Source organism: Candidatus Zymogenaceae bacterium (assembly GCA_016931225.1).
In the GTDB taxonomy this organism is placed as follows: domain Bacteria; phylum Desulfobacterota; class Zymogenia; order Zymogenales; family Zymogenaceae; genus JAFGFE01.
In genome coordinates this window covers 1-56,043 of sequence record JAFGFE010000002.1, presented here as the reverse complement: position 1 = coordinate 56,043, position 56,043 = coordinate 1, and the positions used below count along the sequence as shown (strand labels likewise).

The 56,043-nt window shown below is 54.6% G+C and carries 68 protein-coding genes and 1 tRNA gene (1 of these 69 only partly in view); 5 read left to right on the top strand and 64 right to left on the bottom strand.

Going from position 1 to position 56,043, the window contains the following annotated elements; all coding sequences use genetic code 11:
• From aroC to JW885_00360, 10 genes are all read right to left on the bottom strand, one after another.
• Window positions 1-972, bottom strand: the 5' portion of a protein-coding gene (aroC, locus tag JW885_00405) for a chorismate synthase (protein ID MBN1880605.1). It extends 201 nt beyond the left edge of the window; the window shows 972 of its 1,173 coding nt (coding positions 1-972); it begins with the start codon at window positions 970-972; the stop codon falls past the left edge of the window.
• Between the two features lie 74 nt (window positions 973-1,046).
• Window positions 1,047-3,788 carry a type IV pilus secretin PilQ gene (pilQ, locus tag JW885_00400; protein MBN1880604.1) on the bottom strand — a complete coding sequence of 914 codons (2,742 nt, stop codon included), beginning with the start codon at window positions 3,786-3,788 and terminating at the stop codon, window positions 1,047-1,049.
• Window positions 3,789-4,766, bottom strand: a complete 978-nt coding sequence (locus tag JW885_00395; protein ID MBN1880603.1) for a hypothetical protein — start codon at window positions 4,764-4,766, stop codon at window positions 3,789-3,791. It abuts the gene before it with no gap.
• Window positions 4,767-4,807: 41 nt separating this feature from the next.
• Window positions 4,808-5,368, bottom strand: a complete 561-nt coding sequence (gene pilO / locus JW885_00390; protein MBN1880602.1) for a type 4a pilus biogenesis protein PilO — start codon at window positions 5,366-5,368, stop codon at window positions 4,808-4,810.
• 74 nt (window positions 5,369-5,442) lie between these two features.
• Window positions 5,443-6,012: a PilN domain-containing protein gene (locus JW885_00385; protein ID MBN1880601.1), complete on the bottom strand. Its 570-nt coding sequence runs from the start codon at window positions 6,010-6,012 to the stop codon at window positions 5,443-5,445.
• Window positions 6,009-7,070, bottom strand: a complete 1,062-nt coding sequence (gene pilM, locus JW885_00380) for a type IV pilus assembly protein PilM (protein ID MBN1880600.1) — start codon at window positions 7,068-7,070, stop codon at window positions 6,009-6,011. The genes JW885_00385 and pilM overlap by 4 nt, the downstream gene beginning before the upstream one ends.
• A 27-nt stretch (window positions 7,071-7,097) precedes the next feature.
• Window positions 7,098-7,304, bottom strand: a complete 207-nt coding sequence (locus tag JW885_00375) for a helix-turn-helix domain-containing protein (protein ID MBN1880599.1) — start codon at window positions 7,302-7,304, stop codon at window positions 7,098-7,100.
• 209 nt (window positions 7,305-7,513) lie between these two features.
• On the bottom strand, window positions 7,514-9,445 hold the full coding sequence (locus JW885_00370) for a diguanylate cyclase (GenBank protein ID MBN1880598.1): 1,932 nt from the start codon (window positions 9,443-9,445) through the stop codon (window positions 7,514-7,516).
• A 119-nt stretch (window positions 9,446-9,564) separates the two neighbouring features.
• Complete coding sequence (locus JW885_00365; GenBank protein MBN1880597.1) at window positions 9,565-10,335, bottom strand: tetratricopeptide repeat protein; 771 nt, start codon at window positions 10,333-10,335, stop codon at window positions 9,565-9,567.
• A gap of 18 nt (window positions 10,336-10,353) precedes the next feature.
• On the bottom strand, window positions 10,354-11,283 hold the full coding sequence (locus tag JW885_00360; protein MBN1880596.1) for a hypothetical protein: 930 nt from the start codon (window positions 11,281-11,283) through the stop codon (window positions 10,354-10,356).
• 269 nt (window positions 11,284-11,552) lie between these two features.
• On the opposite strand from JW885_00360, the gene JW885_00355 reads away from it, so the two are divergent.
• Window positions 11,553-13,109 carry a DUF2088 domain-containing protein gene (locus tag JW885_00355; protein ID MBN1880595.1) on the top strand — a complete coding sequence of 519 codons (1,557 nt, stop codon included), beginning with the start codon at window positions 11,553-11,555 and terminating at the stop codon, window positions 13,107-13,109.
• 142 nt (window positions 13,110-13,251) lie between these two features.
• Here the strand turns inward: JW885_00355 and JW885_00350 are convergent, their stop codons facing one another.
• The 7 genes from JW885_00350 to JW885_00320 all read right to left on the bottom strand — a co-directional run bounded on the left by JW885_00350 (window position 13,252) and on the right by JW885_00320 (window position 21,205).
• On the bottom strand, window positions 13,252-14,064 hold the full coding sequence (locus tag JW885_00350) for a cyclase family protein (protein MBN1880594.1): 813 nt from the start codon (window positions 14,062-14,064) through the stop codon (window positions 13,252-13,254).
• A 57-nt stretch (window positions 14,065-14,121) separates the two neighbouring features.
• A complete protein-coding gene (gene radC / locus JW885_00345; GenBank protein MBN1880593.1) occupies window positions 14,122-14,838 on the bottom strand; it encodes a DNA repair protein RadC in 717 nt (238 codons plus the stop codon).
• 147 nt (window positions 14,839-14,985) lie between these two features.
• Window positions 14,986-16,353 carry a 16S rRNA (cytosine(967)-C(5))-methyltransferase RsmB gene (rsmB, locus tag JW885_00340; protein MBN1880592.1) on the bottom strand — a complete coding sequence of 456 codons (1,368 nt, stop codon included), beginning with the start codon at window positions 16,351-16,353 and terminating at the stop codon, window positions 14,986-14,988.
• Between the two features lie 130 nt (window positions 16,354-16,483).
• Window positions 16,484-17,401 (bottom strand): methionyl-tRNA formyltransferase, encoded by a 918-nt coding sequence (locus tag JW885_00335; GenBank protein ID MBN1880591.1) that lies wholly within the window; start codon window positions 17,399-17,401, stop codon window positions 16,484-16,486.
• A gap of 28 nt (window positions 17,402-17,429) precedes the next feature.
• A complete protein-coding gene (def, locus tag JW885_00330) occupies window positions 17,430-17,951 on the bottom strand; it encodes a peptide deformylase (GenBank protein ID MBN1880590.1) in 522 nt (173 codons plus the stop codon).
• Window positions 17,952-17,976: 25 nt separating this feature from the next.
• Entirely contained in the window at window positions 17,977-20,421 is a 2,445-nt protein-coding gene (gene priA / locus JW885_00325) for a primosomal protein N' (protein MBN1880589.1), read from the bottom strand.
• A gap of 70 nt (window positions 20,422-20,491) precedes the next feature.
• Window positions 20,492-21,205: a Crp/Fnr family transcriptional regulator gene (locus JW885_00320; protein ID MBN1880588.1), complete on the bottom strand. Its 714-nt coding sequence runs from the start codon at window positions 21,203-21,205 to the stop codon at window positions 20,492-20,494.
• Window positions 21,206-21,319: 114 nt separating this feature from the next.
• On the opposite strand from JW885_00320, the gene map reads away from it, so the two are divergent.
• Window positions 21,320-22,069 carry a type I methionyl aminopeptidase gene (gene map, locus JW885_00315; GenBank protein ID MBN1880587.1) on the top strand — a complete coding sequence of 250 codons (750 nt, stop codon included), beginning with the start codon at window positions 21,320-21,322 and terminating at the stop codon, window positions 22,067-22,069.
• A gap of 141 nt (window positions 22,070-22,210) precedes the next feature.
• Here the strand turns inward: map and JW885_00310 are convergent, their stop codons facing one another.
• Window positions 22,211-22,867: a Crp/Fnr family transcriptional regulator gene (locus tag JW885_00310; protein ID MBN1880586.1), complete on the bottom strand. Its 657-nt coding sequence runs from the start codon at window positions 22,865-22,867 to the stop codon at window positions 22,211-22,213.
• Between the two features lie 122 nt (window positions 22,868-22,989).
• Here JW885_00310 and JW885_00305 point away from each other — a divergent pair, with 122 nt between their 5' ends.
• On the top strand, window positions 22,990-23,649 hold the full coding sequence (locus tag JW885_00305) for a ribulose-phosphate 3-epimerase (GenBank protein MBN1880585.1): 660 nt from the start codon (window positions 22,990-22,992) through the stop codon (window positions 23,647-23,649).
• Window positions 23,650-23,736: 87 nt separating this feature from the next.
• Window positions 23,737-23,814 (top strand) — tRNA-Pro (locus tag JW885_00300).
• A 123-nt stretch (window positions 23,815-23,937) separates the two neighbouring features.
• Here the strand turns inward: JW885_00300 and JW885_00295 are convergent.
• The 3 genes from JW885_00295 to JW885_00285 all read right to left on the bottom strand — a co-directional run bounded on the left by JW885_00295 (window position 23,938) and on the right by JW885_00285 (window position 28,197).
• Window positions 23,938-25,050 (bottom strand): tetratricopeptide repeat protein, encoded by a 1,113-nt coding sequence (locus JW885_00295; GenBank protein ID MBN1880584.1) that lies wholly within the window; start codon window positions 25,048-25,050, stop codon window positions 23,938-23,940.
• 55 nt (window positions 25,051-25,105) lie between these two features.
• On the bottom strand, window positions 25,106-26,545 hold the full coding sequence (locus JW885_00290) for a radical SAM protein (GenBank protein ID MBN1880583.1): 1,440 nt from the start codon (window positions 26,543-26,545) through the stop codon (window positions 25,106-25,108).
• A gap of 86 nt (window positions 26,546-26,631) precedes the next feature.
• Window positions 26,632-28,197, bottom strand: a complete 1,566-nt coding sequence (locus tag JW885_00285) for a cobalamin-dependent protein (GenBank protein ID MBN1880582.1) — start codon at window positions 28,195-28,197, stop codon at window positions 26,632-26,634.
• 167 nt (window positions 28,198-28,364) lie between these two features.
• Between JW885_00285 and JW885_00280 the strand changes: the two genes are divergently transcribed.
• Entirely contained in the window at window positions 28,365-28,961 is a 597-nt protein-coding gene (locus JW885_00280) for an isoprenylcysteine carboxylmethyltransferase family protein (GenBank protein MBN1880581.1), read from the top strand.
• A gap of 694 nt (window positions 28,962-29,655) precedes the next feature.
• Here JW885_00280 and JW885_00275 read toward each other — a convergent pair.
• From JW885_00275 to JW885_00065, 43 genes are all read right to left on the bottom strand, one after another.
• Window positions 29,656-30,423, bottom strand: coding sequence for an SDR family NAD(P)-dependent oxidoreductase (locus JW885_00275; protein MBN1880580.1), 768 nt, complete (start codon window positions 30,421-30,423; stop codon window positions 29,656-29,658).
• 123 nt (window positions 30,424-30,546) lie between these two features.
• Entirely contained in the window at window positions 30,547-31,053 is a 507-nt protein-coding gene (locus JW885_00270; protein ID MBN1880579.1) for an NYN domain-containing protein, read from the bottom strand.
• Window positions 31,054-31,683 (bottom strand): dephospho-CoA kinase, encoded by a 630-nt coding sequence (locus tag JW885_00265; protein MBN1880578.1) that lies wholly within the window; start codon window positions 31,681-31,683, stop codon window positions 31,054-31,056.
• 8 nt (window positions 31,684-31,691) lie between these two features.
• Window positions 31,692-32,456 (bottom strand): peptidoglycan editing factor PgeF, encoded by a 765-nt coding sequence (pgeF, locus tag JW885_00260; GenBank protein ID MBN1880577.1) that lies wholly within the window; start codon window positions 32,454-32,456, stop codon window positions 31,692-31,694.
• Window positions 32,453-33,433 (bottom strand): RluA family pseudouridine synthase, encoded by a 981-nt coding sequence (locus JW885_00255; protein ID MBN1880576.1) that lies wholly within the window; start codon window positions 33,431-33,433, stop codon window positions 32,453-32,455. Before JW885_00255 ends, pgeF begins: the two co-directional genes overlap by 4 nt.
• A gap of 56 nt (window positions 33,434-33,489) precedes the next feature.
• Window positions 33,490-33,753, bottom strand: a complete 264-nt coding sequence (locus tag JW885_00250) for a hypothetical protein (protein MBN1880575.1) — start codon at window positions 33,751-33,753, stop codon at window positions 33,490-33,492.
• A 1-nt stretch (window position 33,754) separates the two neighbouring features.
• Window positions 33,755-35,215: a trypsin-like peptidase domain-containing protein gene (locus JW885_00245; GenBank protein MBN1880574.1), complete on the bottom strand. Its 1,461-nt coding sequence runs from the start codon at window positions 35,213-35,215 to the stop codon at window positions 33,755-33,757.
• Between the two features lie 129 nt (window positions 35,216-35,344).
• Window positions 35,345-35,527, bottom strand: coding sequence for a hypothetical protein (locus JW885_00240; protein MBN1880573.1), 183 nt, complete (start codon window positions 35,525-35,527; stop codon window positions 35,345-35,347).
• A gap of 124 nt (window positions 35,528-35,651) precedes the next feature.
• Window positions 35,652-36,479 (bottom strand): ATP-binding cassette domain-containing protein, encoded by an 828-nt coding sequence (locus JW885_00235; protein ID MBN1880572.1) that lies wholly within the window; start codon window positions 36,477-36,479, stop codon window positions 35,652-35,654.
• Window positions 36,476-39,553: an efflux RND transporter permease subunit gene (locus JW885_00230; GenBank protein MBN1880571.1), complete on the bottom strand. Its 3,078-nt coding sequence runs from the start codon at window positions 39,551-39,553 to the stop codon at window positions 36,476-36,478. The genes JW885_00235 and JW885_00230 overlap by 4 nt, the downstream gene beginning before the upstream one ends.
• 28 nt (window positions 39,554-39,581) lie before the next feature.
• The gene (locus JW885_00225) at window positions 39,582-40,595 is read right to left on the bottom strand and encodes an efflux RND transporter periplasmic adaptor subunit (protein MBN1880570.1); all 1,014 of its coding nucleotides are present in this window, start codon (window positions 40,593-40,595) and stop codon (window positions 39,582-39,584) included.
• A gap of 111 nt (window positions 40,596-40,706) precedes the next feature.
• Entirely contained in the window at window positions 40,707-40,889 is a 183-nt protein-coding gene (locus JW885_00220) for a hypothetical protein (protein MBN1880569.1), read from the bottom strand.
• Window positions 40,876-41,565 (bottom strand): 50S ribosomal protein L17, encoded by a 690-nt coding sequence (gene rplQ / locus JW885_00215; GenBank protein ID MBN1880568.1) that lies wholly within the window; start codon window positions 41,563-41,565, stop codon window positions 40,876-40,878. Before rplQ ends, JW885_00220 begins: the two co-directional genes overlap by 14 nt.
• Before the next feature lie 32 nt (window positions 41,566-41,597).
• Entirely contained in the window at window positions 41,598-42,644 is a 1,047-nt protein-coding gene (locus tag JW885_00210) for a DNA-directed RNA polymerase subunit alpha (protein MBN1880567.1), read from the bottom strand.
• A gap of 50 nt (window positions 42,645-42,694) precedes the next feature.
• Window positions 42,695-43,321, bottom strand: coding sequence for a 30S ribosomal protein S4 (gene rpsD / locus JW885_00205; protein ID MBN1880566.1), 627 nt, complete (start codon window positions 43,319-43,321; stop codon window positions 42,695-42,697).
• A 57-nt stretch (window positions 43,322-43,378) separates the two neighbouring features.
• Window positions 43,379-43,771 carry a 30S ribosomal protein S11 gene (rpsK, locus tag JW885_00200; GenBank protein ID MBN1880565.1) on the bottom strand — a complete coding sequence of 131 codons (393 nt, stop codon included), beginning with the start codon at window positions 43,769-43,771 and terminating at the stop codon, window positions 43,379-43,381.
• 24 nt (window positions 43,772-43,795) lie between these two features.
• On the bottom strand, window positions 43,796-44,161 hold the full coding sequence (gene rpsM, locus JW885_00195) for a 30S ribosomal protein S13 (protein ID MBN1880564.1): 366 nt from the start codon (window positions 44,159-44,161) through the stop codon (window positions 43,796-43,798).
• A gap of 24 nt (window positions 44,162-44,185) precedes the next feature.
• Window positions 44,186-44,299, bottom strand: a complete 114-nt coding sequence (gene rpmJ / locus JW885_00190; protein ID MBN1880563.1) for a 50S ribosomal protein L36 — start codon at window positions 44,297-44,299, stop codon at window positions 44,186-44,188.
• 36 nt (window positions 44,300-44,335) lie between these two features.
• Complete coding sequence (infA, locus tag JW885_00185; protein ID MBN1880562.1) at window positions 44,336-44,554, bottom strand: translation initiation factor IF-1; 219 nt, start codon at window positions 44,552-44,554, stop codon at window positions 44,336-44,338.
• 27 nt (window positions 44,555-44,581) lie between these two features.
• Window positions 44,582-45,226, bottom strand: coding sequence for an adenylate kinase (locus tag JW885_00180; GenBank protein MBN1880561.1), 645 nt, complete (start codon window positions 45,224-45,226; stop codon window positions 44,582-44,584).
• 126 nt (window positions 45,227-45,352) lie between these two features.
• A complete protein-coding gene (secY, locus tag JW885_00175) occupies window positions 45,353-46,681 on the bottom strand; it encodes a preprotein translocase subunit SecY (GenBank protein MBN1880560.1) in 1,329 nt (442 codons plus the stop codon).
• 1 nt (window position 46,682) lies between these two features.
• On the bottom strand, window positions 46,683-47,120 hold the full coding sequence (rplO, locus tag JW885_00170) for a 50S ribosomal protein L15 (GenBank protein MBN1880559.1): 438 nt from the start codon (window positions 47,118-47,120) through the stop codon (window positions 46,683-46,685).
• Window positions 47,121-47,123: 3 nt separating this feature from the next.
• Complete coding sequence (gene rpmD, locus JW885_00165) at window positions 47,124-47,315, bottom strand: 50S ribosomal protein L30 (GenBank protein MBN1880558.1); 192 nt, start codon at window positions 47,313-47,315, stop codon at window positions 47,124-47,126.
• Window positions 47,316-47,336: 21 nt separating this feature from the next.
• Window positions 47,337-47,834: a 30S ribosomal protein S5 gene (gene rpsE / locus JW885_00160; protein ID MBN1880557.1), complete on the bottom strand. Its 498-nt coding sequence runs from the start codon at window positions 47,832-47,834 to the stop codon at window positions 47,337-47,339.
• A gap of 29 nt (window positions 47,835-47,863) precedes the next feature.
• The gene (locus tag JW885_00155; GenBank protein MBN1880556.1) at window positions 47,864-48,241 is read right to left on the bottom strand and encodes a 50S ribosomal protein L18; all 378 of its coding nucleotides are present in this window, start codon (window positions 48,239-48,241) and stop codon (window positions 47,864-47,866) included.
• Between the two features lie 12 nt (window positions 48,242-48,253).
• Complete coding sequence (rplF, locus tag JW885_00150; GenBank protein ID MBN1880555.1) at window positions 48,254-48,790, bottom strand: 50S ribosomal protein L6; 537 nt, start codon at window positions 48,788-48,790, stop codon at window positions 48,254-48,256.
• 138 nt (window positions 48,791-48,928) lie between these two features.
• Window positions 48,929-49,324, bottom strand: coding sequence for a 30S ribosomal protein S8 (gene rpsH, locus JW885_00145; GenBank protein ID MBN1880554.1), 396 nt, complete (start codon window positions 49,322-49,324; stop codon window positions 48,929-48,931).
• Between the two features lie 15 nt (window positions 49,325-49,339).
• Window positions 49,340-49,525: a type Z 30S ribosomal protein S14 gene (locus tag JW885_00140; protein MBN1880553.1), complete on the bottom strand. Its 186-nt coding sequence runs from the start codon at window positions 49,523-49,525 to the stop codon at window positions 49,340-49,342.
• Between the two features lie 116 nt (window positions 49,526-49,641).
• The gene (gene rplE, locus JW885_00135) at window positions 49,642-50,181 is read right to left on the bottom strand and encodes a 50S ribosomal protein L5 (GenBank protein MBN1880552.1); all 540 of its coding nucleotides are present in this window, start codon (window positions 50,179-50,181) and stop codon (window positions 49,642-49,644) included.
• A 17-nt stretch (window positions 50,182-50,198) separates the two neighbouring features.
• The gene (locus JW885_00130; protein ID MBN1880551.1) at window positions 50,199-50,528 is read right to left on the bottom strand and encodes a 50S ribosomal protein L24; all 330 of its coding nucleotides are present in this window, start codon (window positions 50,526-50,528) and stop codon (window positions 50,199-50,201) included.
• Window positions 50,529-50,548: 20 nt separating this feature from the next.
• On the bottom strand, window positions 50,549-50,917 hold the full coding sequence (rplN, locus tag JW885_00125; GenBank protein ID MBN1880550.1) for a 50S ribosomal protein L14: 369 nt from the start codon (window positions 50,915-50,917) through the stop codon (window positions 50,549-50,551).
• A gap of 12 nt (window positions 50,918-50,929) precedes the next feature.
• Window positions 50,930-51,187, bottom strand: coding sequence for a 30S ribosomal protein S17 (gene rpsQ, locus JW885_00120; GenBank protein ID MBN1880549.1), 258 nt, complete (start codon window positions 51,185-51,187; stop codon window positions 50,930-50,932).
• Window positions 51,180-51,383: a 50S ribosomal protein L29 gene (gene rpmC / locus JW885_00115; GenBank protein MBN1880548.1), complete on the bottom strand. Its 204-nt coding sequence runs from the start codon at window positions 51,381-51,383 to the stop codon at window positions 51,180-51,182. Before rpmC ends, rpsQ begins: the two co-directional genes overlap by 8 nt.
• A complete protein-coding gene (gene rplP, locus JW885_00110) occupies window positions 51,373-51,795 on the bottom strand; it encodes a 50S ribosomal protein L16 (protein ID MBN1880547.1) in 423 nt (140 codons plus the stop codon). The genes rpmC and rplP overlap by 11 nt, the downstream gene beginning before the upstream one ends.
• Window positions 51,796-51,876: 81 nt before the next feature.
• Window positions 51,877-52,524, bottom strand: a complete 648-nt coding sequence (gene rpsC / locus JW885_00105) for a 30S ribosomal protein S3 (protein ID MBN1880546.1) — start codon at window positions 52,522-52,524, stop codon at window positions 51,877-51,879.
• Window positions 52,525-52,540: 16 nt separating this feature from the next.
• Window positions 52,541-52,888, bottom strand: coding sequence for a 50S ribosomal protein L22 (rplV, locus tag JW885_00100; GenBank protein ID MBN1880545.1), 348 nt, complete (start codon window positions 52,886-52,888; stop codon window positions 52,541-52,543).
• 18 nt (window positions 52,889-52,906) lie between these two features.
• Entirely contained in the window at window positions 52,907-53,197 is a 291-nt protein-coding gene (gene rpsS / locus JW885_00095; protein MBN1880544.1) for a 30S ribosomal protein S19, read from the bottom strand.
• A gap of 3 nt (window positions 53,198-53,200) precedes the next feature.
• Entirely contained in the window at window positions 53,201-54,022 is an 822-nt protein-coding gene (rplB, locus tag JW885_00090) for a 50S ribosomal protein L2 (protein ID MBN1880543.1), read from the bottom strand.
• Between the two features lie 3 nt (window positions 54,023-54,025).
• Window positions 54,026-54,316, bottom strand: coding sequence for a 50S ribosomal protein L23 (locus tag JW885_00085; GenBank protein MBN1880542.1), 291 nt, complete (start codon window positions 54,314-54,316; stop codon window positions 54,026-54,028).
• Window positions 54,313-54,933 carry a 50S ribosomal protein L4 gene (gene rplD / locus JW885_00080; protein MBN1880541.1) on the bottom strand — a complete coding sequence of 207 codons (621 nt, stop codon included), beginning with the start codon at window positions 54,931-54,933 and terminating at the stop codon, window positions 54,313-54,315. Before rplD ends, JW885_00085 begins: the two co-directional genes overlap by 4 nt.
• A 20-nt stretch (window positions 54,934-54,953) precedes the next feature.
• Window positions 54,954-55,583 (bottom strand): 50S ribosomal protein L3, encoded by a 630-nt coding sequence (gene rplC, locus JW885_00075; protein MBN1880540.1) that lies wholly within the window; start codon window positions 55,581-55,583, stop codon window positions 54,954-54,956.
• A gap of 43 nt (window positions 55,584-55,626) precedes the next feature.
• On the bottom strand, window positions 55,627-55,935 hold the full coding sequence (rpsJ, locus tag JW885_00070) for a 30S ribosomal protein S10 (protein MBN1880539.1): 309 nt from the start codon (window positions 55,933-55,935) through the stop codon (window positions 55,627-55,629).
• 26 nt (window positions 55,936-55,961) lie between these two features.
• Window positions 55,962-56,043 (bottom strand): elongation factor Tu (locus JW885_00065; GenBank protein ID MBN1880538.1); only part of this gene is annotated, 82 nt, incomplete at its 5' end.

Genomic DNA, 56,043 nt, shown 5'->3' with positions numbered 1-56,043 from the left:
GGTATCCAGCGGTTTCATCAACGTCGGTATCGGTTTCATCGCGGCCCGCACCACAAGCGGCATTCCATTGGTCATGCCGCCTTCCATTCCCCCCATGTGGTTTGTTTTACGGCGATATCGCCCGTTTCCTATGCGAATAATTTCGTCGTGTACCTCAGAGCCGTACCGTCCGGACAGATTAAAACCGTCCCCGATTTCCACCCCCTTTACGGCCGGAACACTCATGATCGACGCGGCAAGCCGGGCATCGAGCCTCGTATCCCATCGTACGGCCTCACCGAGACCGGGGGGAAGACCAACAACCGCCACCTCGACAACACCCCCCAGCGTGTCTCCGCTTTCCTTCACCGTGTCGACCATGATTTTCAGATCGTCATCATAATCGGGTACGGGGGTTGAAAAGGGCGAGGATTCGGCGTGTACGCTTCTTTCCTCATACGAAACGTCCTCACACTCGATGCTCACACCCCCGAGATCAACCACATATGAATGAAACACCACATGAAAATGACGAAGCAGCTCCTTGGCCAGGCCGCCTGCGGCCGTCCGCGCCGCCGTTTCCCGGGCGCTTGACCGCTCGAGCACGTTTCTGAGGTCCCTGTGCCCGAATTTCATACCGCCGACCAAATCGGCGTGCCCCGGCCTCGGTCTTGTCACTTCACGACCCGGATCGATCCCCGGATCGGCCGACATATATCGTTCCCAGTTTTCCCAATCCCGATTCTCTATTAAAAACGCCACCGGGCTCCCGATGGTCTTCCCGTTCCTTATGCCGGAAATCGTCTGGACCCGATCACTCTCAATGGCCATTCTGCCGCCCCGGCCGTATCCCTTCTGGCGTCGGGCCATATCCGTATTAACGGCGTCCAGATCTATCGAAAAACCGGCGGGGACCCCGTCCACAATAACCACAAGGGCCCTCCCGTGGGACTCACCGGCGGTATGAAAGGAAAACTTGGTCACACATACCATCCTACGCGAGAAAAAAGGGTGCGTCGGAACAACATCCCGAGCGCACCCGTCATACGCAAGCAATCAAAAAAATATTACAATCCGGTTTCGGACATCATCAGCTCTTCTTCCCGAATGATCGTCGGTGTCAAGAATATCAGAAGCTCCCGTCTGCTTTCCGTTGTATTTTTCGTCTTAAACGCCCATCCGAACAGCGGGACGTCTTTGAGCAGCGGGAATCCTGTCTCGGTTTCATTGACGTCCTTCCGGTAGAGACCGCCGATGACTATTGTATCTCGATTGTCAACAAGCACCTCGGTGGTGAGTTCCTTTGTATCCTCGATATAATAGGTGTTATCCGCACCGCCGATGTTCAAGATAACCGCCTCGCCCTGTGTCTCATGCAGAAGATCTATTTCTATCTTTATCCGCTCATCTGCGGAGATGGTCGGCGTGATCTTAAGCTCCGTGGTGATATCCTGATAGTCGACTTCGCCCGATGTGGTAACGTTTCCGGTATCATCGCTGCTTTCGGTGACGTTTCGTATCGGGATACTTCTTGTGATGATAAATTCCGCCGTCACGTTGTTGAGAACCCGAACCTTCGGCGTTTCGATGACCTCGGCCTCTCCCATCTGTTCAAGCGCCTTCAGCTGCAGCTCCAGCCTCAGTGCGTCGTCCAAAAATCCCAAAAGAACCGAGGCCCCTCCGATTCCCAGGGTTGACGTCGTTGCGGGATTCGGGAATATCAATGTTGCGGGGTCGAAGTAATTATCGAGATTTATCAGGGCATTATCCAGCGTTCCCACAGCCCCCTTTATCGTGGAATCACCCGCCGTCGCCTCCTCGTTCCATCCGGCGATCCAGTTGACACCCAGCTCCTGGGTGAAGCTGTCGTTCATCTCCACAATCCGTGCTTCCAGCCTGATTTCCGGTGTGGCAACATCAAGCTGGTTGATGATTTCGACAATCGGGTCGAGCCGGGAGGGTATATCGGTAATCAGGAGCGACTGGGTTTGAGAAAACTCGGTTATGGCGCCCCTATCGCTGAGCATCGGAGCAATCACCGCCGTTACGCTGGGGAGATCGGCGTAGCTCAGATCGATCTTTCGAGTAACGAGTTCCTCCAGTTCCTCCAGGGCGCGACGACTGGTAAGTTCCGCCTCCCTTTCGGCGTTCAGGGTCTGATTCCTGGCGACGCGTATCACGTTTCCCTCTCGCTCCATCCCCAGATTCTGGTTTTCCAAGATGATATCAAGGGCCTGATCCCAGGGAACATTGACCAGTCGAAGAGTGATGTTTCCCCGGACATCAGGATCGACAAGTATGTTCAGACTGCTCACCTCGGCGATGAGCATGAATATCTGTTGTATATCCGCATCGGAGAAGATCAGGGTGATATTCTTTCCCGTGTATTTCTTTTCCTCCTCAGTGATGGCCATCTCGGCGACTTCTTCCAGCTCATCGGGGGTCATCACCTCTGAGGGCGCCACCGACGGAGTTTCCCCGGGGAGCGTGGCCGGCTGCGACAGGCCCTCCGTTATCACCGGTTTGGGGGAGAGGTCCGCAATTGTCGGATCCATGGTCACCGTATCGCTCATCGAAAAGTCGACAACGATCGCATTGCCCTGGGCATAGTAGTTGTATGCGGCCTTCTCTGAAAGCACGATGCCGATTCGAACCGAATCCTCGCCCTGGGTTGTGTTCACATATGAAATAGGCGTATTTAAATTCGAAGAAAAGTCCAGCTCCGTGTCGACACCGTTCCCGATCAGAGCATTTGGAATGTCAACGATAATACTTCGCTCGGATACCATTTTCGCCGTGAAATCGGAACTTCCGGTGGTGGATATCACAACGCTGGAGATATCGCCGTCGGTTCTTACATCCACGCCGGTAACGACCACATCGCTTGTGGGCGTACGCGTTTCAGTCGGAACGCTTCCCGTGTTCGCGGGTGTACCGACCGTTCCCTCACGGAAAACAACCATAAGTTTGTTGTCCACCGGGTACACGTTGTAATCGCTCATCGTGGGATTATCAGACTCCAGGACGATCCTCACCTTATCGGGATGAATACCCACCTTAATAGCGCTGATATCGGCGCTTTCCACAGGTATCGTCTCGTTTGGATAGTTGCTGGAAATTCCCGAGAAATCGATGACAAGGCGATTTGGATCGTCGAGCACAAACGTCTCGTAGTCTAACATCGCGCCGTCGCCCAGTATGGTGACGCTGGTCCCGTCGGCATCGCTGTCCGTCACAATATTGATAATCTTCGTGGCGGGATTGTCCCATACCGTCTTTTCGGGTTCCGAAATCTCATAATACGAAGGAGTACCGGAGTCATCCGCAGTGTACGGTATGTCGTCGGCGGTTTCCGAGGAGATGGAGGATGGATCTATCTTTTGAATCTCCACCTGCACCTGATTATCCTGAGGTTTTGACATATAGTAGTTTGTATCATCGCTCAGGTAAATCTCCAGCCTGGCGACACTGATCCCGTCACTGTCATAATCCAGTTTCTTTATCTCGGTAATGGTGACGTTATCAACGATCGATTCCGTGCCGGATTCCACAAATTCCGCATCAGGAATATCCACGACAAGCCGCAGCGGAGATTCCAGACGATACGGCGTGTAAGTGACGGAAGCATCCGCCTCAAGCAGAACAACGAACCGATCATCATACTCACTCACTGAGGTAACGTCGACAGACAGATTCGCACCGGATGTTGATGTACCCGTTCCTGTTGTAACGCACGAAGAGAGCGCCATGATACTTATCGCGAGCAGGCTGAGGAAGCGAAAGAGTGCGTATCTATTATGGATAGACATTTATTGCCTCCCGGCTAATGTTAAAGTCTCAATTCTTGTTTGTTCTTCACCGTAGAAGTCCAGGTAATTGATTTCCACCTGTACTTCGTCCTCGGTAATTTTCACAACACGTCCCTCCGCCACATTCGTACCAACATACAGGCTGAATCCCTTCTTATAGGGATCTTGCACCATGGCCACGCCCGTTCCCAGTTCCGGATCATAAATAATCGCCTTGAGTTCAAGCTGAGATAGTTTATATTTCATCAGAGGAGTCAATTCCTCTGGAGGAACAACCACGGTCGTTTCAACCTTTAGGGTAAACGGTCTGAACGGATCTCTCCGCTCCCTGGTGTCGTAATAAAAGTCCTCGGAGCTGACAACCTCATCCCCCTCCGCCGATCCTTCCATTGTTAGCATGGCGATATCCATGCCGAACGTATCCGATATCGTCGGGACGGTCTCGACGGGCGGAGTCTCCGTAGGCGCTGTTTCGCCCGGGATCGTCTCTACCCCGCCTTCCGGGGCTGCCGTTTCAGGAGCGGGCGATGTCCCTTCAGTGGTCGTTTCTCCAGGTACAGGAGGCGCTGTTTCTCCCCCTTCCACCGGAGGCCCCGTCTCAGCCACCTCCGTGGGTGGCTGTGTTTCGCCTCCCTCCGCCGGTGGTCCGGCTTCACCCCCTTCGGGCGGTGTCGTCGTTTCAGTACCTTCAACGACGGGGGGCTGGCCTTCCGGGGCCGGAGGGCCGCCCTCGGGTGCCACTTCCGGTCCGGTTGCGGTTTCCGGTGCTTCACCCGGGGGGAGTGTTCCCTCGGGGGGGATCGAGGTTTTCGTCGGATCGTCTTCGCTCAGCTCGTGGATCGTCGGCTTGGGCGCCTCTTCCTCGGTATCAAGAAACGGTATCTTATCTCCATACCGATCCAACAGGTCCGAACATCCCGTGATGAACGGAAGAGATACAATGAATAGTATAATGACGGAGAGGGAACGAACTTTCATATGTATGACTCCAATCTCCCTATCTTCACCCGCTTATCCTCTTAAAATCTAAACGTAACCACACGACACGTTATATCAAGAATTATTTCATTATCGACAACAGTACCACGGGTCATCTTGACATTTCTCACATTAATAATTCGATCAAGCTGGCGCAGCTTGTCCAGAAACGTCGCAAAGCCATGATATGTCCCCTTGACGCGAATGGATACGGGAACCTCGTAATAATCACCCACCTGGGTTTCGCCGACGGGTTGAAAGAGGAGAAACTCAAGACCGGCCTCATTACCTTTGCTGTCTATCTGTGAGAGAATTTCGGGAATCTCTGAGCTGGTGGGAATGGCAACCAAAAGAAGATTCAACTCCGCTTCCAGCTCCGCGACCTTGGCCTTGTACGCATCCATGTTCTTCTTCGTGTCCTGAAGTTTCTGGAGTTCCGTCTTGGATTTGTTCAACGCCTCAAGGTTTTTTCTCAATTCCTCCTTCTTCCCAGTGTATATGCCGAAATAATATCCGGCACCGATACCCACCATAACGCCCAAGAGAATGAGAAACTTGTATTGATTTGGGATGTTTTTTACCGAATCAAGTGTTAAAGCCATCTTTACGCCTCAAATAATATCCCGCCGTCCGGTATAGTATTCAAATAGATGTGTAAAAAGTCCGCCTTTTTCATCTATTCCGTCGCTTCCGGCGTCTCAGGTGAATAGTATACAATCGCCATCGTCAACGAAAATCGATTGACGGTATGTCCCTCGTATTCGCTCTTCTCGCTTTTCGCAAGCTTAATATTGTTAAAATAGTTGCTTTTAGTGAGACTTCTCATAAAAGTCGCCAGGGTTTCATTATCAACGGCATACCCGTTAATCGTCAGGCTCATTCCGTTCTGGGTGAAATCAATGATCCATACTTCCGGAGGGATGGCCTCCGTCATGGCGGCGAATACCCGTACCGGGCCGTTTCTCTCTATTTCCAGGTTGTTTATCGTATCCTTCTTCTTCTGAAGATCGTCTACCATTGATTTGAATTTTTCAAGGTCTCCGATTTCCTTCTTCAGATCGGCCACTTCTTTATCCACCCGCATCTTTTCCTCTATGGCTTCGTCTATCTGCTTGTTGATATTCATGTGAAAATAGCCAATGGCGGCAATGGTGAGTATCAGAAAAAACGCGCCAAGCAGAAACTGCTGCTGCATGGTTTCCTTTTTCTTTAACTCACGAGTGGCGAGAAGGTTTAGTTTTATCATCTGTCACCCACCTTCCGAAGGGCCAGACCGACTCCCACGGCACCATACGGAGCGATATCCTGAATATATGCGGCGTCGAAGTGGCGCTCGTTGTACTCAATATTCGCAAAGGGATTGATCTTCTCTACGGCGATACCCGACTTATCCTGAATCATCCGGGTCAGGTTGTTGGTTTTGGATGTGCCGCCGCCCAGGTAGATCTTGTTTATCATATCCGCGGTACCCTGGGAGAGGAAATAGTCAAACGTCTTTTGAATCTCGGATGCAACGATATCCCCCGACACCTGGTCGATGACCTTCATGATTTCTTCGGTGGAGATATCCCGTCCTCCCCCCTTCCCTACCTTCAGGGCCTCCGCTTCGTCATAACTGATGGAGAAGCGCTTCTGCAACTCCTCGGTGTACTGATTTCCGCCGGAGGAAATATCCCGGGTGAAAGAGGATATCCCGTTCTTCATAATATTTATATTGGTCAGGCTGGCTCCGACATTCACCAGGGCGATGATATCGCCTGTTTCGAACTGGTAGTTCACGTCATACATATTTTCCAGGGCGAAGCAATCCACATCCATGACCACGACATTGAGACCCGCCTCGGTAATCACCGCGACGTACTCGTTGATGACGTCCTTCTTCGCCGCAGCCAGGATCACCTCCATCTGACCGCTTCCATCATCGAGGGTATCGAGTATCTGGAAGTCGATATTGACATCACTGATATCGAAGGGGATATACTGTTCCGCCTCCCACTGAATGGATTCTTCCAGCTCACTCTGGCTCATGGTGGGGAGCGTTATCTTTTGAATTCGAACCGCGTTGCCTGAAACAGACGTCACCACATCCTTCACCTTGATTTTCAAACCGCCGATGAGGCTCTGGATAGCGTCCACCACGGCGGCGGTATCCATTATCGCTCCATCGACAATGGTTTCCGGATGCAGTTCCGCCATGCCGAAATTCGTCAGCGTGTATCCCCGCTTCGATTCGCTGATCTCCACCAGTTTTATGGAGCTGGAACCAATATCAATGGCGATAACGTCTTTTTTCTTTCCTAACATATTGTTCCCCAGTTTCGGGATGAAACATTATTCGGGGTAGCTGGCAAACACTTTGTCCTTTTCCGCAAGATCAAGGCCCAGGGCAAAAAGTATCTTGCGTTTGGTGTCCATCCGGCAGTCCTTACCCTTTTCGATGCGATCGATGGTAAGCGGTGAAACACCGGCTTTCCGTGCCAGCTCCGCCTTGCTCATCAGCATCTTTTCACGATACTTCTTGACATTATTGCGTTTCAAATTTTCACCTATCATGCCACGGAAACCAATAATTACATAAAAATGTATCCACTTTGTGATTCATATTGTATTAAAAAAAAATACATTGTGTCAAGCTTTTTTTTAATTTATATATAATTAATATTTAATTGTACTTATTTTATATCCCATATTGTACTAATGAGTCATAACTATCCTATATATTGTGTTACTAAAATGTTTTGTACGTCCTATCTTGATGCTACGCACTGATTTCTGCCCCCCTCCTTCGCCCGGTAGAGGTTGTCATCGGCGCATCGTATGAGAGCCTCCGCCTCGGTTCCGTCCTGGGGAAAAACCGAAATTCCCAGGCTGATCGTGACGGTCCTTTTGGTCTTTCCGAGATCAAATCGATATTTTTCCGTCTCCTTTCGTATCTTTTCCGCAACCTGGACCCCTTCCCGCATCGCGGTTTTCGGCAGAATCACGGAGAATTCCTCCCCTCCAATCCTGCTCACCACGTCAACACTCCTGGTCACCCCCCGCAACACCTTCGCCAGGCCCTTTATCACCTCGTCTCCCGCGGCATGCCCATACGTATCGTTTATGCTTTTAAATTTATCGATATCAAGCATCAACAGGGTCATTGGCTCCGCAAACCGCTGCGCCCTGTCGATTTCATCCTGCAGCGCCCGATTAAACCGCCTTCGGTTGAACAATCCGGTCATCGGGTCGGTCACGGCCATTCTGTTCAGGCGATTGATAAGCCTCACATTCATCAGGGTAACGGCGGCCATATTCACCATTACCTCGATGAGCCGAAGATGAAAACGAGACGGTGGTATATAAGACTTTGAAATATGTATATATGTTCCAAGAATTTCACCTTCGGTGACCAGCGGAAAAATCGTCAGCGCCCCCTCGTTCGTGAGGGATATGCCTTTCCCGAACACATCCCGTTGCCGCTGCCGATCAGGAAACACGAGGTATTGCTTGTTTTCAATGACCCAGCCCACAAGGGAGTGCATGTTTTCAAAGCGTTTTTTTCTAAGCTTCTGGGCGCCGTCCCCCCGTGCATCGGCGATAAAGCTCTCCTCGCCGTACAGGAGCGTAAACGCCATGAGCCTGGTCGCCACCAAATCCTCCACGGCCGCGCCCACCACATCAAACACCTGCTCTATTCGTTTCACCCGGGAAAGTTCCTGGCTGACGCTGAAGAGATGCTCCAGCTCCTTGATGGAAACGGACAGCCGGGACATATCGATTCTCTGCTCTTCCAGGTTCTTCAGGGCAAGGGCGGTCAACTCCAGAAAGGGAATATCCCGCTCCGTCAAAAATATATCACCGCGCCTGTCCGCAACCAGCGCCCCGGATGTATCGCCTTCGCCGCGAATCGGCACAACCGCCAGCGAGTTGATACCCGAAGGGCCCTTACGGTAATATCCGGGCTCGATGCCGTATCCGCTCAGACCCCGTCGAAATGTCATGGGCGTCCCGCGACGCATCGCCTCCCTGAATATTTCCAGGTCGACACGGCTCTCAAAATCGAAATTATCATCATCCGTCGACGCCTCCCGTATCCGCAAACTTTTCCCGTCCGATGCGTACACGAGGTACGCAATGGTATTGAGCCCCAGGGTGCTTCGGGACATCTGCAAAAGCTCATACAATAGGTCATCAATCGACGCTAATGTTTTGACCGCCTGACGGTCGATCTCTTCCTCCGACAATCCCACGGGCTCTTTCACCGCCTTATCCTTAATCGATGTGAGATCGTCCTCGAATCTCTTGATACGACCGAACGTCTCCCGTTTCCTTCTTTCCTCAACATGATGGTAAAACAGAAAGAACACGAAACAGAAGATGGCGGCACCGTATCGTCCCAGCATGATGGTCATCCACGGCGGCCTGACGATAATCCCGTATTCCGGGATCACCAACCCACAAAGCAGGATGACGACACCGACCGTGGAAACCGTCGCCCGTGTGGTGACGGCCAGAACCGATACGGTGAAATAAATCAGGGGAAACAGCGGCGACCGGATATTGCCGGTTATCTGGATCAGTACCACCGTCAATACCGCAAGCAGTACCGCGAATTCAACCTCCGTTCGTATCGTTCTTTCATCGAACGCAAGACGGACGGCGACGACGACAAAAACGGGAATGACACACAGGCTCAAGAAGACCTGCAGTGTCGATATCGTCGTATCTGAAAGAAAAAAGCCGAGGGCGATAAGGACACAATACCCCGCGGCTATAAACAGGAAAACCGTTTCTTTTATAAAAGAGCGTGTGGCCTTCAGTCCAGAACTCCTGTCAGATTTCTTTGTGCCTCATCCGCCATATCCGTGCCCGGGGCAAGCTTTATCACTTCGAGAAACTCCATCTCGGCCATCTTCGTCTGGCCCATTTTGCTATAAATGCGCCCCATCATCAGGTGGCCCTCGGGCGATTTCGGATAATAGCTCAAAAACAGCTGCATAATACTGGAGGCCTCTTCATAGAGATCGAGATCGATATATATGTTGGACAGACGAAAGTAGGCCATGGCGAACTTCGGCGATACTTTGATTGCGGACTTGAAGTTCTTTATCGCCTGATCATAATCCCCCTTGGAAAGATATGCGTTCCCGATATAATAATACGCGATCTCCGGCTCGTGAAAGATGATGTTATCCAGGGCCTTTTCCATTTCGATAATGGCCTCGTCATACTTTTCCAGGGTCATGAATACGATGCCACGCCCGATGTACGAACTGGAAAAATCCTTGTCCAAATACAGCGACTTGTTAAAATAGTCCAGGGCCATCTCAAACCGTTCCAGCATGTAACAGGTCTCGCCCATCGCGTAATATAATTCGGGCGTTTTTTTATACTTTTCCGCCTCCAAAAAATCCTCCATCGCATAGGTATATTCCTGGGAGGACATACGAGACTGGCCCATACTGTAGTGCAGTAGATATTTGGCGTCATCAAGCTTCTGCGCCTCATCGGGATCGGGGACATCCACCATGCACGCGCCGAAACATACCAAAACGACTATCAATAAAAAAATACGTGTCTTTTTCATGTATCCTCAATCCATTGATTAGAGTGACGTGAGCAGATTGACAAACGGTTTCAATCGATCATCCACGGAGAAGCGCGGCTCACCGACGCCGTCCGTTCCGACATCCGCCGTCGTCTTTTCCTCTTCCCGGGATGCGGTCTCATCCGGTTGAGCGGATCCGAATGAGATTTCCTCCGTCTCTGTATCCTTTTCGTTATTGATGGATGCAACGACCTCTCCGATTTCATCGGTCAGATCAAGGGATGTCTTTTCCGCCTCCTCCACGGCCTCATCCTCTGTCTTTTGGGGCTCGGATTCCCCCTGGGCTTCCCGGACCACATCATCCAGCGATTCATATTGCTCCTGTTCCTGCCGCTGTTCCTCCACGATATCATCCAGGGACTCATAGCGCTCATTCACGTCATCATGTTCCGCACGATCATCCCGTTCGTCCAGGCCGCCATCCCCGTCTTCCCCCACTTCGTCCTCCTCTCCTTCTCCCATATACACCTCCTCATAGACCTCTTCGATCACCTCTTCATATTCATCTTCTTCATCGGGCGAATCGGTCGATTCGGGAACGGAGACGGACAGGTCTTCGACAAACGGGAAGCTGTTATCCAGAACATCCTGCTTTTCCGTGTCGGAGAGGTTCCTGAAATTGCTGTCGATAATGATAAATCCCATATTTTCAAGGAACTGAACGGCCTCCTTTTCAAGGCTTTCCTTCCGGGAGGGCTTAACCGGTCCCTTTTCGTTATGGAAAAAGAGACGCACATTTTCCGACATATTATAAAAGCACATATAGACGAATACCCGGTTTTTCCGAGACAGGGTGACAATGGACGCCTGTGTCTTTCCGGTGGGACCCGCAACTGCCACGAAGGGCTGATTAACGGAAATCTTTATGGTAAGGATTTCATCAACGGCGGCGTCAATACGTTCAATTGTGTCGGTAAGAACAAACATATCAGAAAATCCCATTCCGCTCGCCCGGCGGCGCCCGGCAACCGTGCGATGAATCGTTACATACACACAAAAATCACTCTTAATAAAGAAGTGTATCAAACCACCGCCTCCGTGTCAATCAGGTTGCTCGGTATCGCCGACGGCGCCGGACAAATTTGTTCATCCGTTCCTCACGTCATGTGGCTATATGACGCATGAAAATTCACTTGATTTCGCTCAATCGATTCCCTATACTGACCCTGGTCGAATCATTGTCGAAAGTCAGATACATGCCGATATTCAAGAGGGAATTCGTATTCAGTGGAGATACCGTCTATCTCTATGATTTTCCCGAACAAACGCGCATACTATATCCGAATCCGCCCCTTCGTCCCGTATCGGACAGCCGGGCGGCGGTCATCTCCGCACTGGACAATCCACTGGGAGCTCCTCCGCTGATCAGCCAGGTTGATTCCACAACACATGTGACGATCGCCTTCGATGATCCCTGTACGCCGGTCCCCCTGGTGCGGGATGACCCGAGACGGCTGATAATCGAATCGGTGGTGGAAAAGCTCTATGCAGCAGGCGTGAAGCGTGAGCATATCCGCCTGGTATGTGCGGGAGGACTGCACAGGAAGTGGACGCTGAAAGAGCTGAAATATATCCTGGGAAAGAAGATCGTCAAGGAGTTTTCGGACCGGATTGTCTGTCACGACGCCGAGGATCCGGCCCAGATCGTCTCCCTGGGGAGAACCTCGAAAAACGAGGTGGTGGAGATAAACCGCGCGGCCGTGGATACGGATCTCTGCATCTACGTCAACGTGAACTTTCTCTCCATGAACGGCGGATGGAAAACCCTGGCGGTGGGGCTGGGGACCTATCAGAGCATCAGGCACCATCACCGCCCCGACGTGCTGAACATCGGCTCACGTCTGGAACCGACACAGTCCGGCATGCACGAATCCATCGCCCGCATGGGGGAGGTGATCCAAAAACACGTGAACCTTTTTACCGTGGAATCGGTCTTGAACAACGACCTCTGGCCCCCGCTGCTGGCCCGCCACATGGCCCCTGCGGGCCTGGATAAGAACAGGAAACCAAAGGTCACCGCGCGCATGGCCCTTCCCGTCGCCTCGCACCTTCCGGCATTCGCCCGGCGAAGGGTCAGAGAGTCGATTCGAGCGAATTACCGGCTTATCGGCGTTCATGCAGGAGATGTGGACCGGGTCCACGTAAAAACCCTGGAGCTTATCTCACGACAGAACACCATCCCGGTACAGGGCCAATCGGACATCGTCATCTATGGCGTTCCGAATTTCTGTCCTTATTCCGCCCTCTCCACCATCAACCCGATTCTGGTGCTGACCATGGGGATGGGATACTATTTCAATTTTCACCGGATACGCCCCCTCGTCAAGCAGGGTGGGGTGGTCATCATGGCCAATCCCTTTGCCGAACAGTTTCACCCGGTACATCACCCCTCATACGAGGATTTTTACTACAAGCACCTCCCTGATCTTAGCGATCCGAATGATATCATCAATAACCTGGAGGAGTCCTTCGCCTCGAACCAGGGCTACAAGGACAGGTACCGGTTCCAACACGCCTATCACGGCGTTCACGCTCTGCTGGCCTGGTACTGGGCGGCCAAGGGGATGGAGCACACCGGAACGGTCATCGCCGCGGACGTGGACGATGCCGAGACGGCGAAAAGGATGGGCCTTGAGACGGCGGCGAACCTGGATACGGCCATCGAAAAGGCGAGGGAGATCATGGGGAAAGACGCATCGATCACCTATCACTTCCTGACGCCCCTGTCTGTGGCCGATGTGAATTTCGTCTGATACCAGAGGGGGGGCCAAAAATCCCTCCCATCACGCCGAGGGGTATCTGAAGGCACGGCAACAAATAAGACACGCGGCCGCCGATCGACCGCGTGTTTTGTCATCTGTTTTTCAATTATAGAGACAGCTCCTCGAATCGGAATCATTCGACCGGCGCTGGTGCGGCCTTCGGCACCAGGACGAAGGCCCGGGCGGGGGCGGCGTCCGCACCGTCCATCGCCAAAGGAGCCACCACCAGGACCCCGCCTCTCGGCGGCAGCGTATCGAGACCCCCCAGGTTCACCAGCGCACACCCCCCCGATTTCGCGAGCATCATCGCCGCCTCGTTTTCCACTCTTTCCGAAGGATCTATCCCCGGCGTATCGACGCCGATAATCGAGACATGCCGCTTCTCCACGAGGAACGTCACGGCATCCGGGGAAAGTCCCGGATATTCAAGCGGCGGCGATACTTCGGCCGATTCCGGCCCCGCCCCGGCGGGGTCTCCCCCCAGGGCCACCAGCACGGCCGCCCCTTCCGGGATTTCCCCCGCGAACGTCTCGTATCGCATGAGGGTCCCGGCATCCAGGGCGAACCCCCCGCCCCCCCCGGCCAGATCCGTGGCGTCGATGACCGATACCGGCACGACCAGCGAAGAGGTCGGGAAATCATCCAGTGTCGCCCCCCCTTCCACCCAGCGGCGGGGAGAGACAAGGGCGGTCGTCTCGGTCAGGCCCGGTTCATAGGCGAATACGATACGCCGATCGGGAATGCTCCCGGGTGTTTCACCATCGACGGTTGTCTCTTCGACGGTAAACGACGCACGCCCCGGACCCAGCGGCCGGGTCAGGTCCACCACGTCGCTGTTTTCGGTCTCGATGCCGCGGCAGACCAAGGCGATCGAGACAACCATACCCAGAGCAAGAAGCACTCCCACAGCCCGTTTCCATTTTTTCCCCATCACGATGTATCCCATCCTTTCTCCCCGGTATTGTGCGTATTTAAAAAAAATATGAATCCGCTCGACCTGCAGTCATCCCCGCTTGAGCACCAGATATTTCTCCTTGAACTGCTTGATGTCTCCCTTCTCCGCGAAACTGTAGTAATCGTTGTGGCCGATGATGATATGATCATACACGTCCATATCCATCATGCGGGCGGCGAAGACGAGATTCCGGGTGATCTCCCGATCCTGTGTCGAAGGCCGGGCGTTGCCGCTGGGATGGTTGTGTACAAAAATCAGAGACGATGCATTGTGCTTCAGGGCCTTTTCCATGATCTTCCTCGGATAGACGATGGACTGATTCAGCGTGCCCTCATGAAGCGTCTCCGTATCGATGATCTCGTTCTTCGCGTTGAGAAAGATGACCTTGAATATCTCATGCTTGAGGCCCCGCATGGACACTTCAAGATAGCGCAGCACGTCCTGGGCGGAATTGAGGAATTCCTTCTTTGTGATCCTGGAACGAAGATAAAAGGTGGGAGCCTCGAGAAAGAACTTGATCAAGAACGCCGAATTCCGTCCGACACCCTTCACCTCCATCAGCTCCTCATAGGGCGCCTCCAAGACCCCCTGAAATGTCTTGAACCGTCTCAACAGTTCCTTGGCGATGGGCTTGGTATCCTTGCGGGGAACAGCGAATGTCAGCAGCAATTCTATTATTTCATAATCATTAAGACTATCGACTCCTCCGCTCAGGAACTTTTCTCTGAGTCTCTGGCGATGGCCGATGTAATCTTCATTCGTCATGATATGATATGTACGTTATTTAAGCAAAATCACGATATGCTGTCAAACGATTTTACATCTTGTGGAAATCCCACCCCAAACAGAGCAAGGACGTCCGCCGTCGGATGCGATGCTTTCGACACCGGGCGGATCGATGCGCACACACGATCAACCGGGTTTTCTGGTCATGCGGGCGGCGAAGAAGCCGTCCGGCCCGCAGGTGTCGTTCGTATCGATTCGATCGGGGGTGGTGAGAAGATACGGCCCATCAAAAAATCGGTCTGTCTCACGGGGAAGATACTTCCCCGGAGAGTCAAGGAAAAATTCCGGGTGGCGGGAAAGAAACGCATCAACGATCTTTCTTCCCTCGTCGGGGTTGAAGGTACAGACGCTGTATACCAATGCGCCGTCGGGTGCGACAAACCCGGAGGCCTCCTCCAGGATTGCGGCCTGGATGTTTTGCATATCACCGATATCCCTCTCGGAGAGACGCCACTTGATCTCCGGATTCCGGCGCAATACACCCAGGGCGCTGCAGGGCGGATCCACCAGCACCCGATCAAAGAGCGTTCCCAAAGCGAGGGGGATCCTCCGGGCGTCGGCGCACGTCACCCGAATCGACTCCAGGGACAATCTGTGGACATTCCCCCTCAAAAGAGCGGATCGCCCCCGGGATTGCTCCACACAGATCACCCGCCCCCGGTCGTCCATCAGTTCCGCGGCATGGGTTGCCTTTCCCCCGGGTGCGGCGCACAGGTCCAAAAGCGTCATCCCACATGACAATCCCAGAAGATGCGTCACCATCTGGGATGCCTCATCCTGGATGGAAAAGAGCCCGTCCATGAACGATGAACTCTTGAGGATCGACCCCGCCCCGAGGGCGATGACGGCGTCCGGGGAGAGGCGACCGGAGAGCATCTCCCCCGCCGTTTCCTTATATCGCTCCATGAATTGATTTCGATCGAGCCTCAGGCGATTCACCCGCAGGGTCAGGGGGGGGCGTCGACGAAGACATTCGGCCGTAATCATCGCCCCCTCCGTACCGAACCACTCGATCAATCGCCCGGCCAGCCACGGAGGAAGGGAGTGGTATGTGGAGATGAATCCCGCAGGGTCCTGTTTCCGGTCCGGATAGGAGACACCACCCTTTTTCCTGAGATACGCCCTCAGCACTCCGTTGACGAAGCCGCCGGCGCTTCGCTTGCCGAACTCCCCCGCCAGCCGCACCGACTCGTTCACCGCGGCGTAGGGGGGAATTCTATCGAGAAACTCAAGCTGATACATCCCCACCCGGAGGATGTTGAGAACGTCCGTGTCAAGGTTGGGAAGCGGCCTGTTCGAGAATTTCCCGATAATGTAATCCAGTCTCCCCAGGTTCCTGAGCACGCCGTATGAAAGCTCCGTGGCGAGAGAGCGATCGTCCCGGGACATATCGGGGTATCTCTCCAGCATGAGATCCAGTGTGATATCGGAGTGGGCGCCTCGGTACAGAACCGCGCCCGCAACCGTCACGGCGATGCTTCGTGGGTGTGACATGACTTTCGGGTAATTGGATAAAGAAGAGCGACAGAAAATTTTCATACAACGGGCGCGAGAACCCGTGTAAAAAAAAGCCGTTGAATCCGCCCGTATTCCGACAGGACTCAACCGTCCGACTGACGGTCCGTTATGTGCCGAACACCGCCCCCTCCGGGATATCCCGACCGCAGAGATACTCCCTCACGTTCATCCGGCGTTTACCGGGACACTGCAGCTCACAGATGAGGACCGTGCCGCGCCCCGTGGCGACGACGATGCCGTCGGGACCCGAAGAAACCACCGTTCCCGGGGCGGCGTCGGTATTTCCTTCCGCATCTCTGAGACAAAAAACCTTCAGCACCTCGCCGTTGTAGGTCGTGTATGCCCCCGGCCAGGGGGTGACGCCTCGAACCAGGCTCTCAATCCGGGGTGCAGGGCTCGACCAGTCGATCCCGCCGTCCGTCTTCTTCAACATCGGGGCATAGCTCGCGTCGGCGTCGTTCTGGGGAACGGGAGTAATATCGCCCCGTTTTAATCCCAGAATCGTCTCCACAAGAAGCGTTGCCCCCACCCGGCTCAAAACATCCGAAAGCTCGCCGGCGGTCTGTTCCGTATCGATGGGCACCTCCCTGAACAGAAGGATATCGCCGGTGTCCATCCCCTCATCCATCAGCATGGTGGTCACGCCGGTGCGGGTTTTTCCGTCAATGATGGCCCGGTTGATGGGACCCGCGCCCCGGTATTCGGGCAGGAGGGAGGCATGCACGTTGATAGAGCCGCCTTTCGGGATGGAGAGGATATCTCCGGGGAGGATACGACCGAAGGCGACCACACAGATGAAATCAGGAGATTCACCTTTCAAGGTCTCCATAAATTCGGGGTCCCGTATATTTTCCGGCTGGGCGATCGGGATGCCGAGATCAAGGGAGGCGGTCTTGACCGGCGGGGGAAGCGCTTTTCGGCCCCTGCCCCGAGGCCTGTCCGGCTGGGTGACGACCAGCCTCACCACATCATTGCTTTCGGCAAGGGCCACAAGACTCGGCACTGCGAAATCGGGGGTGCCCATAAACACGATGGAGGAGACGCTATCCACGTCATTCCTCCGTCGATTCCCGCCGAGACTCCTTCAATTCTTTCTTCCTCTTTCGGCGATAGATATCCCGCTTGAGCCGACTGACCCGATCAATCAGGAGAATCCCGTCGAGATGGTCGATCTCGTGCTGGAAGACGACGGCGAGAATACCGTTGGCTTCAAAAAACACCTCCTCGCCGTTTTCATCGAGCCCTTTCACCGCTATCGCTTTGTTGCGCTTAATCTCACCGGTAAAATCAGGAAGCGACAGACATCCCTCCTCGGAGGAAATCTCACCCTCTCTCTTGACGATCTCCGGATTGACGAGCTTGATCGGGTTTCGTTCTTTTTCATCCCGGTTTATGTCCACAACGATAATTCGCTTGCCGACATCCACCTGGGGTGCCGCAAGGCCCACACCGGGCGCCTCGTACATCACCGTCAGCATCCGATCCATCAGGTCCCGGATTTCATCGGTGACCTCATCCACCGGCTCCGCCTCTTTGGACAGCACCGGATCAGGGTATGTGACTACTTTCAGCATTTTTCCTTTTCCTCACAACCTTTTATTATAGCATGTCGAGAGGATCGATATCAACCGTAATCTGGACGCCACCCCGCCGTCTTGTTGGGCGTTCTCCGAGGATATCCGCCACCATCCCAAAGACGGCCCGGGAGCTCTCCCCCTTGAGAAGCAGTTGATAGCGGATTCTTCCCCTGATACGCTCGATGGGGGCGGGCACCGGGCCGAGGACGGCTACGGGAAGTCTCAGCTCACTCGCCCGCGTATTGAGCCTATCGGCAAGAGAACGGGCTGTTTTTTTCACCTCACCCTCCTGTACGCCTGTGATGCGAAGCATCACCAGACGGGAAAACGGCGGATACCCCAGCTCCCTGCGGGACTGAAGCTCGCCGTGTGCGAATCCTTCATAGTCATGTCCCATCGCGGCGGCCAGGGCCGGATGTTCCGGATTGTACGTCTGGATGACCACCCGGGCGGGCGCATCCCCCCGTCCGGCCCGACCGGCCGCCTGGGTGAGAAGTGAAAACGACCGCTCCGCCGACCGAAAGTCGGGAAGGTTGAGACCGGTGTCGGCATTTATGACTCCCACGAGGGTCACCCGGGGGAAATCATGCCCCTTGGCCACCATCTGAGTCCCCAGCAGGATATCGCCGTCGCCCTTTGAGAAGGCGGAAAGCGTCTTTTCCATCTCGCCCTTGCGCGACACAGAGTCCCGATCAAGGCGAAGTATCCGTGCATCCGGAAGGAGTTCCGACACTTCTTCGGCCACCCTTTCTGTGCCCGCACCCATCAGGAGGAGCTTGTTTTCCCGACATTCGGGACACTCGTCCGGCGCCCGTATGGAAAAATCGCAGTAATGGCACAGCAACCTCCGCCTTTTTTTATGATAGGTCAGGGTAATGCTGCAGGACGGACACCGGAAGCGATGACCGCAGGTCGGGCAGAGGATGAAGGTGGAAAACCCCCTGCGGTTGAGAAGCAATATCGCCTGGGCGGACGATTCCATCGCATCCGTGAGAAGCTCCATCAGCCGCACGGAGAGGCCCGGTGTCACCAGGGGGGATGTGCGCATATCGACAATCTCCACCGCCGGCAGCACCCCCTCTCCGGTCACCCGGTCGGGAAGCACAATCCGCCGGTAGCGTTTCGTATCCGCGTTGTGCCAGCTTTCCAGCGAGGGCGTTGCGGAGCCGAGAATCACCGGGACACTCCGCAGTTTTCCCAGCATCACGGCAGAGTCCCGGGCGTGGTAGCGGGGCGTCTCATTCTGCTTGTATGATGAGTCGTGCTCCTCGTCTACAACGATGAGCCCGATATCGGAAAGCGGGGCGAAGAGGGCCGAGCGCGCCCCGACGACCACCCGGGCCTCACCCCTCCTGATTCTCTCCCATTGGTCGAGTCGCTCGCCCCGGGAGAGACCGCTGTGGAGCATCGCCGTTCGGCCGGGGAATCGATCCTCGATGCGAACGGCAAGCTGGGGGGTCAATGAAATCTCCGGCACCAGAATCAAGGCGCCCAGCCCCTTTGCCAGGGCCCGCTCCATCGCCCGGATATACACCTCGGTTTTTCCGCTGCCGGTCACGCCGAAAAGCAGATTGACGGAGAAGAGACCGGCGTCGATGTCTTCACCGATCGCCTCCAGCGCCCGCTCCTGGTCCGGGCTCAGCTCGACCACCCTGCCCGGCTCCAGCGACGCCCGGGGAACACTTCGGGGGTGAAACCGATGTTCTACCTCGATCAAACCCCGTTCGCACAGGAGCCGTACCTGTCCCGAGACGTCTCCAAACCGCTCATTGAGCTCCGGAATCCTTACTTCCCCCGCATCCCGGATCGCCAGATACACCTCCCTGGCCTTCGGCGCACGGGAGAGTTTCTCCTCCCACACGGAATCGGCCACCTTCGGTATGCACACGGCCGTCCGAACCGATCCCGGGGAGACGGCCGCATCATCCAGCTCATCTTTGATCTCAAGCACGTTTTTTCGGACGAGGGTATCCACGAGGTGCCTGACGGAACGATCCGGATACTCCCGAATGAGGCTCGAAAGCAGGACGCCGCCCTTCTTTTTGCACCGGTCGACGATGATTCGCTCGAAATCCGTTACATCCTTTTTATCCGCGATCGCCCTCACCCGGCGCTTCGATTCCACGTTTATCCCCGCCGGCAGGGCGATCCGTATCACATCCCCCAGGGGCGCACAATAATAATCCGAAATGAATCGGTAAAACGAAAGGGACGCTTCATTGAAGAGCGGCTCGTCGTCGAGGATATCCAGAACATCCTTCAGGGGGCCGGAAAAATCACCGCCGTCGCCCACCACATAGCCGGTCACGATGCGCGATCCCAAGGGGACGAGCACCCGCATGCCGACAGAGGGCGATCGGTAGAAATGGGGCGGGACGCAATAGCTCAGGACACCGGGCGCACCACCGGCGGGCGCCACGGAAACGGTCCGGTGTCGATCAGCATCGCCGCCGGGGGTGACGCTCATTGATACATCTCATATGTTCGGTTGAAACGATATCCGGTTGTTGTGGTCATACACAAACCGGGGCGGGGTATTACAGGTCGATGTACCTGCCCAGGAGCATATATTTGATCTCCTCGTCCAGAACATCCTTGGGGCCCTTTATCATGATGCTCTTGCCGTCCATGATAATGATGCCCCGGCGGCTGAAGTCGTTCAGCACCCGAGAGACCGTCTCCCGGCTGGCGCCGAGCATTGATGCGATCTCCTGCTGGGTGGGCCGCTTTTCGATGAGAATGCCTCCCTCGACCTTTTTCCCCTCCACGCTGGCAAGCTCCAGAAGATACGTCGCCACCCGCCCGTACACGTCCAGCAGCACCAGGCCGCCGATGCGGCGGTCCGCCCGGCGGATCCGCATGCTCATCTCCACCAGAATCGCCTTGGCGAGGCCCGGATTCTCGTCGATCTGCTTCAGAAAGTTCTGTCGCTGAATAATGAGAAGGGTCGATTCCTTCATGGCGATGACCGTCGCCGAGCGGGGTTCGCCGTCCAACAGCGACATCTCCCCGAAAAAATCGCCCTCTCTGAGGATGGAGAGGATAATCTCCTTCCCGTCCTCGGAAAGCAGCGTCACCTTCACCTGACCTGAGAGGATGATCATCAGGGAATCGCCGTCGTCGCCTTCACTGACGATAATGGTGTCCCTTTTGAACTTCTTACGGATGGCCTTTTCAGCCAGCCCGGAAAGCTCATCCTGACCCATATTTGCAAAAATGGGGATCTGTTTCAGGACGTTTATCTTTTCCATGCATGGTCCTCCATGAAACATTATAACCATTTTATCGAAAACATCAATTTTTTTTCAATATCAACGCCAAAGAGGGTTGCCTGTCATATCGGAACAATCTATAATAGACTGATTATGATACACATCAAGACGAAAAAACAGATTGAGACGATGAGAAGGGCGAACCGCATCGTCGCACAAACGCTTAGAATCCTCAAAGAGAGCATTACGCCGGGGATAACGACGGGTGAGCTGGATAAAATCGCGGAGAAGGAAATCCGCTCCAGCGGAGCGACCCCTACGTTTCTCGGATACCGAGGATATCCTGCGAGCGTGTGCATCTCCATCAACGAGGAGGTGGTCCACGGCATACCGGGACAGCGGGTCATCAAGGAAGGGGACGTGGTCAGCATGGACCTGGGAACGTTTTATGAGGGATTTTGCGGCGACTCGGCCCTGACGGTGGCGGTAGGCGAAATCCCAGAAAAGACCCAACAGCTCATATCCGTCACACAAGAGGCCCTGGAGCGCGGTATCAACGCCGCCCGGGTCGGCAACCGACTCTATGACATTTCAGCGGCAATCCAGCGGCATGTGGAAGACAACGGGTTTTCGGTAGTTCGCCAGTTCGTGGGCCACGGCATCGGTCAGCAGATGCACGAAGACCCCCAGATCCCGAACTACGGGAAGCCGGGCACCGGCGTGCGTCTGAAGGAGGGGATGGTATTCGCCATAGAGCCGATGGTAAACATAGGCGGATGGGAGGTGAAGGTGTTGGACGACGACTGGACCGTGGTGACCCTGGACGGCTCGCTCTCGGCCCATTTCGAGCACACCATCGCTGTCACGTCCGACGGGCCGGATATTTTAAGCTCCCGCGATTAAACCGATCGACCTCTACGGCGCCGGGAGATATATATTTTTCATCCCCCGCGGCAATTTGAATCATAACACACAAAAACCGCCGAAAGGCGATTTTTCATACACCCTCACCCGGCGCACCGAATTCCACGGGCGCCCCACTCGTCAGACAATATCCCCGAGCTGCTCCTTAAGTGCAATGTACTGGAGGATTTTCCCCATGCTCTCCAAATCCCGGATGACGAACGTATCCCCCTCGATTTTCAAAAACTTCTTGGCTATCAGGATCTCTATGACCGTCTCCGCCTTATGGACCTCAAGCCCCGCCCGACCGGCGATGTCCTCCACAGATGTCACAACGACGATGCCCTGGGGCGTCTTTTCCCCCAGCTTTTCCGCCACCTTGCAGACGATATCCACCACCTTGCTGGTGGCGTCCCGAAACAAGAGCGTCTCGATGCGCTCGTCGGTATAACGCAGCCGTTCGGCCATTTCCCTCATGATGGCCAGAGCAACGTCCGGGTCGGAGCGAATGACGGAGAGAAACGTATTTTCATCGAGCACCAGCACCTTCAGGTCGGTCGCGGCGATGGCCGTGGCCGATCGGTTGCTCTTTTCCAGGATGGCCATTTCTCCGAAAAAGTCCCCCCGACCCAGCTCCGCCAGGGTCGTCTCGATGGACCTGACCCGAATGACAATACGCACCTTCCCCTCGTGGATGATATACATTTCCCTGCCGGGATCGTCCTCTTCGAAAATAACCGTCCCCGCTGGTATCGAGCGGCCGTATTTTTCATAGAGCTTTGCGCTGTCTGAAATCATCACTGGCTCCCCGTAAAACAGTAGAAATGTTATATACTAAAACCACATTTTCAGTCAAGGCATATTGACATGTACTCCCAAATACAGTATACACGTAACACAACCACAGTGCGGACACCGTTATGAAAAAACTCATTGCACCTTCGATTTTATCCGCCGATTTCACCCGGCTGGGCGAGGAAATCCGCGCCATCGAAGAGGCCGGGGCGGACTGGATCCACTTTGACGTAATGGACGGGATTTTTGTCCCGAATATCACCGTTGGCGTTCCGGTGCTCAAATCGGTGAGAAACATTACGGACCTCCCCCTGGACGTCCACCTCATGGTCGACCGACCGGGACGATTTATCGAGGACTTTGCCGACGCCGGGGCGGATATCATTACACTCCATGTCGAGGCGTCTATTCACCTGGATCGGGAATTGAACCTCATCAAGTCCCTGGGGAAGCGGGCGGGTGTGTCTCTCAATCCCGCGTCACCGATAACACTATTGGAGGAGGCGGTCGAAATCGCCGATCTCATCCTAATCATGAGCGTCAACCCGGGATTCGGGGGACAAAAGCTCATCCCATACGCCCTCACAAAAGCGACACGGGTCCGGGAGCTCTTGAAATCCCACAACAGGGATGACGTCCTCATCGAGATCGACGGGGGTGTCACCACGAAGAATATCGGTGATGTATCCCGGGCCGGGGTGGACGTGTTTGTGGCCGGCTCCAGTGTCTTCGGCGCCGATGACTACGCAAAAGTCATCGGCGAGATGAAACGGGCGATATCGTGATTCCCCTGTTTTTTGGAAGAAAGGGAGAAGCATGAGTAATTTCATGCTTGCAGAGAGAAAATATTTCTGGTAGTATGCATATTTTGTCGGGATGTAGCGCAGTCTGGTTAGCGCGCATGCTTCGGGAGCATGAGGTCGGAGGTTCAAATCCTCTCATCCCGACCATTTGAACTCATTCAAGGCCCGAAAGGGCCTTTTTTTATTTTTTTCGCCACCCCCCATATATCGAATCTCTTCATCATCCCTCATCCAGAATAGACGCCTGGACCCCGGAATACCAACACAGCATCATTCGTCATCGTCAACCAGATACTCATCGTAGAGCAGACACCCGTTTCGGTCTCCCAGATCACAGGCGGTCTCAAACTCAAGGAGCGCCCTCTCCCGTTCCTCCATGGCGAGATAACAAAAGCCTCGGGCCGTATAAGCGTATGACAGATCCGGGGAAATCGTGAGAGCCGTGTTCAGGTCCTCAAGGGCCCGGTCATACCTCCCCAGGCCCAGATATGCCAACCCCCGGTTGGCATAGCTGACGGCCGCATCGTCCGTTTCGATGATGGAAATCGCTTCATCAAGGAGCTCGATGGCGTCTTCGTATCGGTGTATCTGCAGATACATGCTGGCCATGTTGTTGAGGGATTTGTAGTTGGTCGGATCGATATGTATGGAAACGGCGTAATATTCCGCCGCCTTGATGTAGTCCAACTCTTCGTCCTTCACATCCGCCTTCTCCCGATACTCCTCAGAAAGCATCTGCGTGTCCATCTTACCGCCCGCCAGATTCACCACGTACCCGATGAAGAAAAAAAGAAGCCCGGCCGCCGCCGCTGCGAGGAGGAGAGACCTAAATTGTACCGCCTTTCCGATTATATGCTGGAAAGCGTGTTTTACCGTAGCCAGCCGCCCCGTGAGCGTCCCGATGAGATCCCGTATCATGTGCGGTCCTTCACCTTCTCCCGATACGGCCTTCTGTGTTTCGTCAACCCTCGATTTTTTTTCTTTCCCCTGTGCTATCTCCGAAACCGACGTCGCCACGGAGGGATTGACGAATCCATAGGTCTCGTCATCCTCGATGACCGAAGCACCCGGCTCGGCCTGTTCGGCAACAACCCCCCTCTCCGCCTTCGTCGACACCCTGATCTCCGCCGAAACCGGCAGCCCGTCGAACAGGGGAAGTCGAGGCTCGTCCCGGCGGCCTTCGTCCGAGTGCCAGGGTAACTCATCCTCTGCGAACGAGAGACGTTTCAGAACACCGTCGTCGATGGCCGCATCGCCGCCGTTCGGGCCGGGGATAAAAATCTGCGCTCCACAGAAGGGGCATTCGGTCTCTTTCCCTTCAGGGGGCACAAGCCCCTTCCAGATATTTCCGTCAAAACCGCAGATGCTACAGTGTACCTTCATCCGAGATACGTCCCTCCTTCACCCCCCCCGGTTCGGGGAGACAGCCCGCCTTTTTTCATTGCCTCGATTTCATCGCCTTCATGATGTCGAACATTTCCCAGAGGTTCCCCTTGACTCCCCGTTTTCTAAACTCCGCCAGGGGGCCGCTGTCGTACCGCTCGGGTTTTTCTTCCGGCATGAGCTGGCGGCCCCCCATGATCATGTGACCCGGAAACAACCAGTCCGGGTGCCTGAGGGCGGTCTCGGCGATGAATCCGATCACATCGTCGGCCACGGCGGGATCGATATAAAAAAACGGGGTCAGGCCGTTCCAGTCGTCGGGAAGGACACGGGCTTTTCGAGCGATGTCGTACATCTTCGTGTTCGGATAAACCCGCACCCCCACCAGCGCCAGCACCGCAGTCGGCTCCATCTCCTCCAAGATATGCACCCCGTCTCTAAGTGAGTCCATCGTCTCGCCCGGGGCGCCGAAGATCATGCTCAGGCATGTGCGGATGCCCGCCTCTTTTGTTAACCGGACGGCCCTGCGTACATCGGCGGCGGTGAAGTTTTTCCCAAGCCGCTTAAGCACGTCGTCCGAGAGGCTGTCCACCCCATAATCGATGCCGGTGCAGCCGGCGGCCTTCATGGCGGACATCAACTCCCCCGTCACGAAGCCCGGATTCAGGTATGCCGAAAAGCTGAGGGGAAGGTCCAGGGCCTCGATGGCCCCGGCCACCGCAACGGCGTGATCCGGGGGATTGTTGAAGACGTTATCCACGATGAAAAAGGTATCGGTCCCCCACAGGTGGTAGGACTCGGCCATTTCCCGCGCCACGGCCTCGGGGTCCCGGGTGCGGACGACCTTTCCCTCCACCACCGGATAGGTGCAGTAGACACACCCCAACGGGCAGCCCCGCTTCGTCTGCACCCCCACCATACCGCCCCACTTCTGGTACATGCGGCTGTCCAGCATCTCCCGGGCGGGATTCGAAACGCTCTCGATATCGCCGATCGTCCGGGGGGGATTCTTGACGAGGGTCGTCCCGTCCTTTCGATGGATCAGACCGGGCACGCCGGCGATGTCCTCACCATCCGCATACGCGTCCAGAAAAGTGAGCATCGCCTCCTCCCCCTCGCCCATGATGCCGAGCTCCGCGCCGGTGTGATCCAAAAGCTCTTCGGCCAGGATCGTAAAACCGGAGCCGCCCAGCACCACCGGCCCGGAAAAGACCGACCTGGCGGCGTCGACCAATCCCTTATGATCATCCGCGTAGGTGATAACGATGGGATAGGCGACGTTATCGACATTGCGAATCGACACGCCGACCACGTCAGGGGAAAAATCGGAGACGGCCTGCTTCACGGCGGCCTCGGGATTGTCATGGACCAGGGCGTCCAGTATTTTCACCTGATGCCCGGCGTCCCTCACCGCCGCGGCCACGTACGCCGCTCCCAGGGGAAACACCGGATCGGGGACCAGCTCCCGGTTTGCCGATATGATGAGAACCTTCATGAAAAACCTCGATAGCGTGCCATAAACATCATTCTCCCGGTGTCACGATTCTTTCCAACCCGAGCACCTTCAAAAAACACCCGCCGTCACCCCGCATCCCTCATCCGTTTATCGTCCCGGTCGACGACGATGCAGGTCCCCTGTCTCGTCTTCTCCACACGGTAGCCCTGTTCGGCCATGTATTCCTCGAAGGGACGGTAATTGGTCTGAACCTCGTGCAGGGTATTAGTGACGGTTCGCTTGACAATTTCCCGGGTGACCTTGTAGTTGCTCCTGATAAAGGGATTGGGATCGAAAAACGAGCGATAGATGATCCTGGGCCTCAGGTGAAACCTCGACTGTATCCTCTCGACGGTCCTGAGCATCTTGTCATGGGGGACCGTCTTCGTCTCCACCACCGGAGTGAACATGTCCCATACGTCCCAGTTCTCCTCCTTGATCATCCCCCTATCCCGGTAGCGCTCGTAATAGGGCGTGCCGGGGACCGGGGTGAATATCTGCATGGCGAAAATATCCGCGTACTTTTTCACGTGATGATAGGTGTCAAGGAGCGTCTCGGGCGTGTCGTCCTCGTGACCCCACATGACGTTCGTCAGAAGCACCAGATCCTGCTCCTTGGCCGCCTTCATGGCCCGGGTAACCATCTCCACCTTTTGGCTCTTATTGTAGCTGTCGAGGATATCCTGACTGCCGCTTTCCACACCGAAGGAGATCTGATACAGCCCCAGTTTTTTCAGCTTCGGCAGCAAATCCAGGTCCCGAAGGAGCAGTTCCACCCGGGTCTGATACCAGAAGGTGATCCCGGGAAGATTTCTGGCCGACAATTCATCGATGAACTCCTCGATTCGGTTCCGCCGCCAGTTAAAAGCATTGTCGACGAAATAGAAATTCGTTCGACCGAAATCCCGGCACAACACTTCCATCTCGTCGACCATGTTCTTCGCGTTCCGGGCGCGCCAGGTGTGATTCCAGAACGCCGTCTCCGAACAGAAGCGGCAGGTGCCGTAGCATCCCCTGGCGGTGGACACAAAGATTGACTCATAGGGCTTCATCCCCAGGGTCGGGAAACGATAGGGCATGATTCTCGTCTCCGGATTCGGCACGTTCAGCATGGGCAGCAGGTGATACGCAGGGATCGGGAGCGTATTGATATCCTCGATCAACTCCCGCCGGGGTGTCTGGACGAAGCGATCCCCGTCCAGATATGCGAGACCGGGGATGTTTGAAAAATCGGTCTCCCGTCTCTCCAGGGCGGCCGCCAGCTCCGCGAATGTCATCTCTCCCTCGCCCCGGACAATAAAATCGATATCGCCGTTAACCCTAAGGCTCTCCTCGGAAAGCGCCGTCATGTGGGCGCCGCCGGCCACCACTATTACCTGTGGATCGACCATCTTTGCCAGCGTGGCGGTGTGAAAGGCGTTATTGACGGTATTGGTCGAATTGTTCGATATGCCCACGATGTCGGGCTTGCCCCGTCTCAGCTTTTCCTCCAGATCGTCCCATACCCTATCGAAGGTAGTGACGTCCAGCACCTCGACGTGGTGGCCCCGTCTTTCCATGTACGCCGCAAGCTGCACCACCGCCGGGGAGGGTATATGGCCCATAAAATATTTGAATACCTGTTGGGGAGGATCGATGATGAAAATTTTCATACGCGGTATGTCCCTGTTCGCATTACAAAAACACCGGCACGGGCCGGGGGTCTTTTTGTCGGTCACTACTTTATTATTTTTCCTATCATATATAACGACGCTCTGTTTTGCAAGCCCCAGACGCCTTTTTCATTTGACTTTTCACGCTCGATGTATAGTATGTGTGCATGAATCACACACAAGAAAAGAGAGAACCACACAGCGAATCTCCGACCATGAAGACCGTCAGGCACGTCCTGGGTCTTGTCGCCGGTTTCGGGTTTCACGGCGTGATCATGCCCTTTGCCATCTACCATGTCAATCTTTTCTGCGATCGATTGATGGGTTTTGATCCCTTTGGAGATTTCTCCTGGAGAAAGCCGGTGGCCATCGTATTTCTATCCGTCGGTCTCCTGTTTGTCTTCTGGGCGAACACCTACCTTGTGATCATCGGAAAGGGCGGTCCGTTCAACTATCATCGCGTCGTCAAGATCAGCCCCAAGACCGAACGGCTCGTCACCGGGGGGCCCTACCTTTTTACCCGAAATCCCATGGCCTTCGGCGCCTTCACGGCGTACCTGTCGATACCGATTTTTATCGGGTCCATCTCGGGGATTCTTCTCTTCTTCTTCTTTTTCTTCCTGGCGCTGCTCTATTTCAGGCATATCGAGGAGCCGCGTCTCTTGGATGAATTCGGAGACGAATACGCCCGATACCGACGTCGTGTCTCCCAGATTATCCCCCTGCCGCCGAAATCCGAAAAACAAGGGGACAAACCCTCGTGAGAACCGACCCGGAATAAAAAACATGATCGCCGTCGTGACCGGGGGAAACCCGGAAGACCGTCCGCCCGGGCGAAAATATGTTCAACATGACCCGAGGCGGACAGGCCCTGGACGATGCGGGACATCGTTCGGGATATCGTGAAGGATCACATCGAACCGGTTTCGGACGGCCGCAGCCCGGTGACCAACATATAATCCACCGGCGCATGACATCCACCCCCCCCTATCCGCCCTGAAAGACAGCCGGTATCCCCCGGCTGCCACCGCGAAGGCGTCGGCGATATTACCCGAAGCCCACGGAGAGAAAATCTGGGCCTTCGGCACGGTCTGCGGCGGTTGCGGCCACAAAACACGGGGGAGTGTGACGCCCGGGCGGGAACGCTCCCGGCCGACCCGCCTTTCACGAAATATCGCGGGACCCCGGCCCTTTTCGACACGCTCCCCTTCACGATACCGACCGGGAGCGGACGCTCCGGCGCCACTAATCAATCGAAGGGATCGCTCGGATCGACACCGGAACGCACCAACCCCGAAGGCCGATGCATCATCATCTCTCATTTACACCGGGAACACAGTAGACAGGGCGTCTTGTACACCCCGTCCGGTTTACATCGGAAAAGTATACCGCTCCCGTACGTAAAACGCGCCCGCGACGAAGGATGCGGACGTCCCGTTCGGTTCGGCGTGCGGCGCCTTATTTCGGGGCCATACGTATCGCGCCGTCCAGCCGGATGGTCTCTCCGTTCAGATACGGATTTTCAATAATATCCTTCACCATCCGGGCGAATTCCCCCACATCCCCCAGCCTCCGCGGGAAGGGGACCGATTCGTTCAATCTTGTCAAATGGTCCTCGGGGAGCAGACGCATCAGGGGCGTATCGAACAGCCCCGGCGCGATAGTCATCACCCGGATGCCGACTCCGGCCAGATCCCGGGCCATGGGAAGGGTCATCCCAGCGACACCCGCCTTCGATGCGCTGTACGCCGCCTGGCCGATCTGCCCGTCGAACGCCGCCACACTCGCCACATTGACGATCACCCCGCGCTCGCCGGCGTCTGTGGGGTCGTTTTTCGACATCTGGAATGCGGCCTTGCTGGCCACGTTGAAGGTGCCGATCAGGTTGAGGCGTATCAGCCATTCGAAGGAGGCCAGATCATGGGGGCCGTCTTTTGAGATCGTCCGCTTCGGGAGTCCCGTTCCCGCACAGTTGACGGCAACATGCACCCCCCCAAAGCGCTCAACAGCCAGGGAGACGGCCCCGGAGACGTCTTCCTCGCTGGTGACGTCCGTCGGGTGGAACAGGGCGTTGTCACCCAGCTCGTCCGCCAGCGCCGACCCGACCTCCTTGTTGATGTCCATGATCACCACCTTCGCCCCGTGCTCGATCCCCATACGCGCCGCCGACTCCCCCAGTCCCGAGGAGCCGCCGGTCACCAGCATCGTTCTGCCGGAAAGATTCATACCTCTCCATCCTTTCAATCAATCGTCACAGTATATCGAAAACACATCTCAAATGACTATTTTTATAAAAAATTCCCTCACACATCACGAATCGTCATTCATCGACGCCGCGCCGTCGACTCGTCACAGTTTATCCAAAATCACCCGCTCCCTGCTCCGATGCCGGGACGGTGCACGGCGACTCCCCGGATCATCCCCTCCGGATTCTCCTTCGTCGTCCTCTGTCTCATCATATTCCAAAAGCGCGTCTCCGAGCCGTTCAAGGAATTCCTCGGAAGACACCACAACCGCGCCCCGCCTCCGTGAGCCTCGAGCAACCTCGTTGTCCGACGACACAACCACCCGCTCCAATCCCTTGTTTTTTTCCGCAATGTCCACAATGGCGTCGTCCGCCCGCTCTCCGTGTCTCGTAAACACCACCCGCACCCCGCCGACGGTCTTTTCGCTCCGGGACTTTTTTCCCGCGTCCTGGGCGTCGAAGACGATGATGACGGTGTGTTTTCTGACCGCTTGATATCGTCTGAAATCCTCTATCAGCCGCCGCCTGGCAAGGGTAAGGTTTTTGCCCTTGACGGCGCCGTACTCCCCGGTGGACAGCATCAAATTGTATCCATCAATGATCACCAGCACCTACTGCCCCCCAGCCGCCCGACGGCGATCCCGCATTGCTTCAAGCTCTCCAAACACCCTCACCGTCTCCGCTTCCAGATCGTTCAAAGTCCCCCGGTTGTCTATCACGAAATCCGCACGGTCCCGCTTCTCATCCAGGCTCATCTGCTTGTCAATCCGATTTTCCGCCTCTTCCCGGGAAAATTCGTCCCGGGCCATAAGCCTGTCTATTTGCGTCTTCCGGTCCACATACACCACCACCACCGTATCGACCAGAGCTTCGCCGCCCGATTCATACAAAAGGGGAATGTCGAGAAACAGGATTTTATCGTTCGGGTTATTCCGATATTCCTCCATCCTCCGGGCAATCTCTCTGTAGACCGCCGGATGAACAATGGCGTTGAGATCTTTGAGGGCTGTATCGTCATAAAACACGATATATCTCAGCTTCTCCCTGTCAAGGACGCCGCCTTCATCCAGTACATCGGCGCCGAACCGACGAACGATTTCATCCAGCGCCGGCTCCCCCGGCATCACGACGTGCCGGGCAACGGCGTCAGAATCCACAATAACGCCCCCGAGTCTTTCGATGATCTTCCCGGCGCTGCTTTTTCCGCTGGCGATTCCGCCGGTGAGTCCCGTAATCAGCATGGTTACACCTATATATTCAAAACAATAGCGCTCAACATCCTCCCCGTCCCATCACCGTCCCGCCGATAGGAATAAAAGAGTTCCTCATCGCACGCGGTACAGCGGGAGACGACCTCCACTCGATCCCGATCGAGCCCGGCATCCACCAGCACCTCCCGGTTGATCCCCTGAAGATCGAGATGCCCGTGCCCGTCCGTCCCGCGCTCAATATACGAGTCCGCCCACGAAAAGACGGACCTCATCGCCCCAAGCACCTCCGGACCCACCCGGTAACAGCACGGGCCGATGGCGGGACCTACGGCCGCGGCGAGATCTCCGGGGACAAGATCGAAGGCGTCCGTCATGACCCGGACGGCCTTTTTCCCTATTTCCAGGGCCGTGCCGCGCCACCCTGCGTGCACCGCCGCCACCGCCCGCCCGGACACGTCCGCGATCAATATCGGCACACAGTCCGCCGTCAGAACCGTCAGGGCGACACCGTGAACATCCGTCATCACGGCGTCGTTCTCCACCCCACCCCTGACCGATGTTTCATCCGGCATAGTCCTGAGCACCTCTATCCCGTCCCCGTGAACCTGGTTGGTAACATAGATACGCTTCGGGGAAACGCCCAAAAAAAGACCTGCGTATTTATAGCTTTTCTCTCGAAGATAAGGATCGCCCTTTCGATAATCGAAATTCAGGGGCGTCTCATCATCGTTCTGCATCCTCGAAAAAAAGCCGTGGGTCACAGTGTCGATATCCGCAAGCACTTGAGAGACAATCGGCGTCATGTCGTATCCCCCCCGCTCCCGTCGGTCGGGTATGTCCGGGACTCCTCCTCTTCCATGCACAGGGCGTCGATGAGTCCCCTGATATCTTCGGGGAGGACGGACTCGAAACGAAGAAATTCCCCGCTGACCGGATGAGTGAATCCAAGCACCATCGCATGGAGGGCCTGGCGGGTCATTTTTTTCGCCGCCCGGCGAACGGGGCCGGCCGGGAGGTCCCCCAGCCGTTTCATCGAACCGTAGACGGCATCACCCACGACCGGATGCCCCCGCGACGCCAGGTGAACGCGTATTTGGTGGGTTCTGCCGGTTCTGAGGCGAAAGCGGGCGTGGGTCATATGGGCGAACCGACGAACGACCTCCACCTCCGTTACCGCATCTCTCCCGGCATCCGTGCGGGTGCTCATGCGGGTTCGATCGCTCCTGTGTCGCCCCACCGGGGAGTCTATGACCATCACATCGTGAGGGATCCTCCCCCAACACACCCCCTCATACAGCCTTTCCGTCGTGTGGGCCTTGAACTGCTCCATGAGGCGGGATAAGGCGCGATCGCTTTTAGCGACTACAAGGATACCGGAGGTGTCCCGATCGAGCCGGTGAACGATACCGGGACGGTCCGGGTCATCGGCCACAGCGAGGGTAATCCCCCGGAAAAGCAGCCCCGAGACGAGCGTCGCCCGTTTCGACCCCGCACCCGGATGCACCACGACACCTGCGGGCTTCTCGATGACCGCCAGGTGTTCATCCTCATATATCACATCAAAGGGGACGTCTTCGGGGACGATATGTTCAAGCCCGGTATCGGGGAGGACGATATCGACCGATTGCGTATCTTTTAACCGATATGACGGCCGGACGGTTTCGCCATCCACCAGTACATCGCCTGTCTCAATCGCTTTTTTAAGAAAAGATCTGGAAAGATCGGGAAGGCATGATGAAAGAAAACGGTCAAGACGCGTTCCTTCATCTTCGGGGGACACACGAAAATGACGTGTCACAATACGTGTGGGATGATGATTCCTTTCCTTCAAGGGAATTACAGGTTCGATTCCATACCTTTGGCCTGTTGTACCATAATATCGACAATGGCCAGGTCGTAAAAATTACTGGACTTGAGCACTTCGGGAGACACCCTGCTTTCATAAACGCGCCGCCCCTGATCCAATTCTTTTTTCAATACATCAAAGAGATTGTCGTTTTCAAGACCCTCCAGCACCTTTTCCTTGTTGTACAGAGTAATATCTGAAATGATGGTTCGAGCAAGCCTCTTGGCCGCCTCGGGATCGGTGATCAGGGACATCCTATTTCCTTATCTCTCGAGTGACAAAAAACGTATCCGACCGGCTGTGTACCAACAGCAGCGCCGAGTCATTCGCCGCCGCTCCGGCAAGGGCGGCAAGATACGTGGTACGATCGGTCACGGCCCTTCTATTAACCGACAGAATAAGATCGCCGGGGGAAATCATTGAGTCATCCCCGGTGACGTTCAGAACCAGGACCCCCTCCGATATGCCGACAGATAAAGATACATCCTCGGGCACATCCACCACAAAAAGGCCCAAAAGATCGGTACCGGCGTCCATGACATCGACGGATTCCGGCGCACGCATACCGTATCTTTCCGATACCGTCACGACAACGGTCAGAGGCTGCCCCCCCCGTATCATCTCCACGTTATATGAAAAGCCGGGTTGTGAGGTGAGAACGGCGGTATCATAATCCCCACCGTTTGTGATATCAGTTTGACCAAACTTCATGATCACATCGCCCGAGAGAATCCCCGCCCAATCACCGGGGCTTCGTTCCTCCACCGAGACCACCAGTACGCCGGAATCACCCTCTATCTGGAAGATTTTCGAGAGCTCCGGGGTCAGCGCCTGCACCGTCACGCCGACCCACCCGGTTGCAACGCGTCCCGTAGCCACGATCTCGGAAGCCTTTCCCATCGCATCGTCTATGGGTACGGCAAAGCCGATCCCCTCGGCCGGAGAGAGCAGTCCGGATACCATCCCCACCACTTCGCCGTCGAGGTTCACCAGCGGTCCTCCGGAGAGTCCCGGATTTACGGCGGCGTTGACCTGGATATATTCGCCGATGACCCGGGGGTTAATATCCCGTCGATTCATCGCGCCGACCACGCCCACCGTCAAACTTGTTCCCAGCCCGAAAGGATTGCCTATGATTCCGATCCAGTCCCCCAGGGAGATTTCGTCCGGGTCTCCGATGGCGGCGGGGATGAATGCGGCGTCGACAGGTTCCATATCGATAATCGAAAGCACCGCGATATCCATCAGATCATAGGTTCCGGCGATCCGCGCGTCATATTCAGCCCCGTCGGACATGAATACCGTGATTGTATCCGAACCCTCCACCAGGTGGGCCGTCGTCAGGATGTTTCCCGCCTCATCGATGATGATGCCGGCACCGAAAACGGGCATGGGTTGAGTCGGATCCGAATGGGGGGTATCGTAATAACCTTTGTGGATGTCGTCTTCGGGTACTGCGGGGGGCGCAACCAACGCCTCTATCATCACAACGGACGGCAAAAGCCCCACAACCTTATCGAAAGAGGCGGTCTCCACCTCCGGTCTGTGGGCCGGTGTGTCCTCCGTGATTTCGCCTCCCGGCACATCACCGGAAGGGCCCCCGATTGTGCTCGTTTCAGGTTCGTCTGAAAACGAGAGCATTTCCCAGTTGAAGTTTCCCATATCCGCATCTGCACACCCGAAGAACATCAGGGCGGCGGCACAGAAAACCATCATCAAACGCAGAACACTCTTTTGTTTTTCATGATAATTCATGATATATGATATCCCATATCCCGCTCAGCACATTATTACAGGAATACCCTTGAATGTCAACGAATAAGATGGGAGAGAGGAAAAGGAGGGTCAGTGAATGCTTCGATCCGCGGATTTCGATTCTACATCGTGCTGGGACAGAAGCTCCGACATGAATAGGGAAACCAGCGTTTCCTTGCAGGAGGCGCAGACCACCACCTTATGCTCCCAGAAAACATCCCGCTCGAGATCGACCGCTTTGGCCCGCTCGATCTGAGAGGAAGCCTTTGACATGTTTTCGTCCGCATGTATCTCGACGACACCGTCAAAACCTGACACCGACTGTATTGTGAAGACATAATACAGGCCGCCTTCCGGGATATTTTTATCACATCGACCGCATCGATATCCAGACATATCATCCCCCCGTATGTAATCTAGAGAGCGTCTCCGCCACGATATCGATGGTAATATTCCCCGAAGAAAGAGGAACACCGGCATCGATCAATCCCCTGACAAGACCAGGAAATTCAGAAAGGGTGAAACCGATATCATCAAGCACGTCCTGAGAGTGTAGCAGGTCGCCGGGGGTTCCATGAAATACCATCTTCCCCCCATGTATCACATGCACCTCGTCCGCGAGTATCGCCTCTGCTAGGGAATGGGTGATGGAAAGAACGGTCATTCCCTCCACGTTGTTGAGGCGCCGTATCAGGTTCAATATATCCCGCCTGCCGCTCACATCCAGCATCGATGTGGCCTCGTCGAACACGATAATATCAAGGCCCATCACCAACACACCGGCGATGACGAGCCTTTGCTGCTCGCCGCCCGAGAGGTTATGCGGAAGCATTTTTGCCAGATGGGCGATATCCAGCCGCTCCATGATCTCCGCCACCATCTCGTGCATGCGGAACATCTCCACCCCCTGATTCTCGAGACCGAAAGCGATGTCCTCTTCCACAACCGCCGATACGATCTGATTCTCCGGGTTGGAAAAAACCAGTCCCACATCACCCGCGAGGGCTCCCGGGGAGAGCATCTCGTCATGTATGGTTACCGTTCCCGAGTCCGGTGAGATAATCCCCTTGACAACCTTCGCGATGGTCGTCTTCCCCGAGCCGTTGGGGCCGATCAGTGCGGCATACCTCCCCCGGGGAACCGAGAGGTTCACTCCGTCCAGCGCCTTTGTTTCAATGCCGTCTCGAGATCGGAACGTTACGGTGACACCTTCGAGCCGTATCACCGATCGCCCTTGACCCTTTTGAAGAACTTATCGTTAAAATCATCCAGAATCATGTAGAAACAGGGGATGATGAGAAGTGTCAATATTGTGGCGAACGCCAAGCCCCACACAATGGATATCGCCATGGGTGCCAGATACGGCTCCTTGCCGCCAAGTCCAAAAGCCATGGGTCCAAGGCCGCCGATTGTGGTCAGGGTTGTGAGGAGTACCGGGCGAAGCCTGATTTTTCCGGATTCCAGCACCGCGTCGTACACTTTCTTCCCCTCGGTGCGGGCGCGATTGATAAAATCCACCAGCACCAGTGAATCGTTGACCACAATTCCGACAAGTGCCACGACGCCGATGACCGCAAGCAGCGAGAGCTCCACATCCATAATAAACAGCCCGAGGACCACTCCGATAAAGGAGAAGGGTACGGTGATCATAATGATGATCGGCTGGGAAAACGACTTGAACAGGGCCGCCAGGATGATGTAGATAATTGCTATGGCAAGCCAAAACGCCTGGAACATCGATTTTATCGACTCCTGGGTGTCCTCATACTCTCCGCCGTAATGGAAGGTATATTCGGGATCCTCGCTGCTGACTGTACCGAACTTTTCAATGAGCTGTTCGTTTACCTTGCTCGATGTGGTCACACCCTTTTCGATATCGGCGGTAACAGTAATTGTCCGCTCCTTCTCGCTGTGACGGATGATCAGTATCCCCCGGCCGTATTCGATCTCCGCGAAGCTCTTTATGGGAATACGCTCGCCGTTTGTGCTCGGCACGGAGAAGTTCATAAGGTAATCCGGGTTCTGGAATTCCTCGTCGTATTTGACGATGATATCGATGCTCTTGTCGCCCCGGCGGATGGTTCCCGCATCCCCGCCGGTGAAGGCATGTCGTATTTCCGTGGCCACCGAGGCCACATTCAATCCCAGGGAGCGGACCTTGTGCTCGTCTATGATGATGCGAACCTCTTCCTTCCCCCTCTCGAAATCATCATCAATGTCCTTCACCCCTTCAATTGTCTCAAGCTCCGCCTTGAAATCCTCGGCCAACCGTTCCATGACTGCATAGTCATCGCCCCGGATTTCCACCGAAACCGGTTTACCGGTGGGGGGACCCCCGGTTATCTCCGTAAACCGTATCGACTCGGGACCCGGTATCTTGGCTATGTCCTTTCTGAGTTCCTTTATTATCTCATCCGCCCCCACATCCTCATAGCCATGCTCGGTCAATTCCACCCACACCTGTCCCACATACGACCCCTCCAGGGGTGCGGCACCGGTCTCCAGATACCCGACAAGACTGATAACCGCCGCTACGTCCTCTTTGGGCAGCTCCAGCACCAGCTTTTCCACCTCACTGACGACCCGATCGGTCTCGTCCTTGTTGCTGTCCACCGGATTGATGATGTCGATCATGAACTGCTCCGAACGGACCTTGCCCATGAAGACGAAATCCATGGTTAGGGCGGCGGTGACGATGGTCACGAGCGCCACACCGAACAGGCCGAAGAATATAACATACCTCCGCCTGAGGAACGACTCCAGAAGGTTGCCGTAGGCGTCCCGTATGTGTCGAAACCAGGCCCGTGCCTCCTTTTGTGTGTCATCCACCCGGACCTTGACGAACTCGGCCAGATGAGACGGCAGCACCAGAAACGCCTCCAAGAGAGAGGCCAGGAGGGTCAAAATGACCACCTCGGGAATGACCCGCATAAACTTGCCGGTGATGCCTGCGATCATCAACAGCGGCAGGAAGGCGGCGATGTTCGTGGCAATAGCGGCGACAACGGGAAGACCCACCTCCTCCGCGCCGACGATGGCTGCCTCGGATGGAGACAGGCCCATTTCACGGTAGCGGAAGACGTTTTCCGCCACCACAATGGCGTCGTCCACGACAATTCCGAGCACAAGGATGAGGGCGAACATGGAGAGCATGTTCAGGCTCATTCCCATGTAATACATGATAACAAGGGCGAGCAAAAAGGAAAACGGAATACCCATCGCCGCCCAGAAGGCCACCCGGGATTCAAGAAAGGTATACAGAATCAACAGCACCAGAAACAGACCGATGATGCCGTTGATGATGAGTGTCTGCTGCCTCCGCTCGACGTACTTTGAGTAATCCTGGACCAGATCGATTTTCGCACCGGCAGGAAGATACTTTTTCTCTTCCTCAACAAGCCGCTTCACCTCGTCGACGATGTCAATGATGTCACCGTCGGCCTTCTTGTTGATGAATATGGCTATGGTTTTCCTGCCGTTTATTCTTCCGTAGACATCTTCTTCTTCGAAGGTCTCCACAACGTCGGCGACATCATCCACCGTGATGTTTCCGGTGGGGAGCGTACGAATGACGACCTCTTCGATATCGTCGGATTCCTCCACCTCACCCATGGTGCGGATTAAAAGCTCCTTTCGACCCACGTCGAATGAGCCGCCGGGGATGTTGAGGTTCCTGGACTTGATGGCGTTTATTATTTCGGTCAGGGAAAGATTCGCGGCCTCCACCCTGCGGGGATCCACCTGAACCCACATCTCCGTATCGCGATATCCCCAGGTATCAACGCTCCCGATGCCGTCGATGAGCTCTATCTTTTTCTTGAGTCGGTCCGTCGATTCCTGCAGGAATTCCTCGGGGATATCGCCCCCCATCGCCACGGTAATGGCCGGGAACTCAGCACTGAGCTTTATGAACTCGGTCTGTTCTATATCATCGGGAAGATCCTCGACCTTGTCCACCTCATTTTTGATGTCATTGAACAGCTGATCCAGCTTCAGGCCGTCTATCTCGCTCTCCGCCTGGATAATAATGGTGGAAACCCCCTCCCGCGTCCGGGAATTCAGGGTGTCTATGCCGTCCACGTCGGCTATCTCGTCTTCTATCGGCTTGGTAACGGTCTTCTCTATCTCTTCGGGAGACGCCCCCGGATATGGAGTGATAATGATAATATATCCATAGGCTATCGGCGGAAAGATCTCCCGATTCAGGTTTGCGGTAAAAATCACCCCCAGCACGAACACCGCAATGGTGATCATATTTACCAGAACCGGATTATTAACGGAAAATTTCGGTAATGACATGTTGATCAGCCTCTTTTATCATGCACGCCTACTCCGAGGCGGATTCTTCCTCAATCACTTCACCCTCAGTCACTTCACCCTCAGTCACTTCACCCTCAGTCACTTCACCCTCAGTCACTTCACCCTCAGTCACTTCACCCTCAATCACTTCAACCTCAACCCCTTCATCCACATTTTCCTTGCCCAGATCAACTATCAGCTCGCCCGGCGAAATTCCCGCCACTACCTCAACCATCACTCCCTCGGTAATACCCAGCTCAAGATCCCGTTTATGGGTGACTCCGTCGTTCAAAACAAAACAGTAGGGATCGACCATCTCATCTCCGGCATACATGATGACATCCGTGGGGACGATTGTCACATCAGTTTTCTCTTCAATAATGATGCGAACATCTCCGAACATACCGGGCCACACCTGTTTCGGCCTTTCATCAATAAAAACTTCCACGTATGCGGTTCTGGTATCCGAGTTCAGAATCGGGCTGACTTTCGAGACGACACCCTCAAACCAGATATCGGGAGCGGTGGGCACGCGGACCTCCGCCGGCATACCGACATCGATCAAACCGAGCTCCGTATCGGACACCTTAAGTGTCACCCTGAGCCCTTCTCCTCCCACCACGAGGGATACCGGAGTCTGGAGAGTGGCGATTTCTCCAACGTCAAGATAATTATAACCGACAATGCCAGAAATGGGCGACTCCACCACCACCGGTTTGTATTCCTCCCAGGTTTCCAGTCTCTTCAACAGCGCCAGGGTTTCACCTTTTCTCACCCGCTCCCCTTCTTCGACATAGTATCGAAGGAGCGTGCCGGATATGACTGGATAGACGATGGCCTGTTCCTCACCCTGGATATCCCCGCTGTAAAACAGCGTATCCCTGATGTCGCCGGTTACCACCTCCACGGTGGTCACCGGAATCAGGTATTCTTTTTCACCGTCGTCCTTCTGAAACAGCTTTGAGGTCAGCAGACGGTATATGATCAAAATAAACAAAACAGCGCCGATCACGGCGACTATCCGATATATTCTTCTTTTCATTCTTTCGTCCACGAACTTCCCCTTTTAATAAAAAAGGCAAGTACTACACCTTGCCTCTTTTATTCATTCAGAATTGTAACGCGATGTTACCTGTACATACATATTTCACGGTTAGTGATGAAACCGAATTGTGAACACCTCTGGTTTCATATTTCTCCCAATTCGTATTCCATTCTCTCCCGTCCCGTCCCCGTTTCCTCCCCTCTTTATTCCCTCGTCCCTTTTCTTTCTCCTTTCCCATTCCTTCTCTTTCCCGTCTTCTATCCATGCCCTTGTTGTTTTATTTACCGGCATCTTTTGCCTTATCGCTCTTCTCTTTTGCACCGCCGGCCGGTTTTTCAGCAGATTTCTTCGTCTGAGTCTTCTTCGGAGCGTCTTTGGCAACCGTCTTCTTCGCGTCTTCCTTGCTGGTCGTTTTTTTTGCCGCGGGTTTCTTTACCGTCTTTTCCTTTTTATCGCCGGATGCGGCCTTCGTCGCCTTTGTTTCTTTTTCATCCGCCGCCTTCGTCTTTTTTACATCCTTTTTCTCGCCGGTCGGCGCTGCGGCCTTTTTTTTCTCCTTCGACGGTTTTGCGGCGGGAGCCTTCTTTTTCTCTTTCGGCTTCTTCTTTTCATCCGCAGGGAGAAGCTCGATGACGGCCATCCTAGCATTGTCGCCCACGCGCCTTCCCAGCTTCATGATTCTCGTGTACCCACCCTTACGATCGCTGAATCGCTCTGCGTAATCCGAAAAGACCTTCTCCACAACGTCTCTTTTCCTCAGAAACGAAAGCGCCTGCCTTCGGGCATGGAGATCGCCCCTTTTCCCGAGGGTTATCATCTTTTCAGCGTAACGTCTGAGTTCTTTCGCCTTCGCTTCTGTCGTCTCTATACGCTCCACTTCCAAAAGAGACGTGGTGATGTTTCTCAACATCGCCTTTCTATGGCTTGTGTTGCGTCCGAGCCTTCGTCCTGCTTTTTGGTGCCGCATGATCCTGTTTCCTTACAAAACGCCGTCAGTCATCAGACGTCGATATCGAGGTGATCTTGTTCTTCGATAGAGGGAAGATCCTTTGGGGGCCAGTTTTCAAGCTTCATGCCGAATCGAAGCCCCATGTCCGTGAGGATCTCCTTTATCTCGTTCAAGGATTTTCTTCCGAAGTTCTTTGTTTTGAGCATCTCCATTTCCGTCATTTGAACGAGATCACCAATGTACTTGATGTCCGCATTCTTCAGACAGTTTGAGGAGCGCACTGAAAGCTCAAGCTCGCTGACCGGTCTAAGGAGGTTCTCATTGAACTCCTCGGAGTCATCGCCGCGATCGTCGGCCTCTTCCTCGGAGTCTTCGACGAAGTTAATGAAGATATTCATATGCTCCTTCAAAATCTTCGCCGAAAAGGCAATGGCGTCTTCCGGTCGGACACTACCGTCCGTCCATACCTCCAGTGTCAGCTTGTCATAGTCGGTCATTTGTCCGACCCGTGCCTGGGTTACCAGGTAATTTACCTTCTTTATCGGCGAAAACACCGCATCTATGGGAATCGTTCCGATGGGCTCGTCTTCCTCAAGATCCCGTTCCGCCGGGATGTATCCCCTTCCCCAGTCCACAATCATCTCCATATTCAAAGCGCCATCCTTCGAGAGGGTGGCGATGTGATGATCCGGATTGAGTATCTTCACCGAGTCGTCACAGAGGATGTGTCCCGCCTTGACGACCTGTTCTCCCTTCGCTTCAATTCTGATGGTTTTCGGCCCCTCGCCGTGGAGCTTGAGCCGTATGCCTTTCAGGTTCAGGATGATATCCGTAACATCCTCTGAAACGCCGTCAATGGTGGTAAACTCGTGCATGACATCCTCTATCTTTACGGATGTAATGGCGGCTCCCATCAATGACGAGAGGAGTATCCTCCTCAGAGAGTTTCCTATGGTAATGCCGAATCCCCGCTCGAAGGGCTCGGCCACGAATTTTCCGTAAAATTCCGTATTGTCATCACTGTCGACGACCATTCGCTTCGGCTTTATCAGCTCGCGCCAGTTCGCCTGCAGATGTGTCTGTAATGTTACGGTCATGGGCCCTCCTTACCATGAAACCCCGTTACCCGTACCCGGTCGGTACGACGTTACTTAGAGTAAAGCTCCACGATCAGGTTTTCCGATATCGGCATCGTGAGCTCTTCCCGGGTGGGCAACACCTTAATGGTTCCCGAAAAAGAGGCATTGTCATAGTCGAGCCACGAGGGTATCCCCCTCCGCGCAACCGTCTCGAGGGAATCCTTTATCCTGTCAATTTTACGGCTCTTTTCCCGCAGAGTGATGACATCTCCCGGTTTCACAAGATACGAGGGAATATCTACTTTTCGATCATTGACTATGAAGTGTCCGTGTCTTACGAGTTGCCGCGCCTCGTTACGGGAGCTGGCAAATCCAAGCCGAAAAACCATGTTATCGAGCCTTCTTTCCAGAAGGATCAGAAGATTTTCACCCGTCGGACCGCGCATTTTATCCGCGGTTTTGAAATACCGGTGAAACTGGTTTTCCAGCAGGCCGTACATTCTCTTGACTTTTTGCTTTTCACGAAGCTGGTTGCCGTATTCGGAAAACTTCGCCCTCCCTTGGCCATGTTCACCCGGGGGATAATTCCTTCGCTCAACGGCGCATTTTTCCGAAAAACACCGGTCGCCCTTCAGGAAAAGCTTCATGCCCTCCCGTCTGCACAACCGACATACTGAACCCCTGTACCTTGCCACAAGTTTCCTCCAATCAGAAGCTGCCTCAGGCTTTCATTTATTGATGATACGGTGACATTACACGCGCCGCTTTTTCGGCGGACGACACCCGTTATGTGGGATGGGCGTGACATCTCGAATCACGTTGACCTCCAGCCCCGCCGCCTGCAGCGCACGAAGGGCGGCTTCACGACCCGACCCGGGCCCCTTGACATGTACGTCCACCGTTCTCATCCCATGCTCCATCGCCTTTCGTGCCGCATCCTGGGCCGCGGTCTGTGCCGCGAAGGGGGTGCTTTTTCGCGATCCCTTAAATCCCTGGGACCCGGAGCTCGACCATGCCAGGACATTGCCCGACAAGTCGGTAATGGTAACTATGGTATTGTTGAATGTCGACTGGATATGCGCGACGCCGGTCTGGACGTTTTTCTTCTCTTTTTTCTTGCGGACGATCCGTTTACCACGTGCCATGGTGATCCTCGATATCTACTTGCTTTATTTTTTCTTGATTTTCACGCGTCTCGGACCTTTCCTTGTCCGGGCGTTCGTTGATGTGCGTTGGCCCCGTACCGGCAGTCCCTTCCTGTGTCTCAATCCGCGATAGTTACCCAGATCCATGAGCATTTTAATGTTCATGGAACGTTCCTTACGCAGATCACCCTCAACCATATACTTCGCATCGATGATGTCTCGAATCGCAGTGATTTCCTTGTCGGTCAGATCATCGGTGCTGGTATTGTAATCGATGCCGGCCTCATCGAGGATTTTTTGCGATATCGTTCGGCCGATCCCGTAAATATAGGTCAAACCGATTTCTATCCGCTTCTTCTTTGGCAGGTCTACACCCGCAATCCGTGCCACGGCCGCCTCCTCTTTTGTATGCTCTTATCCTTGCCGTTGTTTATGCTTGGGGTTTTCGCAGATAATCCTCACAACCCCTTTTCGCCTGATGATCTTGCATTTGTCGCAGATCTTCTTAACCGATGCGCGCACTTTCATTGTACAATCACTCCCCTGTATGCTGTGTCGTCTTCCCTACTTGGAACGATAAATGATCCGGCCTCTGGTCAAATCGTAGGGGGACAACTCCACGGTGACGGTATCACCTTTCAAAATTTTGATAAAGTGCATCCTCATCTTGCCCGATATATGGGCAAGCACCGTATGTCCGTTTTCCAACTCTACTCGAAACATGGCATTGGGAAGAATTTCCGAAACGGTACCCTGCACTTCTATGGCTTCTTCTTTCGCCATGTGCTCAGAACTCCTAATGAATTCCCGTTAACCATCCAGCACGTCCGTCACGCGCTGGAATATCTCTTTGATCTCTCCCGATCCAGGAATCGATCGAACCAAATCTTTCTTGGAATAATACGCGATGAGAGGCTCCGTCTGGTTTTTATAGACCTTCAGACGTGATACGATGGTTTCCTCCTTGTCGTCGTCCCGCTGGTACAACTCGCCGCCGCACTTGTCGCACACGCCGTCCTTCTTCGGCGGTCCAAACGTCACGTGGTACATGGCTCCGCACCCCTTGCAGGTCCTCCTTCCGGTCAGTCGGGTAATAAGCTCCCGTTCGTCGACCTCGATGCTGACGACATGGGAAATACCGTCACCCAGGGCGTCGAGGATTCCGTCGAGGGACTCGGCCTGCTTCACCGTGCGGGGAAATCCATCGAGAATATACCCGTTTTTGCAGTCAGGTTCCTGGAGTCGCTCGCGCACCAGCCCGATGACAACATCGTCGGGCACCAGGTCACCGGCATCCATATACTCTTTCGCCTCTTTTCCCAGCTTTGTGCCGGCGGCAACCGCGCCTCGGAGTATGTCTCCCGTGGAAATCTGAGGAATGTTGTAACGATCCACCAGCATCTTCGCCTGTGTTCCCTTACCCGCCCCCGGGGGTCCGAGTAATACCAGATTCAGCTTAGCAGTCATTGCTCTCTCTCTTCCGTCTCAGTGATATGGTAATTGTTCGTTGTTTCTCGTTTTGAGTATAGTATGATACCCGCCGACATCCCCTCGCAGCATTCGTGTGTCCTGTATCGGACCTTACCTGCGTCCCTTCACCCTCCCCTTTTTCAAAAATCCCTCGTAGTGTCTGGTGATCATGTGGGACTCGATCTGCTGCACGAAATCCAGCGCAACGCCGACGACGATCAAAAGCGCTGTGCCGCCGAAATAGAACGGAACGTTGAAATTCGCAATCAGGATGGTCGGCAATACGCAGACCGCGGAGACATAGAACGCACCCACGAGGGTGATTCTCGTCAGTACCTTGTCGATATAATCCGCGGTGCGCTTCCCCGGCCTGATTCCCGGGATAAATCCGCCATAGCGCTTCATATTATCTGCCACATCCACAGGATTGAACGTAACGGCGGTGTAAAAATAACAGAAGAAGATAATCAGGAGAACATACAATACATTATAGACTATCTGGGTCGGATAAAACTGGGCCACCAGCTTCTCCAGCCAGATATGCTGTTCCATCTGATCCTTGAGGAGAAAGTCCGCAATAGTCAGGGGGAACATCAAGATCGATGATGCGAAAATCGGCGGTATAACCCCCGATGTGTTTATCTTGAGGGGAAGATGCGTGCTGCTCCCGCCGTACATGCGACGCCCCACGACCCGCTTTGCATACTGAACGGGGAGTCTTCGCTGGCCCCGCTCCATGAATATGATCGCCCCGACAACGACCACCATCATCACGATAATCGCCACGAACACCAGGGGCTCTATGCCCCCCTCTCCCATCATGCCGACTGATTGTATGATCGCCGACGGCATTCTGGCGACGATACCGGCGAAGATGATCAGCGAGATCCCGTTTCCGATGCCCCGTTCCGTGATCTGTTCGCCCAGCCACATGATAAACGCGGTTCCGGCGGTCAGCGTAATAACCGTCATGATGCGAAACGACCATCCGGCCGTCAGCACCACCGGCGCCCCACTGGGGCTGGTCATCTGTTCCAGGCCGAAGCCGATGAAAAGTCCCTGTATGGCGGACAGTACAACCGTGCCGTATCGCGTGTACTGGGTGATCTTCTTTCTTCCCTCTTCCCCCTCCCTTGAGAGACGCTCAAGGTACGGGATGACCACGGTTAAAAGCTGCAGGATAATCGAGGCGCTGATATAGGGCATGATTCCCAGCGCGAACACAGAAAGGTTCCGCAGTCCGCCGCCTGCAAACATATCGAAAAATCCCAAAAGCGTACCCTGTGCGGTCTGATCAAAAAACTCGCCTAATGCCACCGCATCTATGCCCGGGGTTGGAATGTGAACGCCTACGCGATACACCGCCAACAGGGCAAAGGTCATCAGCAGCCGCCGCCTCAGCTCGGGGATTTTAAATATGTTTTGGAATCCTTCAGCCAATTCAGATTACCTCCGCTTTGCCGCCCTTCGCCTCTATCTTCTCCTTGGCGGTCTTTGAAAATTTATGCGCCCGGACGGTCAGCGCCTTCTCCATATCGCCCACACCCAGCACCTTCACACCGTCCTTGGTCTTTTTGATTTTTTTGTTTTCAACCAGAATCGCCGCATCCACCGTCCCGTTGTCCTCGAGACGTACCAGATCCCTGATATTTATAACGGCATACTCTTTTTTGAAGATATTCGTAAAGCCGCGCTTCGGGACGCGCCGAATGAGGGGCATCTGGCCGCCCTCAAAACCGGGCCTGGGTCGACCGCCCGCACGGGACCGCTGGCCCTTGTGTCCGCGGCCCGCGGTTTTACCGTAGCTGGCTTCACCCCTGCCGACCCGTTTCCTTTTGCGTACCGCTCCTTTTGTCGGTTTCAGACTGGACAGATCCATCTCTCACTCCTCTACCTTCACCAGATGGCAAACCTTGTTGATCATTCCCCTGGTTTCGGGGGTGTCGGGAAGCTCTACGGTCCGGTGCATTTTCCCAAGACCCATTCCCTTCAGCACCCTCCGATGCTTCTCCGGACGCCCGATCCCGCTTCTAATCTGCGTAACCCGGATTGTCTTTTCGTTTTTCTTGGCCATATGTGCGTAACCTCAATCCATTTACGCCGATATCTCTTCGACGCTTTTACCGCGAATTTTAGCGATTTCCCTGGGGCTTTTCAACTGCATCAGTCCGTCGAGGGTCGCCTTCACGAGATTATGGGGATTATGAGAGCCGAGACATTTCGTGAGAATGTTCTTTATACCCGCCGTTTCCACAACGGCACGGACCGCCCCGCCGGCAATGATTCCGGTACCTTCCGACGCCGGCTTGAGCAGTACCTTCCCCGACCCATAACGACCGATGACGTCATACGGGATGGTGGATTCCAGAAGCGGTATCGAGACCATGCTCTTCTTCGCCTTTTCCACACCCTTTCTGATGGCCTCGGGAACTTCCTGGGCCTTGCCCATGCCGTAGCCCACCCTGCCGTTGCCGTCGCCGACCACAACAATCGCGGAAAAGGAAAAACGTCGTCCGCCCTTTACAACCTTGGCCACCCTGTTTATATGGACAACCTTATCTATCAGTTCATAATCATCCGGTAACACTGACATATCGTACGCTCAGCTCCTGAATGGTCGGTTTAAAACAAGAGACCGCCCTCGCGAGCGGCGTCCGCCAACGCCTTCACGCGGCCATGAAAAAGATAGCTGCCCCTATCGAACACCACCCGCTCGACACCCGCATCCTTCGCCTTCTTCGCGATGTCCGTTCCCACCTGTTTCGCCGCGTCTATGTTGCCGCCGGAGCCTTTCTTCTTGAATTTTTTGGCCAGGTCTTTTTCCCGGGTGGACGACGCAGCAAGGGTCACCCCTTTCGAATCATCGATTATCTGAACGTATATATGCTTGTTGCTGCGAAAGACCGTCAGCCGGGGCCTTTCCGACGTACCACGGATTTTCAGGCGAGTCCGCCGCTTTCTTCTGATCGCCCTTTCGGTTTTCCTCTGTAAGCTCTTCACGGCTGTGGCTCCTTACACGCCGGTCTTCCCGGCCTTACGTTTGATGTGCTCGTTGAGATACCTGATGCCTTTTCCCTTGTACGGCTCCGGCTTCCTGATCGACCTGATCTCCGAGGCAACCTGTCCCACGAGCTGTTTGTCGATACCCGACACGGTGATAACAGTATTCTTGTCAACCGAGGCGGATATCCCCTCGGGCAGCTCATATTTCACCGGATGGGAATAGCCCACGTTCAGCGTCAGATTGTTCCCTTCAACCTCCGCCCGGTATCCCAGACCGTTGATTTCAAGCGTCTTTGAAATACCCTCGGAGACTCCCTGGACCATGTTTGCGATCAGGGCACGATACAGCCCCTGAAAGGATCTCGCCTTTCTTGATCCATCGGCGCTTTTTACTTCGATATGTGCATCCGTCACATCTATCGAAACACCGTTTGAGAAACTCTGTGACAGAGATCCCTTCGGGCCGGAAACCTTGACGACGTCTCCGGTCACCTCCACGGTGACCCCCGATGGAATCTCGATCGGCTTTTTCCCTATTCGTGACATGTATATAATCCTCAATAAGCGCGTGTCGTTGACGAGTATGTTCGCCTGTCCTCTCGTCCGGTGTACCCGCGAGATTGTGTATTGCACGTTATCCGAGTAAACCGTCTCTTTAAAAAACGGTTTACATCGAGGCGGTACCTACCACACCTCCAGCAAAAACTCCCCGCCGATATGCTCTTCTCGGGCCTTCTGATCGCTCACGACGCCTTTCGACGTGGAGATAACACCGACGCCGAACCCCCGGAGCACCTTGGGCACCTTGTCCGCCTTGACGTATACCCTTTTCCCCGGTTTCGACACCCGTCGTATCTTTGTGATCACGCCCGTGTTGTCGTCATATTTCAGGTGAATTCGGATAATGTTCTGCTTATTATCCTCGATAACCTTATATCCGTTGATATACCCTTCATCCATCAGCACTTTGGCGATATCCACTTTTATGTTGGATGATGGGATATCCACCTTCTCGTGTTTTGCCTGGATACCGTTTCTAATGCGTGTCAGCATATCCGCGATGGGATCGGTCATGCTCATGGCTCATGCTCCTCGCTACCAACTGGATTTAATCACCCCCGGGATGTCTCCTCGGGATGCGAGCTTACGAAAGCAAATTCTGCACATATCGAATTTCCGATAATATGCCCGAGGTCTCCCGCATAGGGGGCATCGATTGTATTCACGCACACGAAACTTCTGCTTTCTTTTGGCTTTTGCTTTCAGAGATTTCCGTGCCACTCTGCTTTCCTTTCATACATCGTGTCCATCACCCACTGATGTCCACGTCGATTGTGCACTTTTTTCATGCACGGCATGGTTGAATCACCATCGTACGAGGAGCTTTTTCTCCTCAACTACTTGGCAAACGGCATTCCCAGATGGGTCAATAGCGCCCTTCCCTCTTCATCCGTCCGCGCCGTTGTGACGACGGTTATATTCAAACCCTTGATCTTGTCTATCTTGTCGTAACTTATCTCCGGGAAGATGATCTCTTCCTTGATGCCCAACGTGAAGTTCCCGCGTCCGTCGAATCCCTTGGGACTGACTCCGCGAAAGTCCCGAACCCGGGGGAGTGAGGCGTTTATCAGCCGATCGAGGAACTCGTACATTCTCTCACGCCTGAGGGTTACCATACATCCGATGGGGTTTCCCTCTCTGAGCTTGAACGACGCAATGGATTTTCTCGCCCGGGTGATGACCGGATGCTGCCCGGTCATGTTGGCGATTTCCTCCGTGGCGCTGTCGAGCACCTTGATGTTCTGAAGGGCCTCTCCCAATCCCATGTTGACCACGACCTTGGTCACCTTCGGGACTTGCATAATATTTCTATAGGAAAAATCCTTCATCATCTTGGGGATGATGTCTTTTTTATAATATTCTTTCAATCGGGCCACAGCCATGATGACACCTTTTACTTGTCGAGAATCTCGTCACATTTCCTGCAATAGCGCACCTTGGTACCGTCCTCCAGCACCTTCTTCGATACGCGAACGGGCTCCGAACATTTCGGGCACACAAGCATCACGTTCGACAGCGGTACGGGGCCCTCTTTTTCCACGATGCCACCCTGTCGGTGGGCCGACGACGGCCTGAGGCTTCGCTTGATAAAGTTCACGTTTTCAATCAGAACGTGTTCTTTTTCCAGGTTGATTCTCAGCACCTTCCCTCTTCTCCCCTTTTGTTTCCCGGAGATCACCTGCACCGTGTCGTTCTTCTTAATATTGCTTTTTTTTACCGGCATCGGTCACATCCCATTTCTGGCTACAGCACCTCTGGCGCCAGCGAAATAATTTTCATAAACCGCTTTGCCCTCAGCTCCCGGGCGACGGGGCCGAATATTCGGGTCCCGATAGGATCTCCCTGGGCGTTGATGAGTACCGCGGAATTGTCGTCGAATTTGATATATGTTCCGTCGGGCCTGCGGACCTCCTTGCTGGTCCTGACTATGACGGCCTTGACCACATCGCCCTTTTTGACCCGGGCGTTGGGGATCGCTTCCCGCACGGAAACGGTCACAATATCGCCCAGAGACGCATATCGCTTTCTCGAGCCGCCCAAAATCTTGATGGTAAAGAGTTTTCTGGCCCCGGAATTGTCCGCGACGTTGAGAATGGACTGCATTTGGATCATCGCATGTTCCCCCTACACCGCTTTCTCGACGATTTCTTTGAGCACCCAGCGTTTCCGCTTGCTCAGCGGACGATTCTCAGCGATCATCACTTTATCGCCGACAGTGCATTGATTTTCCGGATCGTGTGCCATGTATTTTTTCCGTCGCTTGATGTACTTCTTATAAATCGGGTGCATGAGCGTCCGCTCCACCATGACGACGATCGTCTTGTCCATCTTGTCGCTGACCACCCTGCCGTTGAGTATGCGCTTATTGCCCTGGCTACTCATTGCCTGCACTCCTCTCAATTTCGTGGATGATCGTCTTGACCCGTGCGATTTCCCGCCTCGTGATACCGATCTTCATCTTGTTTTCAAGCTGGTTGGCCGCCCGCTGAAATCGCAGGTTGAACAGCTCCTGGGCCAGCTCCGTCTCTTTTTCCTTGAGCTCTTCTATGGAGAGTTCTCTCATTTCACTAGGCTTCATACTGCGTGCTCCTCGAGACGAATCGGGTTTTTATCGGGAGTTTGTGGGATGCCAGCCGCAACGCTTCGCGGGCGAGCTCTTCTGTGACACCTTCCATCTCGTACAGGATCCTTCCCGGCCTTACCACACACACCCATCCCTCCACGTTGCCCTTGCCTTTGCCCATCCGGGTTTCCGCAGGCTTCTTCGTAATAGGCTTGTCCGGAAATGCCCGGATCCACACCTTGCCGCCACGCTTGATCTTCCTGGTCATGGCGATACGGGCCGCCTCAATCTGTCGGGCGGTTAGCCACCCGGACTCCTGAGCCTGGAGGCCGTATTCGCCGAAATTCACCAGGGTGCCGGCGCTGCGGATGCCGTTCATGTTGCCTTTTTGTCGTTTTCGGTATTTAACCTTTTTGGGCATTAACATGATCTATAACTCCTCGAAATCGTCGAGCCTTCGACGTATCGTTCTATTGGATGAATTCAGTATCGGTGTAAACAATCCCGTTTATATCGGCGACTTTGCATCGGCGCTTATCACCTCGCCGTTGAACACCCATACCTTCACACCGATAATGCCGTATGTGGTCTTCGCCTCGGCCAGGCCGTAGTCGATATCCGCCCTCAGGGTGTGAAGCGGCACTCTCCCCTCACGATACCATTCCCTCCGGGCCATTTCAGCGCCGCCCAGACGACCGGCGCACGCGATACGAACACCCTCAACGCCCAGTTTGATGGCGGTGAACACGCTCTTTTTCATCGCCCTTCGAAAGGACACCCGCCGCTCGAGCTGGGTCGCAATGTTTTCCGCGATAAGCTGTGCGTTCGCCTCCGGTTTTCTGATCTCTTTGATGTTTATACTGACATCAGAGCCGGTCAGCCTCATCAGGTCCCGCCTGATGTTTTCAATCTCGGCGCCCTTTCTACCGATGATAATCCCGGGTCGGGCCGTGTAGATGTTCACCGAGGCCTTGCCCGCGGCCCGTTCTATCTCGATTTTGGAGATCCCTGCATGATAGAACTTCTTCTTGATGTGTTCCCTGATTTTCAGGTCATCATGCAGATATTTTTTGTATTCTTTCTGGGCAAACCACCGCGAATTCCAATCCTTGATGATGCCGAGCCTGAGCGAAATGGGATTAACCTTTTGTCCCACGATTATTTACTCCCCGTTATCGTTCATCCAAAATGACGGTTATATGACTGGTCCGCTTGAAGATACGCGCGTATCTCCCCATGGCGCGGGGGCGATATCGCTTCCATGTCGGCCCCTCGTCAACGAAGATACGCCTGATGTACAGGTTATCCAGATCGACGTCGATCTTTTTGTCCTCTATCATCCTGTTTGCGTTCGCCACGGCGCTGTCCAGAAGCTTCTTCACGATGTTGCTGGCCTTCTTGTCGCTGAGGACCAGAACTTCCGTGGCTTCCTGGACGTCTTTGCCGCGAACCATGTCTGCCACGGGACGCACCTTGAAAGGTGACATGCGCACATATCGAGCTTGAGCCTTTATTTCCATGATGCAACAACCCCGTTACTATTTCTTTTTGCCCCGAACCTTGGACTTCCTGTCCGCAGCATGACCGTAAAAGGTCCGCGTTGGTGAAAATTCACCCAGCTTGTACCCGACCATGTTTTCCGAAATGAATACCGGGATAAATTTCTTCCCGTTATGCACTGCGATGGTCAAACCCACCATTTCAGGAATAATGGTCGAGCGGCGGGACCATGTCTTGATGACCTGACGGTCGTTTGTGTCAACCGCTTTTGTGACCTTTTTCATCAGGTGATCGTCCACAAAGGGACCTTTTTTCAATGACCGAGGCATCGATTATTTTCTCCTCTTGACGATGTATTTGTCGGTCTGTTTGTTCTTCCTGGTTTTGTGACCCTTCGTGGGGACACCCCAGGGTGTGACCGGGTGTCTGCCGCCGGAGCTCTTTCCCTCTCCGCCGCCATGAGGATGATCTATCGGGTTCATGGCAACGCCCCGAACCTTCGGGCGGCGTCCCAGCCATCGAGACCGACCGGCCTTGCCGACGCTGATATTGCTGTGTTCTTGGTTCCCAACCTCGCCGATGGTGGCAAGACATTCCCGGCGTATCATGCGCATCTCGCCCGAGGGAAGCTTGAGGGTGACATAGTCCCCCTCCTTTGCCATCAATTGCGCTCCGGTCCCCGCAGACCGAACAATCTGCCCCCCCTTTCCCGGCTTCATCTCGATATTATGTATGACCGTACCGAGGGGTATGTTCATGAGGGGCAGGGTATTGCCCGGCTTGATCTCCGCGGTCTGGCCCGTTTGCACCGTATCGCCCACGGAAAGCCCCTCGGGGGCGAGGATATATCGCTTTTCGCCGTCCACATAGTGAAGCAGCGCGATACGGGCCGATCTGTTCGGGTCATATTCAACCGCGGCAACCTTGGCCGGAATATCCCACTTGTTGCGCTTGAAATCGACGATGCGATACCGACGCTTGTGTCCGCCGCCCCGATGACGCATGGTGATGCGCCCGTTGTTGTTTCTGCCGCCTGACTTTCTCTGTGGAGCCAACAGCGACTTCTCCGGCTTATTCTTCGTGATATCGGCAAAATCCGATACTTCCTGAAATCTTCTGCCCGGGGAAGTGGGCTTGTATCTTTTGACGGCCATCGGTTATACTCCCTCGAAGAAGTCGATCCGCTCGCCCGGCTTCAGCTTGACGATCGCTTTTTTCCAGTCGGGACGCTTGCCCATGAACCTGCCGAGCCGCTTGACTTTCCCCTTCATTTTAATCGTATGCACGTCCACCACCTTCTTTCCGAAGATCTTTTCCACCGCCTGTCGAACCTGAATCTTGGTGACGTGTACCGGCACTTTGAACGTAACCTGTTGAGCCTCTTCCTTCTGGATGTTACTCTTCTCGGTGATGATCGGCTCTAAGATGATATCGTAATATTTTTTCATGACAGCGCCTTCTCGATGATGTCGACCGCATCTTTTTTAATCACCAGGGTGTCATACCGCAGCACATCAAAGACATTCAATCCCACGGCAAGCAGCACCTTCACACCGGGCACATTTCGGGCCGAAAGGGAAAGGTTCCGATCAGGCTCCGAGACGACGACGAGCGCCTGGGAAAATCCGAGGGAGTTCATCACTTCCACAAATTTCCTGGTCTTGATCTCATCGATCCCGAGATCGTCCACGATCAAGAGCTTTCCTTCCTTGAACTTCTGGGTCAGGGCCGATCGCAGGGCGGTTTTTCTCACCTTCTTGGTGACCTTGTAGCTGTAATCCCTCGGCTTCGGGCCGAATATAATGCCGCCCCCCCGCCACAATGGAGACCTGATGGTTCCCGCTCTGGCCCTGCCGGTTCCCTTCTGGCGATAGGGCTTTTTGCCGCCCCCCCTCACCTCGCTCCTGGTCTTTGTCGAGGCGTTTCCCTTTCGCCGGTTTGCAAGCTGCATCTTGATTACGTCGTAGTAAAGATGTTCCTTGACCTCGGTGTCGAACACTCCGGGGCTCAGATCCACCTTTGAGATCGACTCGTTTTTCCCGTTATATACATCAACCTTCGGCATTGTATCGCTCCGACTCCAGCCTAATTGGCCCCTCTGATGATGATAATACCGTTCTTCGCTCCCGGGACGGCCCCCTTGATCAGGAGAACATCACGATCCGGGAAAACATCCACCACCGAAAGATTCTTGACGGTTACCCTCTCCGTGCCCTTGTGTCCCGGCATCTTTCTTCCCTTGAAGGTGCGGGCCGGCCACGCGCACATCCCGATGGCGCCTGGAGCGCGATGGAACCGGGATCCGTGGGTCTTCCGACCGCCCCCGAACCCCCATCGCTTCATAACACCGGCAAATCCCTTGCCCTTCGACCGCCCCGTCACGGTGATCTTATCGCCGACCTTGAACTGTTCGACATTCACGATCTGGCCCAGGGAAAATTCTCCGATCTGAGAATCATCCACGCGGATCTCTTTTACGACCCGGTAGGCGCTGTCACCGGCCCGTGAAAAATATCCCTGGGCGGGCTTGTTCACCTTGTCCAGCTTCTTTTTATCGAAACCGAGGGCAACCGCACTGTATCCGTTTTTTTCCGGCGTCCGTACGTCCAGCACGGGGCAGGGCCCGGCTTTTACGACGGTAACCGGTATCTGGTTGCCCATATCATCAAAGATCTGGGTCATTCCCAGTTTTTTGCCTATCATTCCGCGTGTCATTTCAGAATCCTCTCGATCCTTCGAGATGCCCTCCCGGGTTCGTCTACAGTTTTATCTCCACGTCCACGCCGGCCGATAAATCCAGACGCATTAGGGCGTCAACGGTCTGCTGGGTCGGCTCCAGAATATCAAGAAGCCGTTTGTGTGTTCTGATCTCGAACTGTTCCCGAGACTTCTTGTTTACATGGGGCGAGCGGAGTACACAGTATTTATTGATGACCGTGGGCAGGGGAATCGGCCCCGCCACCTGCGCGCCCGTTCGACGTGCGGTTTCGATGATCTCGCTTGCGGATTGATCCAGCAACTTGTGATCATACGCCTTCAGCTTGATCCTGATCTTTTGCGTGGGCATAATACACGAACCCCTTTTTCTCCGGTCTATTCCGTTATTTCGCTGATAACACCGGCGCCGACGGTACGGCCGCCCTCGCGAATGGCGAACCGAAGCTCCTTCTCCATC

Excerpts from the sequence above, each read along its gene's own strand:
- pilQ (MBN1880604.1), bottom strand. The coding sequence starts at position 3,788 with ATGTCTATCCATAATAGATACGCACTCTTTCGCTTCCTCAGCCTGCTC.
- JW885_00395 (MBN1880603.1), bottom strand. The coding sequence starts at position 4,766 with ATGAAAGTTCGTTCCCTCTCCGTCATTATACTATTCATTGTATCTCTT.
- pilO (MBN1880602.1), bottom strand. The coding sequence starts at position 5,368 with ATGGCTTTAACACTTGATTCGGTAAAAAACATCCCAAATCAATACAAG.
- JW885_00385 (MBN1880601.1), bottom strand. The coding sequence starts at position 6,012 with ATGATAAAACTAAACCTTCTCGCCACTCGTGAGTTAAAGAAAAAGGAA.
- pilM (MBN1880600.1), bottom strand. The coding sequence starts at position 7,070 with ATGTTAGGAAAGAAAAAAGACGTTATCGCCATTGATATTGGTTCCAGC.
- JW885_00365 (MBN1880597.1), bottom strand. The coding sequence starts at position 10,335 with ATGAAAAAGACACGTATTTTTTTATTGATAGTCGTTTTGGTATGTTTC.
- JW885_00360 (MBN1880596.1), bottom strand. The coding sequence starts at position 11,283 with ATGTTTGTTCTTACCGACACAATTGAACGTATTGACGCCGCCGTTGAT.
- JW885_00355 (MBN1880595.1), top strand. The coding sequence starts at position 11,553 with ATGCCGATATTCAAGAGGGAATTCGTATTCAGTGGAGATACCGTCTAT.
- JW885_00350 (MBN1880594.1), bottom strand. The coding sequence starts at position 14,064 with ATGGGATACATCGTGATGGGGAAAAAATGGAAACGGGCTGTGGGAGTG.
- radC (MBN1880593.1), bottom strand. The coding sequence starts at position 14,838 with ATGACGAATGAAGATTACATCGGCCATCGCCAGAGACTCAGAGAAAAG.
- rsmB (MBN1880592.1), bottom strand. The coding sequence starts at position 16,353 with ATGTCACACCCACGAAGCATCGCCGTGACGGTTGCGGGCGCGGTTCTG.
- JW885_00335 (MBN1880591.1), bottom strand. The coding sequence starts at position 17,401 with ATGGGCACCCCCGATTTCGCAGTGCCGAGTCTTGTGGCCCTTGCCGAA.
- def (MBN1880590.1), bottom strand. The coding sequence starts at position 17,951 with ATGCTGAAAGTAGTCACATACCCTGATCCGGTGCTGTCCAAAGAGGCG.
- priA (MBN1880589.1), bottom strand. The coding sequence starts at position 20,421 with ATGAGCGTCACCCCCGGCGGCGATGCTGATCGACACCGGACCGTTTCC.
- JW885_00320 (MBN1880588.1), bottom strand. The coding sequence starts at position 21,205 with ATGGAAAAGATAAACGTCCTGAAACAGATCCCCATTTTTGCAAATATG.
- map (MBN1880587.1), top strand. The coding sequence starts at position 21,320 with ATGATACACATCAAGACGAAAAAACAGATTGAGACGATGAGAAGGGCG.
- JW885_00310 (MBN1880586.1), bottom strand. The coding sequence starts at position 22,867 with ATGATTTCAGACAGCGCAAAGCTCTATGAAAAATACGGCCGCTCGATA.
- JW885_00305 (MBN1880585.1), top strand. The coding sequence starts at position 22,990 with ATGAAAAAACTCATTGCACCTTCGATTTTATCCGCCGATTTCACCCGG.
- JW885_00295 (MBN1880584.1), bottom strand. The coding sequence starts at position 25,050 with ATGAAGGTACACTGTAGCATCTGCGGTTTTGACGGAAATATCTGGAAG.
- JW885_00290 (MBN1880583.1), bottom strand. The coding sequence starts at position 26,545 with ATGAAGGTTCTCATCATATCGGCAAACCGGGAGCTGGTCCCCGATCCG.
- JW885_00285 (MBN1880582.1), bottom strand. The coding sequence starts at position 28,197 with ATGAAAATTTTCATCATCGATCCTCCCCAACAGGTATTCAAATATTTT.
- JW885_00280 (MBN1880581.1), top strand. The coding sequence starts at position 28,365 with ATGAATCACACACAAGAAAAGAGAGAACCACACAGCGAATCTCCGACC.
- JW885_00275 (MBN1880580.1), bottom strand. The coding sequence starts at position 30,423 with ATGAATCTTTCCGGCAGAACGATGCTGGTGACCGGCGGCTCCTCGGGA.
- JW885_00265 (MBN1880578.1), bottom strand. The coding sequence starts at position 31,683 with ATGCTGATTACGGGACTCACCGGCGGAATCGCCAGCGGAAAAAGCAGC.
- pgeF (MBN1880577.1), bottom strand. The coding sequence starts at position 32,456 with ATGACGCCGATTGTCTCTCAAGTGCTTGCGGATATCGACACTGTGACC.
- JW885_00250 (MBN1880575.1), bottom strand. The coding sequence starts at position 33,753 with ATGTCCCTGATCACCGATCCCGAGGCGGCCAAGAGGCTTGCTCGAACC.
- JW885_00245 (MBN1880574.1), bottom strand. The coding sequence starts at position 35,215 with ATGATGGTTTTCTGTGCCGCCGCCCTGATGTTCTTCGGGTGTGCAGAT.
- JW885_00240 (MBN1880573.1), bottom strand. The coding sequence starts at position 35,527 with ATGTCAAAGGCTTCCTCTCAGATCGAGCGGGCCAAAGCGGTCGATCTC.
- JW885_00230 (MBN1880571.1), bottom strand. The coding sequence starts at position 39,553 with ATGTCATTACCGAAATTTTCCGTTAATAATCCGGTTCTGGTAAATATG.
- JW885_00225 (MBN1880570.1), bottom strand. The coding sequence starts at position 40,595 with ATGAAAAGAAGAATATATCGGATAGTCGCCGTGATCGGCGCTGTTTTG.
- JW885_00220 (MBN1880569.1), bottom strand. The coding sequence starts at position 40,889 with ATGCCGGTAAATAAAACAACAAGGGCATGGATAGAAGACGGGAAAGAG.
- rplQ (MBN1880568.1), bottom strand. The coding sequence starts at position 41,565 with ATGCGGCACCAAAAAGCAGGACGAAGGCTCGGACGCAACACAAGCCAT.
- JW885_00210 (MBN1880567.1), bottom strand. The coding sequence starts at position 42,644 with ATGACCGTAACATTACAGACACATCTGCAGGCGAACTGGCGCGAGCTG.
- rpsK (MBN1880565.1), bottom strand. The coding sequence starts at position 43,771 with ATGGCACGTGGTAAACGGATCGTCCGCAAGAAAAAAGAGAAGAAAAAC.
- rpmJ (MBN1880563.1), bottom strand. The coding sequence starts at position 44,299 with ATGAAAGTGCGCGCATCGGTTAAGAAGATCTGCGACAAATGCAAGATC.
- infA (MBN1880562.1), bottom strand. The coding sequence starts at position 44,554 with ATGGCGAAAGAAGAAGCCATAGAAGTGCAGGGTACCGTTTCGGAAATT.
- rplO (MBN1880559.1), bottom strand. The coding sequence starts at position 47,120 with ATGGATCTGTCCAGTCTGAAACCGACAAAAGGAGCGGTACGCAAAAGG.
- rpmD (MBN1880558.1), bottom strand. The coding sequence starts at position 47,315 with ATGGCCAAGAAAAACGAAAAGACAATCCGGGTTACGCAGATTAGAAGC.
- rpsE (MBN1880557.1), bottom strand. The coding sequence starts at position 47,834 with ATGTCAGTGTTACCGGATGATTATGAACTGATAGATAAGGTTGTCCAT.
- rplF (MBN1880555.1), bottom strand. The coding sequence starts at position 48,790 with ATGTCACGAATAGGGAAAAAGCCGATCGAGATTCCATCGGGGGTCACC.
- rpsH (MBN1880554.1), bottom strand. The coding sequence starts at position 49,324 with ATGAGCATGACCGATCCCATCGCGGATATGCTGACACGCATTAGAAAC.
- JW885_00130 (MBN1880551.1), bottom strand. The coding sequence starts at position 50,528 with ATGCCGGTAAAAAAAAGCAATATTAAGAAGAACGACACGGTGCAGGTG.
- rplN (MBN1880550.1), bottom strand. The coding sequence starts at position 50,917 with ATGATCCAAATGCAGTCCATTCTCAACGTCGCGGACAATTCCGGGGCC.
- rpsQ (MBN1880549.1), bottom strand. The coding sequence starts at position 51,187 with ATGAGTAGCCAGGGCAATAAGCGCATACTCAACGGCAGGGTGGTCAGC.
- rpmC (MBN1880548.1), bottom strand. The coding sequence starts at position 51,383 with ATGAAGCCTAGTGAAATGAGAGAACTCTCCATAGAAGAGCTCAAGGAA.
- rplP (MBN1880547.1), bottom strand. The coding sequence starts at position 51,795 with ATGTTAATGCCCAAAAAGGTTAAATACCGAAAACGACAAAAAGGCAAC.
- rplV (MBN1880545.1), bottom strand. The coding sequence starts at position 52,888 with ATGGAAATAAAGGCTCAAGCTCGATATGTGCGCATGTCACCTTTCAAG.
- rpsS (MBN1880544.1), bottom strand. The coding sequence starts at position 53,197 with ATGCCTCGGTCATTGAAAAAAGGTCCCTTTGTGGACGATCACCTGATG.
- rplB (MBN1880543.1), bottom strand. The coding sequence starts at position 54,022 with ATGGCCGTCAAAAGATACAAGCCCACTTCCCCGGGCAGAAGATTTCAG.
- JW885_00085 (MBN1880542.1), bottom strand. The coding sequence starts at position 54,316 with ATGAAAAAATATTACGATATCATCTTAGAGCCGATCATCACCGAGAAG.
- rplD (MBN1880541.1), bottom strand. The coding sequence starts at position 54,933 with ATGCCGAAGGTTGATGTATATAACGGGAAAAACGAGTCGATCTCAAAG.
- rplC (MBN1880540.1), bottom strand. The coding sequence starts at position 55,583 with ATGACACGCGGAATGATAGGCAAAAAACTGGGAATGACCCAGATCTTT.
- rpsJ (MBN1880539.1), bottom strand. The coding sequence starts at position 55,935 with ATGCCCACGCAAAAGATCAGGATCAAGCTGAAGGCGTATGATCACAAG.